Origin of the sequence: Streptomyces sp. NPDC001903, from assembly GCF_042891345.1 — a bacterium.
GTDB lineage: Bacteria > Actinomycetota > Actinomycetes > Streptomycetales > Streptomycetaceae > Streptomyces.
The window spans coordinates 249665-307335 of sequence record NZ_JBIASZ010000005.1 but is presented as its reverse complement, the minus strand read 5'-3'; the positions used below and the strand labels follow the sequence as shown (position 1 = coordinate 307335).

The window sequence follows — 57671 nt, the reverse complement described above, 5'->3', positions numbered from 1 at the left end:
CGGCGGCCTGCCGGCGCTGAACGACGGCAACAACGCCCGCGCCGAGCTCTACAAGAACCTCATCGACACCTACGGTGTCCAGCTCGTCATCTCGGCGGGCAACGAGGGCCCCGGTGTCAACACCATCGGCGACCCCGGTCTCGCGGACAAGGTCATCTCCGTGGGTGCCGCGGTCTCCAAGGAGACCTGGGCCGCCAACTACGGCTCCGGCGTGACCAAGGCGTACAACATGTTCCCGTTCTCCTCGCGCGGTCCGCGTGAGGACGGCGGCTTCACGCCGACCATCACCGCCCCCGGCGCGGCCATCAACACCACGCAGACCTGGCTGCCCGGCTCCCCGGTGAAGGAGGCCGGCTACAACCTGCCGGCCGGTTACTCGATGCTGCAGGGCACCTCGATGTCCTCGCCGCAGGCGACGGGCGCCAGCGCCCTGCTGCTCTCGGCCGCCAAGCAGCAGCACGTGACGGTCACCCCGGCGAGCCTGCGCGTGGCGCTCACCAGCACCGCGAAGAAGATCGCCGACGTCCCGGCGCACGCCCAGGGCGCGGGCCTGATCAACATCGTCGACGCGTGGGAGTCCCTCCAGCGCGGCGCCAAGGCCAACGAGTTCACCGTCAAGGCCCCGGTCGACACCGCGATCGACCAGTTCCTGAAGACCCCGGGCTTCGGCACCGGCCTCTACGACCGCGAGGGCGGCCTCAAGGTCGGCCAGAAGAAGGTCTACGACGTCGTCGTCACCCGCACCACGGGCGTCAAGTACGGCACCCGTCACGACCTGACCTGGCGCAACAACGACGGCACGTTCAAGGTCGTCGGCGGCTACGACTACGTCACGCTGCCGCTGAACAAGCCGGTCACCATCAAGGTCGAGGCCAACCCGAAGTCGGCCGGCGTCCACAGCGGCATCCTGCAGCTGGACGACGAGACCACCGAGGGCATCGACAAGCAGATCCTGACCACGGTCGTCGCCTCCACCCCGCTGGCGAAGCCGTCGTTCACGATGTCGGACACCTCCTCGGTCCAGCGCAACAGCCACAAGTCGTACTTCGTGACCGTTCCGCAGGGCGCGAAGTCCCTCGAGGTCGCCCTCGGCGGTCTCAAGCCGGGCAGCCAGACGCGCTTCATCTCGATCCACCCGTACGGTGTGGGCGTCGAGGACAGCGCGACCACCCAGTGCTACCCGAACTACGACAACCCGGCGAACACCTGCCGCCCCGACCTGCGCTCGTACGAGAACCCGCAGCCGGGCGTCTGGGAGATCGAGGTCGAGTCGCGCCGCACGTCGCCGCTGCTCGACAACCCGTTCAAGCTGGACATCAGCGTCCTCGGCGCGGCCTTCGACCCCGCGGTCAAGGTCCTGCCCGAGGTCAAGCAGGGCACGCCGGCCCCGGTCCAGTGGACCATCAAGAACGAGGCCGCGGCGATCAGCGGCGGCAAGCTCCAGGGCGGCCCGCTCGGCTCCGCGAAGGTCGCCAAGCCGACCATCGCGAACGGCGAGACCCAGACCAGCACCGTCACCATCGGTGAGGGCGTCTCCCGCCTGGACGTGGCCATCGGCGGTGTCTCCGACACCGGTGCCGACCTCGACCTCACCGTCCTCAAGGACGGCGTGAAGGTCGGCTCCTCCGCCGACGGCGACTCCGAGGAGGCCGTGACCCTGCTCAACCCGGCCGCCGGTACCTACACCATCCAGGTGGACGGTTACGCCGTTCCGGCCGGCACCACCACGTTCAACTACCGCGACGTGTACTTCTCGTCCGCCCTGGGCTCCGTCCAGGTCGACGAGGGTGCCGCGGTGAACCTCGCCAACGGCGCCTCGGCGACCGTCACGGCGAACGTCCTCGCCGCCGCTCCGGCCCCCGAGGGCCGTCAGTTCTTCGGCGAGGTCAAGCTGCTCAACGCCCGCGGCACCGCCGCCGGCACCGGCAGCGTCCAGATCGAGAAGGTCACCCCGTAACGGATGACCGGCTGATCGCATGACGGAGGGGCGGGCGCCCGGATCGGGCGCCCGCCCCTTCGCCGTTCCCCCCCGCGGGAGCGCCCGCCGCTACTTGCCCAGCGAGCTCAGGTCCTGGGCGTAGGTGCCCACCGCGTGGGCGATGACGTCCAGGTTGGTGTCGAAGGCCTTCAGGTCCAGGTTCTTCAGGGTGTCGCCCGCCCCGTGGTAGTTCGGGTCGTACGGGGCCCCCGCCGTGCCGCCGTACCGCTTGGCCTGCTCGGCCGTCTTGATGCCCTCGGCGCCGGTGAACGTACCGCCGGCCGGGATGCCGTTGGCGATGAACGGGCCGTAGTCCGAGCGGCCGTCGAAGTCACTGCCCTCGTGCGGCTTGTGCTTCTTGTCGAGGAAGCCGTTGATGAGCGCCTCGATCTGCGCCGATCCGGCCGGGCCGGCGCCCTCGCCGGTCTTGTCCGAGTCGTCGCCGTCGTAGACGAACTGCACCGGGTTCGGCGAGGCGATCATGTCGAAGTTCAGGTAGAGCGCGATGTCCTTCTTCTGCTTCTCGGACAGCTGCGCCACGTAGTGCTCGGAGCCGAGCAGGCCGAGCTCCTCGGCCGACCACCAGGCGAAGCGGACCTTGTTCGCCGGACCCCTGCCCTTCTTGTTGGCGCCCTCGTCGGCCAGCTTGAGGGCCACCTCCAGCAGACCGGCCGAGCCGGAGCCGTTGTCGTTGATGCCGGGGCCCTCGGGGACCGAGTCCAGGTGGGAGCCGACGGTGACCACGCGGTCGGAGCGGCCGCCCCTGGTCTCGGCGATCACGTTGCGGGTGGTCTTCTTCACGTGCTCCTGGTCCAGGTCCAGGCGCACCTTCACCTCGCCCTTCGCGGCGGCCGCGGCCAGCGCCTCGCCGTCGGCCAGGGTGATGCCCGCGCTCGGGATGACCCCCTCGTCCGGGGAGGAGAACCCGCCGCGGACGGGCGTGGTCCCGCTGTGGTTGTAGACGATCACGCCGAGCGCGCCCGCCGCGGCGGCGGCCTTCTGCTTCTCCACGAAGGTGCAGGAGCCGCGCTTGACCAGGGCGATCTTCCCGGTGAAGGTGCCGCTCGCGTAGTCGTCGGCCGTGCAGCCGGGGGTCTCGTCGACCCGGGCGAGGGCGAGCGGGGCGACGAGGCCGCCCGCCGGGGTGGACCTGGTGAAGGTGAAGGCGGCGGTGGGCAGCTCGCGCGGCGGTCCGTCGACGCCGGCCAGGACGGTGGTCTTCTCCGTCTTCGTGTGCGCCTCGTAGATGTCGAAGTCCTGGTACGAGACCTCGTACCCGGCCTTCTTCAGGGTGTCGTGGACGTAGGCGGCGGAAGCCGCGTGGCCCGGGGTGCCCGCCGCGCGGTTGCCGCCGTTGGCGTCGGCGATCCGCTGGAACTGCGCCAGGTGGCGGTAGGCCCCGCGGGCGGTGACCTCCTCGACCAGTTCCTTGGCCAGCCTGCCCTCGCGCGGGTGGGCGTCCGCCGGGGTGGCGGTCAGCAGGACGGGTGCGGCGACGGCGGCGGCCGCGAGGGCGGCGAGGGCCGGTATGGACCGGCGGCGGTGGCGGATGGCGCGCACGATGGTTCTCCCCGAGTTCGGTATGCGGAATGCCCGTCCGGCGAGCGGACGCGACAGACCGGACCGTAACCGGCTGCGACCAGGCAAAACGGGCGCTCGGCGGGGGCGCAACACAGCCGCCACGAACGTGTCACGGGGGTTCACATTCAGGACACCGTCCGTTCCTCGGACAATGGATTGGACAAGCCTCGTGGGGTCGAACGCATGATGGCTTCACGCGCCCGCGTCGTACGCACCAATAAGGAGTCACCGTGAGGGTCGGAATCGTCGGAGCCACCGGACAGGTCGGCGGAGTCATGCGCGGCATCCTCGCCGAGCGGAAGTTCCCGGTGGACGAGCTGCGGCTGTTCGCCTCGGCCCGTTCCGCGGGCTCGACCCTCGAGTGGGAGGGCAAGGAGATCACCATCGAGGACGCCTCCACGGCCGACTACTCCGGCCTGGACATCGTCCTCTTCTCCGCGGGTGGCGCGACCTCCAAGGCCCTCGCCGAGAAGGTCGCCTCCCAGGGCGCGGTCGTGATCGACAACTCCTCCGCCTGGCGCCGCGACCCCGACGTGCCGCTGGTCGTCTCCGAGGTCAACCCGCACGCGATCAAGAACCGCCCCAAGGGCATCATCGCGAACCCGAACTGCACCACCATGGCCGCGATGCCCGTGCTGCGCCCGCTCCACGAGGAGGCCGGCCTCACGGCGATGGTCGCCACCACCTACCAGGCCGTCTCCGGCTCGGGCCTGGCCGGTGTCGCCGAGCTCGACGGCCAGGTCAAGGCCGTCGCCGGCGAGGCGACCGCGCTGGTCCACGACGGCGAGGCCGTCGCGTACCCCGAGCCCGGCGTCTACAAGCGTCCGATCGCCTTCAACGTGCTCCCGCTCGCGGGCTCGATCGTCGACGACGGCTCCTTCGAGACCGACGAGGAGCAGAAGCTCCGCAACGAGTCCCGCAAGATCCTGGAGATCCCGGAGCTCAAGGTCTCCGGCACCTGCGTGCGCGTGCCGGTCTTCTCCGGCCACTCCCTCCAGGTCAACGCCCGCTTCGCGAACCCGCTCAGCGTGGAGCGCGCGTACGAGCTGCTGAAGGACGCCCCGGGCGTCGAGCTCTCGGAGATCCCGACCCCGCTGCAGGCCGCGGGCAAGGACGCCTCGTACGTGGGCCGCATCCGCGTCGACGAGACGGCCGAGAACGGCCTCGCGCTGTTCCTCTCGAACGACAACCTGCGCAAGGGCGCGGCCCTGAACGCGGTCCAGATCGCCGAGCTGGTCGCCGAGGAGCTCCGCGGCTGATCCCGATCGCGCGGGGAAGGGGCGGGCACCGGCCGGTGCCCGCCCCTTCCGGCGTTCCCGGAACCGCCGAAGCCGGTGGAAAACGGGCGTCGCTTTTCGCCCGTGGATTACTCCGGGGCGCCCGGCGGGCCCGCATGGAAGGATGGCCCGGCAACGTCACCATCAAAGGAGATGACCGCGTGCCTGGCACGAATCTCACCCGTGAAGAGGCTCAGCAGCGGGCGAAGCTGCTCACCGTCGACTCGTACGAGGTCGAACTCGATCTCAGCGGTGCGCAGGAGGGCGGCACGTACCCGTCCGTGACCACCGTGCGGTTCCAGTCGGCCGAGGCCGGCGCCGAGACCTTCATCGACCTGGTCGCACCGGCCGTGCACGAGGTCGTCCTGAACGGCAGGTCGCTGGACGTGGCCGAGGTCTTCCGGGACTCGCGCATCGCGCTGGCGCACCTCGCGGCGGGCGCCAACGAGCTCCGCGTCGTCGCGGACTGCGCCTACACCAATACGGGCGAGGGCCTGCACCGCTTCGTCGACCCTGTCGACCAGCAGGCCTACCTCTACACCCAGTTCGAGGTGCCGGACGCGCGGCGCGTGTTCGCCAGCTTCGAGCAGCCCGACCTGAAGGCGACGTTCCAGTTCACCGTGACGGCCCCCGAGGGCTGGACGGTCATCTCGAACTCCCCGACGCCGGATGCCGCGGACGTCAAGGACAACGTCTGGCGCTTCGAGCCGACGCCGCGCATCTCCACGTACATCACGGCCCTGATCGCGGGCCCGTACCACTCGGTGCACAGCTCCTACGAGGGCGGAGGCGGCCAGTCGGTGCCGCTCGGCATCTACTGCCGCCCCTCGCTGGCCGAGTTCCTGGACGCCGACGCGATCTTCGACGTCACGCGCCAGGGCTTCGACTGGTTCCAGGAGAAGTTCGCGTACGACTACCCGTTCGCCAAGTACGACCAGCTCTTCGTCCCCGAGTTCAACGCGGGCGCGATGGAGAACGCGGGCGCGGTCACCATCCGCGACCAGTACGTCTTCCGCTCGAAGGTGACGGACGCGGCGTACGAGGGCCGCGCCGAGACGATCCTGCACGAGCTCGCGCACATGTGGTTCGGCGACCTGGTCACCATGGAGTGGTGGAACGACCTGTGGCTGAACGAGTCGTTCGCCACGTACACCTCCGTCGCCTGCCAGGCCTCCGCCGAGGGCACCAAGTGGCCGCAGGCGTGGACGACCTTCGCCAACTCGATGAAGACCTGGGCGTACCGGCAGGACCAGCTGCCGTCCACGCACCCGATCATGGCCGACATCCGTGACCTGGACGACGTCCTGGTCAACTTCGACGGCATCACGTACGCCAAGGGCGCCTCGGTGCTCAAGCAGCTCGTCGCCTACGTGGGCACGGACGCCTTCTTCAAGGGCGTGCAGGCGTACTTCAAGGCGCACGCGTTCGGCAACACGCGCCTGTCGGACCTGCTGGGCGCCCTGGAGGAGACCTCGGGCCGCGACCTGACCGCCTGGTCGAAGGCGTGGCTGGAGACGGCCGGCATCAACGTCCTGCGCCCCCGCGTCGAGACGGCCGCGGACGGCACCATCACCGGGTTCACGGTCAGCCAGGAGGCCCCGGCGCTGCCCGCGGGCGCGAAGGGCGAGCCGACCCTGCGCCCGCACCGAATCGCGATCGGCCTGTACGACCTGGACGGCGCCGGCAAGCTGGTCCGCACGGACCGGATCGAGCTGGACATCGACGGCGAGCTGACCGAGGTGCCGGAGCTGGTCGGCCGCGCCCGTCCGGCCGTCGTGCTGCTCAACGACGACGACCTGTCGTACGCCAAGGTCCGCCTGGACGAGGTCTCGCTGGAGAACGTCACCGCGCACCTGGGCGACTTCACCGAGTCGCTGCCGCGGGCGCTGTGCTGGGCCTCGGCGTGGGACATGACCCGCGACGGCGAGCTGGCGACGCGCGACTACCTCGCCCTGGTCCTGTCGGGCATCGGCAAGGAGTCGGACATCGGCGTCGTCCAGTCGCTGCACCGGCAGGTGAAGCTGGCCGTCGACCTGTACGCCGACCCGGCGTGGCGGGAGCAGGGCCTGGCGACCTGGACCGAGGCGACGCTGGAGCACCTGCGCGGCGCCGAGCCGGGCAGCGACCACCAGCTGGCGTGGGCCCGCGCGTTCGCGGCGACGGCCCGCACCGAGGGGCAGCTGACGTACCTGTCCGCGCTGCTGGACGGTGCGGCGGAGATCGAGGGCCTGGTCGTGGACACCGAGCTGCGGTGGGCGTTCCTGGAGCGCCTCGTCGCGACGGGTGTCCTGGGCGACGCGGCCATCGACGCGGAGCTGGAGCGCGACCGTACGGCGGCGGGCGAGCGCCACGCGGCCACGGCGCGGGCCGCGCGTCCGACGGCCGGGGCCAAGGCCGAGGCCTGGGCCTCGCTGGTGGAGTCCGCGGACCTGCCCAACGCGGTGCAGGACGCGGTGATCGGCGGCTTCGTCCAGACCGACCAGCGCGAGCTGCTGGCCCCCTACACCGAGAAGTTCTTCGCGGTGGTCAAGGGGATCTGGGAGAACCGCAGCCACGAGATCGCCCAGCAGATCGCGGTGGGCCTGTACCCCTCGCTCCAGGTCTCCCAGGAGACCCTGGCCGCGACGGACGCCTGGCTGGCCTCGGCGGAGCCGAACGCGGCCCTGCGCCGACTGATCTCGGAGTCCCGCTCGGGCGTGGAGCGCGCCCTGAAGGCCCAGTCCGCGGACGCGGCGTCGGCCTCCTGACCCGCCCCTCGGCCTGACCCTCCGGTGCCCCGGCTCCCGCTCGCGCGGGACCGGGGCACCGGCTTTTCGGCCGGCGGGCGCGGTGCGCGCTCACGGGGTGCGGGTGCTGCGCGTGCGCCGCGCGCTCACGGGGTGCGCCGCGCGGCCACCGTACGCAGGGCGGTCAGGACTCCGGAGACCGCCGGGGCCGCTTCGCCGCCGCTGCGGGTGGCCGCCAGGACGTGGCGGGTGGGGCGGTCGTGGGCCAGGACCCGGACCGCCACCCCCGAGGCGCGGCCCGAGACCATGCGGGGGATGAGGGCCACGCCCATTCCGGCCTCGACCATGGCCAGGATCGCGGTCCAGCCGGATGCCGAGTGGGCCTGTTCCGGGACGAAGCCGGCCGCCTCGCAGGCGTTGCGGGCGATCTCCTGCCAGGGGCCGCTGCCCCCGTAGATCCACGGATCGCCGGACAGGTCCGCCAGCCGCAGGGCCGGGGCCGTGGCGAGGGGGTGGTCCGGCGGCAGGGCCACGTCGAGGGGGTCCTCCATCAGCGTGATGCGGGTGAACCGCGGGTCCCGGGCCGTCGGGGCGTGCGCCGCCAGCGAGAGGGCCAGGTCCACGGCCCCGGCCGCCAGCAGTTCGTACGACTGCGCCGCCTCGGTCTCCCGTACGCGCACCTCCACCCCCGGGTGGCTGCGCCGCAGCGCCGCCACCGCCGGGACCACCAGGACCGGCACGGCCGTGGAGAACGCCCCGATGCGGACCTCCCCCGCCTCCCCGGCCAGGTACCCGGCCAGTTCGGCGTCCGCCCGCTCCAGCTGCGCGAAGACCGCTTCCGCGTGCCGCAGTACGAGGTGCGCGGCGTCCGTGAGCCGGACCCGGCGGCCCTGCGCCTCCAGCAGCGGCACCCCCAGCTGCCGGGCGAGATTGGTCAGCTGCTGCGAAACGGCCGAGGGCGTCATGTGCAGCGCCTCGGCCGTCGCGGTCACGGTCCCCCGGTCGGCCAGGGTCCGCAGGATCCGCAGCTTCTTGATGTCCCACTCGGTCATGGGACCGAACCTACCGGCGGGCACTCCCCAGGCCGACGCCGCCGAGGATCAGCGCCATGCACAGCAGCTCCGCCGGGCTCGTGCGCTCGCCCAGGAGCAGCAGGCCGAGGCCGGCGACGCACACCGGCTGGAGGTAGTAGACGACTCCCGCCCGGGCCGCGCCGATGAGCGAGATCGCCTTGTTCCAGGCGAAGAAGGCGACCGCGGAGGACAAGACGCCGACGTAGAGCAGCATGCCGCCGGTGCCGGCGGTGACTTCGAAGCCGCCCTGGACGGTGACGGACACGGCGTAGGCGGGGGCCAGCATCAGCGCGCCGAGCACGAAGGTGGTGATCAGGAAGGCCGGGCCGCCGAGCTCGGCGGGCTTGCGGCGGAGCAGCGCGCTGTACGTGGCGAAGGAGAGGGCGGCGGCGAGCATCCACAGGTCGCCGGCGCCGAAGTCGAAGCCGAGCGAGCCGTCCCCGACGAGCAGCAGCACCCCGAACGCGGCGAGCAGCAGCCCGAAGGTCCGCCGGACGCCGAGCCGTTCGCCGCCGAGGCGGGCGTACAGCGCCATGACGACCGGCGAAGCTGCCATGATCATGCCCATGTTGGAGGCGGAGGTGGTCAGTCCGGCCTGGTGCACCAGGGTGTTGTAGAGGGCGACGCCGAACAGCGAGGCGAGGGCGATGAACCCGAGGTGCCGGCGGATCAGCTCCCGCTGCCGCCAGGCCTGGCGGGCGGCGAAGGGGGCGACGGCGAGCGCGGCGATGATCCAGCGCCAGAACACGGCCTGTACGGGCGGGACGGTGTCCGCCATCCCCCGGGTGGCGACGAAGCTGCCGGACCAGACGACCGTCGCGACCAGGGCGAGGAGCAGGCCGAGTCCGGCGGACCCCTGCTTCGCCCGGCTGTCGGGCCTGTGCTGCGCAACGGTACGGACCCTGTCCATGACGGCCACGGTGTGTCTCCCCCTCGGGTGCTGGTCTGATCCGGCTCTCGCCTGAAGTGGCTCTACCGTCGCACCGGCCCATCCGTCAGGTCCATCGAAATGTTTCGATCATTCTTTTCAGTAGAACTGAACGGTTTGACCTTCGTCCCGGCGGCGAACAGCTGGCCGGCGACCGTGGCCCCGAAGGCGATCGCCATGCCCAGCAGCTGTACGGGCGACAGGGCCTGGCCGAGGGCCGCCCAGCCGATGACGGCCGCGGTGAGCGGCGAGAGCGGGCCGAGCAGGGTGACCGAGGTGGCGCTGAGCCGGCCGATCCCGCGGAACCAGAGCCAGTACGCGATGCCGGTGTTGATCAGCATCATGTAGCCGTAGCCGAGGAAGGCCCTGCCGTCGAGCGCGGGCGGCGCCCCCTCGACCAGCGCCGCGACGGGGATGATGACCAGCCCGCCCGCGGTGAGCTGCCAGCCGGTCAGGGCCAGCGGGCCGACTCCCTCGGGGCGCCCCCAGCGCTTGGTCATGACGGTGCCCGCGGCCATGGAGGCGGAGGAGACCACGCCAGCGATGATGCCGACGAGGTCCAGCCGGGCCGCGGCGGTCAGGACGACCATGCTCACGCCGAACGCCGCCGCGACGGCAGCGAGTACGGTCCGCAGCCGTGCCCGCTCCCCGAGGACCAGGGCGGCGAGTCCGACGACGAACAGCGGCCCGGCGGAGCCGAGGACGGCCGCCACCCCGCCGGGCAGCCGGTACGCGGAGAGGAACAGCAGCGGGAAGAAGGCGCCGATGTTGAGGGTGCCGAGGACGGCGGACTTCCACCACCACGCGCCGCTCGGGATCCTGCGGGCGAGGGCGGTGAGCAGCAGTCCGGCGGGCAGGGCCCGCATCACCCCGGTGAACAGGGGCCGGTCGGGCGGGAGCAGTTCGGTGGCGACGGCGTACGTCGAGCCCCAGGAGACGGGGGCGAGGGCGGTCAGGGCGACGGTGGCGAAGCGCTTCATGGCGGGTGACTCCTCGGACGGATGAGGAAGGCGGGGCGGAAGTCGAGGGGAGGGGCGGGGCGGTACCGGAACCGGCCGGGCCGGCGGTCAGACCACCGGAGCCGGAACCGGAGCCGGCTCCGACGCCGGGGACCGCGGCGCCGAGGCGGCCGCCACGACCGAAGGCTGCGGGTACACGGCCTCGGCGGGCAGCCGGCGCTCCAGCCGGACCAGCGCCAGGGCGGCCCCGGCGGCGGCGACGGCCAGGACGGCCCAGGGCAGCCGGCCGTCGACGGCGAGCAGGGCGGTGAAGAGCGAGGGGGCCAGGGCGGTGGCCAGCGAGTGGGACACCTGATAGGTGGCCAGGTAGCGGCCGCGCACGGCTTCGGGGGCGGCGGAGACCGACAGGGCGCCGCTGGAGGGGCTGTGCACCAGCTCGCCGAGGGTGTAGACCACGACGATCACCATCAGGGCGACCAGCGTGGCGCTCTGACCGGGGCGCAGGGTGCCGAGCACGATCTGGCCGACGAAGGCGGCGGCGAAGAGCAGTGCGCCGAGCGCGGCGGAGCGGGTGCGGCGGGCGCCGCGGCGGCGGACCCGGCCCGCGACGAGGACGCCGATCCCGGCGCACAGGGCGGTGTTGAGGGTGAAGGCGGCTCCGGTGAGGGAGTCGGGCCCGTGCAGCCAGGTGGCGATGTAGAGCGGGAAGAGCACGGACAGGGCGGCGTAGCCCAGCGCGGTCAGGAAGTTGGCGGCGGTCAGGGCGAGGAAGGGCCGGTCGCCCAGCACCATCCGGTAACCGGCGGCGGGCCGCCCGGTGGAGGCCGTCGGCGCGTCGTGCACCGGGGGGACGCGGCGGACGCGGCGGACGAGCAGTCCGGCGAGCGCGAAGGCCAGTGCGTTGCCCCAGACGGTGTAGGTGAAGGCGGCGGCCCCCCACAGGGCGAGCACCCCGGAGACGATCAGGGCCCCGGCGCCCATCCCGGCGTTCTGCAGGGCCCGCAGCGAGGCCTGGAGCCGGTCCCGGTCGGCGCCGCGCGCGACCTCCCCGATCAGGGACTGCTGGACGGCGGGGAAGGACCGGTCGGCCAGGGCGGTGACCAGGGCGACGGCGGCGAAGGCGGGCAGCGAGCCGGCGAAGGGGTAGAGCGCGAAGCCGAGGGCGCGGACCCCGTAGAGGGCGAGGACGATCCGCTTGGCACCGAACCGGTCGACGGCCGATCCGGCCGGCGCAAGGACCGCCAGCCCCGCCAGGCCGGTGACGGTCATCACCAGGCCGACGAGGGCGAAGGAGAGGCCGGTGACGTGGTGGAAGAAGACGAGCGAGAAGGGCACGTACATCCCGGTCCCGACCGCGCTGATGCCGGCGCCGACGAGCAGGGACCGCTCCCCCGCCACCCGCGTCCCCCTGGACTTGTCCATCGCTTCCCCCCAAGTAGGTCGATGGCAAGTAGCTTACTCCTAAGCTACTTTCCGTCAAGCAACTTTCTTGCGAACGACTGGAGGAACACTTGATACTTGCGGGCATGACCGAGGCCAACAAGGACGCCGTCGACGCGATCATCGACCAGTGGCACGCGGTGCGACCGGACCTGGAGACCGGCCCCATGGCCGTCTTCGGCCGCATCTACCGGATCGCCCGGACCGTGGGGGACGCGGTGGAGCGGGCCTACGCCCCGTACGGGATCTCGCGCGGCGAGTTCGACGTCGTGGCGACGCTGCGCCGCTCCGGCGCCCCGTACACGCTCTCGCCGCGCCAGCTGTCGGCCACGCTCATGCTCACGACGGGCGGCATGACCGGGCGCCTGGACAAGCTGGAGAAGGCCGGCCTGCTCTTCCGCACGCCCGATCCGCACGACCGGCGCGGGCTCCGGGTGACGATCACCGACCGCGGGCTCGCGCTCATCGACGAGGCCGTCGCCGCCGGGCTGGAAGTGCAGCGCGCCGCGCTGAAGGGGCTCGACGAGGAGGAGGTCGCCGTCCTGGGGGGCCTGCTCCGCAAGCTGATGGCCGATGCCCGCGGAGCCTGAGGCGCCTCCGAACGCACGACGGAGCGCCGGAGGTCCGCACCGGGCCGAGAAGGCGTCGGGCTGCGGACCCCCGGCGCTCCGGAGGCCTGATGGCGGCCGACCCGACCGGGGTCAGCCGTTCAGTCTGTTCAGTTGGTGGGCTGCGGCTTGTCCGACTTGTCGAGGACCATCACCAGGCCCGCGATGACCAGGAACAGCACGATCGGCGTGGCCACGTACAGGCCGAGGGTCTGGGCAATGCTCAGGCCCGGGCCCGGGTCGTCGCCGTCGTCGCGGGTCACCGCGAGGGCGGGAGACGTCATCAGCAGCATCATCAGCGTCGATCCGGCCGTGACGGCGCCGGCGCGCAGAGCGTTCTTCTTGTCCACGGTGCAAACGTAGCGAACACCTAAACGAGGCGCGCGCCCGGGGGTGCCGTACGGGCACCCGCCCCCTCCCGCACCGCGCTCAGCAGGGCGTTCGCCCGCGGCGAGGCGGCCAGGGCCTCCAGGGTGAGCGGCCGTCCCGCCGAGTCCGCGAGCGGCAGCCGCCAATTGGGGTACTGGTCCCAGGTCCCGGGCAGGTTCTGCGGCCGCCGGTCCCCCACCGCGTCGGGCAGCCACACGCCGACCATCCGGGCCGGGGTGCGCAGCAGGAACCCGTACAGGGCCCGTACGGCGGCCTCCTCGCCCTTGGTGTCCAGGCCGAGCCCCTCCAACACGTCCAGCCACTCGGCGGTGTCGGCGGCGTCCTGGGCGCGCTCCTCCTCCACCGGGCGGGTCAGCAGGCCGAGCCGGTCGCGCAGTTCCACGTGGGCGCCGGCCAGCTTGGCGGCGGTGGGCGGGAGGTCGTGGGTGGTGGCGGTGGCCAGGCAGTCGGCGCGCCAGGCCGCGGGGGCGAGCGGCTGCCCGTCGCCCGCCCAGTCGCGTTCGAACCAGAGGACCGAGGTGCCGAGCACCCCGCGCCGGGCCAGCGCCTCGCGGACGCGCGGCTCCACCGTCCCGAGGTCCTCGCCGATGACCGGGGCCCCGGCCAGGTGGGCCTCCAGCACCAGGATCGCGAGCATCGCCTCGCCGTCGTACGAGACGTACGTGCCGTCGGCGGGCGGGGCGCCCTCCGGGATCCACCAGAGCCGGAACAGCCCCATGACGTGGTCGATGCGCAGGGCGCCGGCGTAGCGGAACACCCCGCGCAGCAGGGCCCGGAAGGGTGCGTACCCGGTGGCCGCGAGCCGGTCGGGCCGCCACGGCGGGAGCCCCCAGTCCTGACCGCGCGCGTTGAAGGCGTCGGGCGGGGCGCCGACGCAGACGTCCTTCGCGTAGAGGGGCGGGCCCAGGGTGTCCGAGCCGTGGGGGTGCACCCCCACGGCGAGGTCGTGCACGATGCCGACCGGCATCCCGGCCTCGCGGGCTGCCCGCTGGGCGGCGGCGAGCTGGGTGTCGGTCAGCCAGACCAGCCAGCGGTGGAAGTCGGCTCCCAGTCCGTCCCTGGCGCACCAGGCGGCGTGCCGGTCGAGCGCCGCACCCTGCTCGGCGCAGAACCGGTGGTAGGCGGCCTCGCGTTCGCGGGTCCGCGGGACGCCGTACAGCAGCCGCAGCGCCCGGAGCTTCAGCTCCCACACCGCGTCGCGGTCGATCAACGCCCCCTTGTCGAGCACCTCGCGGCGCAGCTCGGCCCCCCGCTCGCCGAGTTCGGCGAGGGCCTCGCGGTCCGGGCAGTCGGCGAACTCGGGGACGTCCTCGATCCGCAGGTGCACGGGGTCGGGGAAGCGGCGCGAGGAGGGACGGTAGGGGGAGGGGTCGGTCGGCGCCCCGGGCACGGCGGCGTGCAGCGGGTTGACCTGGATGAACCCGACGCCGTGGGCCCGCCCGGCCCACCGCGCGAGCGCGGCGAGATCGCCGAGGTCCCCCATGCCCCAGGACTGCTCGGAGAGCAGGGAGTACAGCTGTACGAGCACCCCGTGCACCCGCCCGCCCCCACCGGGCGCCCGCTCCGGGGCCACGATCAGCGTGGCCTCCCCGGTCCGCCCGTCCGGGGTCTCGACGCCGAGCCGGTGCACACCGTACGGCGGCAGCTGCCCGGCCGTCAGAAGGGTCGGCCCGGTGTCCGGTCCACCGCCTTCGGCCCCGGCGCCGCTGTCGGCCCCGTCGGTCCCGTCCCCGCTGCCGGCACCATCGGCCCCGTCGGCCTCCCGGCGGATCCGCGTACCGGGAGGGAGCTCGGCCAGCTCCCGGGGCGGCTCCGACCCGGCCCACCACACCAGCACGGGCGGCAACAGCCGGTGCGAGGCCTCGCGCTCGGCCGCCTCCAAGTGCCCCCGTACGGCCTCCGGGGTGTCGCAGTCCACGCCCAGCTGCCGCAGCACGGCGACGACGGTGGCCTCCGGCACCCGGACGGTGACGTCCTCGGCGGGCTGGTAGGTGGTGGCGACGCCGTGCAGGGCCGCGAGCCGGGCGAGGTCGTCCATGTGAGTACCTGTGTCCCTGTGTCTAGTCGCCTGCGGCAGCGGCCGCGGCGGGCGTGGTCGGTTCGCTTGTCAGCGGGGCCTCGTCGGCGAGCGGCGGCTCGCTGGTCAGCGGCGCGTGCGCGGAACCGGCGAGCGGGGGCTCGCTGGTGAGGGGCCCCTCGGCGGGCCCGGCCTGCGCGGGCAGGTGGGCGAGCAGGGGGGTGTGTCGGGTGCCGGGTGCGGTGTTCACGGGCGGTTTCTCCTTTGTCCGTACGGGGTGTGAGGGTGGATCAGGGACCATGGAACACCGCCGGGGAACATCGCAGCCATACCCCGTGGGCAGCGCCGCATTCCTGGCGTATCCAGGTCAGAACCCCCACGGGCACCCCAGGGCGAGCACCGCCCCCGGCCCGGCCCCGACGAGGGCAGGCGTACGCGCCCTGTGCGCGGACGGGCGGGCCGTCGGAGGCGGGGGCGCGGAAGGCGGCCGGGGCGGGGCGGCTCGAAGACGCGTCACCGCGAGGGGCGCAGCACGAAGCGCCCGCGAGGCCCGGGCTCCGGGGCTCCGGTCGTGACCCGGCGGACGGGCTCCGCGGTCCGCGCTCTGGTCAGGCCCGGGGCGCGGTGCGGGATCCGGGCCCGGGGACGGGCACGCCGCGGAGCCGGATCAAGGACACCGGACCAGGGACAGGGGCCGCACCGGGATCGGGCCCCCGAGGACTCGGGGCCGGGATCCGTGATCCCGGCCCCGGACGGCACGAGCCCCTACGACGCCGCCGCGCCGATGCGGTTCAGGGCCGCCTCCGCGCCGTACGGTTCCAGGTACGGCATCCAGCGCGGGTCCCGGTGGCCCGTGCCGATGATGCGCCAGGCCAGACCCGACGGCGGGGCCGGCTGGTGGCGCAGGCGCCAGCCCAGCTCCAGCAGGTGCCGGTCCGCCTTGACGTGGTTGCACCGCCGGCATGCGGCGACCACGTTGTCCCACACGTGCTGCCCGCCGCGGCTGCGCGGGATCACGTGGTCGACACTGGTGGCGACCCCGCCGCAGTACATGCAGCGCCCGCCGTCGCGGGCGAACAACGCGCGGCGGGTGAGTGGAACGGGCCCCCGGTAGGGGACCCGCACGAAGCGCTTGAGCCGGACCACGCTGGGCGCGGGGACGACTCTCGTCGCGCTGTGCAGAAAGGCGCCGGATTCCTCCAGGGAGACAGCTTTGTTCTCCAGGACGAGGACGAGCGCGCGGCGGAGCGGTACGACGCCGAGCGGCTCGTACGACGCATTGAGGACCAGGACGTGCGGCACGGACTGCCTCCTTGTACGCCGGCGGCGCGTGGCTCGCGCCGGGACGATCTGCTCTCCAGTCTCCCCTTACGGCTGGTCGAAGCGCCACCACGCGCCCGTAACGGGTCCGAGGTGTTTTCAACCACACCCGGTTCATCCCCAGGTGAGTCCGGTCTCTCCCTCGAACACGGCAACGGGGTCACCCGAATGCCCCGTTAGTGTGGAAGGCCTGCCCCGCACACCCCTTTCCGCGGGCAGACCGCTATACCTGGAGGTTCCCCTCGTGCCCTGGCCTGCCGCCCTGCTGCCCCTGGCAGCCGACACCCCGGACCCGGCCGCTTCCGTCAAGGAGGCCCACGAGAGCGTCACCAACGCCGCCAGTTTCATCGAGGAGAACTGGGCCGGATGGCTGTACCTCGGCCTGAAGATCCTGCTGATCCTGGTGATCGCGGCCGCGCTCCGCTCGCTGGTCCGCAAGTCCTTGACCAAGCTCATAATGCGGATGAACCGGGGCGCCGAGGCCGTCGAGGGCATGGCGCTCGGCGGGCTGCTCGTGAACGCCGAGCGCCGGCGGCAGCGCTCCGAGGCGATCGGCTCGGTCCTGCGTTCGGTGGCTTCGTTCCTGATCCTCGGCACGGCCGGGCTGATGGTGCTCGGCGCGCTGGGCATCAACCTGGGCCCGCTGCTCGCGAGCGCCGGTGTGGCCGGTGTGGCGATCGGTTTCGGCGCGCGGAACCTGGTGACGGACTTCCTGTCCGGCGTGTTCATGATCCTCGAGGACCAGTACGGCGTCGGCGACAAGATCGACGCGGGGGTGGCCTCCGGCGAGGTCGTCGAGGTGGGCCTGCGCGTCACCAAGCTGCGCGGTGACAACGGCGAGATCTGGTACGTCCGCAACGGCGAGATCAAGCGGATCGGCAACCTCAGCCAGGGCTGGGCGACGGCGGGCGTCGCCGTCCAGGTCAAGCCGTCGGAGAGCCTGACCCGCATCCGCGAGGTGGTCAAGCACGTCGCCGAGGGCCTGGCCAAGGAGTCCCCGTGGGACGAGCGCCTGTGGGGCCCGGTGGAGGTGCTGGGTCTGGACGAGGTCCTGCTGGCCTCGATGACCGTGAAGGTCTCGGCGAAGACGATGCCGGGCCAGCAGTTCGCCGTGGAGCGCGAGCTGCGCTGGCGGATCAAGGAGGCCTTCGACGAGGCCGGGATCCGGATCATCGGCGGTCTGCCGGCCGCCGAGGACGAGGAGGAGGCGGCCGACCCCTCGGCCGCCGTGTCCGCGCCGTCGGCGCTCGCGAACCCGGCCTCCCCTCAGTCGCTGGCCACCGCCCCGATCCCGCCGCCGGCCTCCGGCACCCCGCGGATCACCAAGTAGCCGCCCCTCCCCCTCCAAGCACTCCCGCACCACCCCGCTGCCCCCGCAGGTCATTTCTGCGGGGGCAGCGGCATTGACACAGCTCAAACACCGATAGGAAACTTACCTAACAGTTCCTGACGACCAGGGCCACGGCCCCGTGAGCGGAGAGCGCCCATGACCGGCACCACCCCGGGTACCCCCAGCCTGCTGCGCGTCATGAACGACCGCGCCGCGCTGGACCTGCTGCTGGAGCACGGGCCCCTGTCGCGCACCCGGATCGGCCGGCTCACCGGGCTCTCCAAGCCCACCGCCTCCCAGCTGCTGGCCCGGCTCGAAGCCGCCGGGCTCGTCGTGGCCTCCGGCACCGCCGGCGGCCGCCCCGGCCCCAATGCCCAGCTGTACGGGGTCAACCCGCGCGCCGCCCACGTCGCCGGACTGGACGTCACCCCGGGCGGGATCGTCGCGGCCGTCGCCGACCTCACCGGCGAGGTGATCGGCGGCCACGAGCTCCCGTACACCGAGGGCACCGGGGCCGTCGAGCGCGTCACCCGGGCCCTCGGCGGCGCCGTCGCGGACGCCGGGCTCCGGCGCTCCGACGTCCACCGGGTCGTCATCGCCACCCCCGGGTCCTTCGATCCGAGCACCGGCGCGCTGCGCTACGCCGACCACCTGCCCGGCTGGCACTCCCCCACCCTCCTGGAGGAGCTGGCGGCGGCCCTGCCGATGCCGGTCGAGTACGAGAACGACGTGAACCTGGCCGCGGTCGCCGAGCAGCGGCTCGGCGCGGCCCGCGGCCACGGGGACTTCGTCCTGCTGTGGAACGAGGAGGGGCTCGGCGCCGCCCTGGTGCTCGGCGGCCGGCTGCACCGCGGCTGGACCGGCGGCGCGGGGGAGGTCGGGTTCCTGCCCGTACCGGGCCATCCCCTGGTCCGGCAGGTCGCCCGGGTCAACTCCGGCGGCTACCAGGAGCTGGCCGGCGTACAGGCGGTGCCCGGGATGGCGGCCGCGCTGGGCATCGGGGCGCCGCCCGGTCCCGCCGCCGGACCGCAGGCCCCACCCGTCGCGGCGGCGGTCGCGCTGCTGGCGCGGGCCGCCGAGCAGCCCGAGGGGGCGAACCTGCTGCTCCTCCAGCGGTACGCCACCGCCCTGGCCACCGGAATCGCCGCGCTGGTCGCCGTACTGGACCCGGAGATCGTGGTCCTGTCCGGAGCGGTGACCGCCGCCGGCGGGGACGTACTGCGCGGGCTCATCGAGGCCGAGCTCGCCGATCTCGCCGCCTCCCGGCCGCGCCTGGTGTCCGGCACCGTGCGCGAGCGGCCCGTACTGCGCGGCGCGCTGGAGAGCGCCCTCGCCGCCACCCGCGACGAGGTCTTCGACACCTCGCGCCGCTGACCGCCCCACCCCCGAAGAAACAGAACCACCAGCACCACCAGCACCCCCGGCACCGCCCCGTCACTCTCCTCGTCGCATCCCCTGGCACCCGTCCCGGAAGTTCCTCCCGCAGAGAGCGAGCCCCGCCATGCCCAGAACCCGCCGTCTGACCGCCGTGGCCACCGCCGTCGCCGCGCTGTCCGTCCTCGCCACCGCCTGTACGGGCCAGAGCGGATCCGCGGCTTCCGACGATCCGAACAAGGAGGTCACGCTCAACTTCTGGCACGGCTGGTCCGCGCCGAGCGAGGCCAAGGCGATCGAGGAGAACATCGCCCGGTTCGAGAAGGCGCACCCGAACATCAAGGTCAAGGTCACGGGCAACATGACCGACGACAAGATCAACCAGGCGCTCCGGGCGGGCGGGGACAAGGCCCCCGACGTGGTCTCCTCGTTCACCACCGACAGCGTCGGCAAGTTCTGCAACTCCGGCGCCTTCGCCGACCTCAACCCCTTCCTTCGGAAGGCCGGCATAGACAAGGCGAAGGTCTTCCCCAAGACCCTGCTGGACTACACCCAGTTCAACGGCAACCAGTGCACGCTGCCGCTGCTGAACGACGCCTACGGCCTCGTCTACAACAAGGACGCCTTCAAGGCCGCGGGCATCACCGAGCCGCCGAAGACCTGGAGCCGGTTCGTCGAGGTCGCGCAGAAGCTGACCAAGCCCAACGGGGACTCGTACGACCAGCTCGGCATCATGCCGACCTACCACGGCTACGAGACCACCCCCGTGCGCCTGGCCGCCCAGTGGAGCCCGAAGTACTTCGACGCCGACGGCAAGTCGAACCTGGCCAAGGACCCGGCGTTCGCGAACATGCTGACGGCCCAGAAGGACCTGGTGGCCAAGCTCGGCGGCTACGAGAAGCTGGAGAAGTTCCGCAGCACCTTCGGCGACGAGTGGAGCGCCGAGCACCCCTTCCACAAGGGGCAGGTCGCGATGCAGATCGACGGCGAGTGGCGGGCCGCGATGGCCAAGGAGGCCGGGGTCACCTTCGAGATCGGCACCGCGCCGCTGCCGGTGCCGGACGACCAGGCCGCCGACTACGGCAAGGGCTACCTCTCCGGCACGATCATGGGCATCGCCTCGGGCAGCAGGAAGCAGAACGCCTCCTGGGAGCTGGTGAAGTACATGACCACCGACACGGAGGCGGTCGTGGCCTTCGCCAACGCCATCCACAACGTGCCCTCCACCCTGGCGGCCCTGGACTCCCCGAGCCTGCAGGTCACCCCGGAGTTCAAGACCTTCCTCGACATCGCGCGGCACCCGAAGTCGAACACCACCCCGGCCCAGGCCGACGGCGGCACCTACCAGCTGACCTTCCAGGACCTCGCGTACGCGGTCGAGAAGGGTGACGTCGCCGACGTCCCGGCCGGTCTTGCCAAGACCGGCCAGCAGATCGACACGGACATCGCGAAGGCGAAGTAGCCCCGATGACCAGCAGCAGCACCAGCGCCGGGAGCGCCGCCGTCGCCCTCGCACCCCCGCTGCGGGCGAAGCGCCGCCGGGCCGCCCTGCGGACCGCGGCCTTCATGTCCCCCTGGCTGATCGGGTTCGCCGTCTTCTTCGCGTACCCGCTCGCCTCCACCGTGTACTTCTCCTTCACGAAGTACGACGGCTTCCGCCCGCCCGTCTTCAACGGCCTGGACAACTGGACGTACGTCTTCACGGACTATCCGCTGTTCTGGCCGGCCATGCGCAACACCCTGTGGCTGGTCGTGGTGATGGTCGCCTGCCGGGTCGTCTTCGGCCTCGGCGTCGGCCTGCTCATCACCAGGATCAAGACCGGGGCGGGGGTCTTCCGGACCCTGTTCTACCTGCCCTACCTGGCTCCGCCGGTGGCCGCGACCCTGGCCTTCGTCTTCCTGCTCAACCCCGGCACCGGCCCGGTCAACACCCTGCTGGAGGGGGTCGGCCTGCCCGCGCCCGGCTGGTTCACCGACGCCGACTGGTCCAAGCCCGCGCTGACCGTCCTCGCGGTGTGGGGGGTCGGCGACCTCATGGTCATCTTCATGGCCGCGCTGCTCGACGTACCGAAGGAGCAGTACGAGGCCGCGGAGCTGGACGGGGCCGGGGCCTGGGCGCGGTTCCGGCACATCACCCTGCCGAACATCTCGCCGATCATCCTGTTCGCGGTGGTCACCGGGGTCATCCAGGCCATGCAGTACTACACGCAGCCCCTGGTGGCGGGGAAGGTCGCCGCGGGTGTCATCGGCGGCTCGGGCCAGCAGTTCGAGCCGGGCTACCCCGACAAGTCCACGCTGACCCTCCCCCAGGTCGTCTACAACGTCGGCTTCCAGCGCTTCGACTACGGCACCGCGTGTGTCGTCGCGCTGGTCCTCTTCGCCCTGTCCATGGCCTTCACCGCGCTGCTGATGCGCCGCCGTGGCGGGCTGATCGGAGCAGGTGACTGAGATGGCCCAACTGACCGACACGACGGCGCCCGCGGCCGCGGCGAACTCCGGGGCGGCCGCAGGAACGGCCGGACCGCGCCGCGGCGCCGGCCCCGGCGCCGGGCGCAGGGCCCTCCTGCACTGGGTCGGCGTGCACGCCCTCGGCGTCGCCGCCGCGCTGTTCTTCGTCCTCCCCTTCGTCTTCCTCTTCCTGACCTCCCTGATGAGCGACCAGCAGGCGCTGACCCGCGACCTGGTGCCCGACACCTGGGAATGGGGCAACTACGCCAAGGTGTGGAACACCCCGGGATTCCTGACCTGGTGGCGCAACACCCTGCTGTACGCGGGGCTGGGCACGCTGCTGACCGTGGTCTCCTCGGTGCCCGTCGCGTACGCGCTGGCCAAGTTCCGCTTCCGCGGGCGGCGGCTGTCGCTGCTGCTGGTGATCGCCATGATGATGCTGCCGCCGCAGGTGGTGGTCATCCCGATGTACCTGTTCTGGGCCAAGCAGCTGGACCTGTCCGGCACCCTGTGGCCGCTGATCATCCCGATGGCCTTCGGCGACGCGTTCTCCATCTTCCTGCTCCGCCAGTTCCTGCTCACCATCCCGGACGAGTACCTGGACGCGGCCAGGGTCGACGGCTGCGGAGAGCTCCGCACCCTGCTGCGCGTCGTCCTGCCGATGGCCAAGCCCGGGATCGCCGCCGTCGCGCTGTTCCAGTTCTTCTCCGCCTGGAACGACTACTTCGGCCCGCAGATCTACGCCTCGGACAACCCCGCCGCCTGGACCCTCAGTTACGGGCTGGAGTCCTTCAAGGGGGCGCACCACACCAACTGGAACCTCACCATGGCCGCGACCGTGCTGGTCATGGCGCCGGTGATCGTCCTCTTCTTCTTCGCCCAGAAGGCGTTCGTCGAGGGCGTCACCCTGACGGGAGTGAAAGGCTAGTGACCATGAAACTCGCAGTGGTGGGCGGCGGTTCCACCTACACGCCCGAGTTGATCGACGGCTTCGCACGGCTGCGCGACACCCTGCCGATCAGCGAGCTCGTACTGATCGACCCCGCCACCGAGCGGCTGGAGCTGATCGGCGCGCTGGCCCGGCGGATCTTCGCCAAGCAGGGGCACCCGGGGCGGGTCACCACCACCGCCGATCTCGACGCGGGCGTCGAGGGCGCCGACGCGGTCCTGCTCCAGCTGCGCATCGGCGGGCAGGCGGCCCGGCTCCAGGATGAGACCTGGCCCCTGGAGTGCGGCTGCGTGGGGCAGGAGACCACGGGCGCCGGCGGTCTCGCCAAGGCGCTGCGGACGGTCCCGGTGGTGCTGGACATCGCCGAGCGGGTCCGGCGGGCCAACCCGGACGCCTGGATCATCGACTTCACCAACCCGGTCGGCATCGTCACCCGCGCCCTGTTGCGGGCCGGGCACAAGGCCGTCGGCCTGTGCAACGTGGCCATCGGCTTCCAGCGGAAGTTCGCCGCCCTGCTGGACCTGGCCCCCTCCGACATCCACCTGGACCACGTGGGCCTCAACCACCTCACCTGGGAAATGGGGGTGCGCAAGGGCGGCCCCGACGGCGAGGACCTGCTGCCCGGGCTGCTCGCCGAGCACGGCGCGGCCGTAGCCGAGGACCTGCGGCTGCCGCGCGCGGTGCTGGACCGCCTCGGCGTCGTGCCCTCGTACTACCTGCGGTACTTCTACGCGCACGACGCCGTGGTGCGCGAGCTGGGCGGCAAGCCCTCGCGGGCCGCCGAGGTCGCCGCGATGGAGCAGGAGCTGCTCGCCCTGTACGCCGATCCGGCGCTGGACGAGAAGCCGGAGCTGCTGGCCAAGCGGGGCGGGGCCTTCTACTCGGAGGCGGCCGTGGACCTGGCGGCGGCGCTGCTGGGCGACGGCGGGCCGGGCCCGGCCGCCGTGCAGGTGGTCAACACGCTCAACAACGGCACCCTGCCGTTCCTCCCGGACGACGCGGTGATCGAGGTGCAGGCCCGGGTGGACCGGTCCGGCCCGGTGCCGCTGGCCGTGCCGCGCCTCGACCCGCTGTACGCCGGACTGGTCGCGCACGTCACGGCGTACGAGGACCTGGCGCTGGACGCGGCCGTACGGGGTGGCCGCGAGCGGGTCTTCAAGGCGCTGCTGGCGCACCCGCTGGTCGGCCAGTTCGACCTCGCCGAGGGTCTGACCGACCGTCTCCTCGCGCACAACAAGGAGCACCTGCCATGGGCGTGAAGTCTCCCGCCCGGCTCGCCCGGCCCGCCGTCCTGGCCATCGACGCGGGCAACAGCAAGACGGACGCGGCCCTGATCGCCGCGGACGGAACGGTCCTGGGCACCGGGCGCTCCGGCGGCTTCCAGCCGCCGCGCACCGGCGTCGAGGAGGCGGTGGACGTCCTGGGGCGGGCGGTCGCGGAGGCCGTCGAGGCGGCCGCGCTGCCCCTGCCCGCGCCCGGGTCGCCGTACGCCGACCAGGTCGCGGCGTGTCTGGCCAATGCCGACCTCCCGGTGGAGGAGCGGCAGCTCGCGGAGGCGATCGGCGCGCGCGGCTGGGGCTCGGCCACCCGGGTGTTCAACGACACCTTCGCGATCCTGCGCGCCGGGCTCTCCTCGGGCGAGCCGCCGCGGGGCGTCGCGGTGGTGTGCGGGGCGGGCATCAACTGCGTGGGGATGCGGCCCGACGGGCGCACGGCCCGCTTCCCGGCCCTCGGCCAGATCTCCGGGGACTGGGGCGGCGGGGGCGGGCTGGCCTCGGAGGCCCTGTGGTGGGCGGCGCGGGCGGAGGACGGCCGGGGCGGCCCGACGGAGCTGGCGGCGGCGCTGCCGGGGCACTTCGGGCTCGGTTCGATGGCCGAGCTGATCGAGGCGCTGCACCTGGGGGCCCTGGCGCACGCGCGGACCCACGAGCTGGTGCCCGTGCTGTTCTCGGTGGCCGCGGCGGGCGATGCGGTGGCCTCGGCGATCGTGGAGCGGCAGGCGGACGAGGTGGTGGCGCTGGCTTCGGTGGCACTGGCCCGGCTGGACCTGCTGGAGGAGGAGGCTCCGGTACTGCTCGGCGGCGGTGTCCTCACGGCCGGTCACGGGCAGCTGGACGAGCGGATCGCGGCGGGGCTGGCCCGGCGCGCACCGCATGCCCGGGTGTCGGTGGTCTCGGCCCCGCCGGTGCTGGGTGCCGGGCTGCTGGGGCTGGACGCGCTCGGGGCCCTGCCCGAGGCCCATGGAAAACTCCGTGCCCATTTCGGGTGAACCCGCCCCGGCAGGCCCCGGGTCTGGAACCGTGGCGGCCGTGGAGACGTATTCACGGTGAAGGGGCGGGGTCGGCGCACATCGGGGGTGGATCGCCAAGATCCGGCACCGGGTGCTGTGGTTGCCCGCCACTACGGCCATACTGCTGCGGAGCAGTCAGGACCGAGGGGGAGGTCACGGTGGCCATCACATCACGCGCGCCCGCGCCGGGGGGCGCTGTCGCCGTGCCGCCCCCCGGGCCGCCACAGGGTCCTCCCCGTCCGGGTACGGCCTGGGCCGAGGGCGTGGAGCGGCTGCGTGCGGCCGCCACGACCGAGCCCGGCCGGCTGCGGATCATCGGGGCCGTCCTGGCGGCGCTCGTCCTGCTGTTCGGCCTGGTGACCGTCTGGGAGATCTCCGCCCGGGTCGGCGCCGCGGACGACGTGGTGGGCCGCAGCCAGCCGCTGAGCGCGGACGCGGCGAGCATCTACCGCTCCCTCGCAGATGCCGACACGGCCTCCTCCAGCGGGTTCCTGGCCGGCGGCGACGAGCCGCGCGAGGTCCGCGAGCGGTACGAGAAGGACATCTCCAACGCCTCGAAGCTGCTGGTGAACGCGGCCGCGAACACCGGGGCGGACGAGGATTCGCGCAAGCAGATCGCGCTGCTGAGCGAGCGGCTCCCGCGCTACACGGGCCTGATCGAACAGGCCCGGGCCACGAACAAGCAGGGCCTGCCGCTGGGCGGCGCCTATCTGCGGTACGCCAACGAGCAGATGAGCACCCAGCTGCTGCCCGCCGCGCAGCGGCTGTACGAGGCGGAGACGGACCGGCTCTACACGGACTACGACGACGCCCGCGCGCTGCCGCTGGCCTCGCTCGGCGCGGGCCTGCTCGCGCTCGCCGCGCTGGCGTGGGCGCAGCGCCGCAACTACCGCCGCACGAACCGCGTCTTCAACCACGGCCTCGTGGCGGCGACGGCCGCCTCGCTGGTGGTGCTGCTGTGGCTGGCCGTGGGACACACGGTCGCCCGGTCCGGGCTGGCCGAGGCCCGGGCGGACGGGCAGGAGTCGCTGAAGGTGCTCAACGACGCGCGGATCGCCTCGCTCCAGGCGCGCGCCAGTGAGAATCTGACCCTGATCGCGCGGGGCGCCGTTCTGGCCGCGGACAACAAGTCCGACAAGTACGACGTGGACTTCACGGCCGAGATGAAGGAGCTGGACGCGGGTCTGGCGAAGGCGCAGAAGCTCGCCGACGACAGCAGCGGGCGGGATCCGGTGGCCCGCGCAGCGGACGGCGTCAAGGAGTGGAAGCAGCGGCACGCGGCTGCCCGGGAGACCGACCTGCGCGGGGACTACCAGGCCGCGCTGCCCCAGGTCATCGGGGACAAGGACCACAAGGACAGCAGCGGGGCCTCGTTCGACACGGTGGACGCGTCCCTGGAGCAGGCACTGGCCCATGAGCAGAAGGAGTTCACCCGGGCGGCCCGGGGCGGGCTCGGCGCGCTGGGCGGTTTGGTGACGGGTTCGGCGGCCCTGGCGGTCGTCGGCGCGGCGGCGGCACTGCTCGGCATCGGGCGCCGGCTTTCGGAGTACAGGTGACAGCGATGCGGATACGCGTGAAGTCCCACGACGACGGCCACGGCGAGGGCCGCGGAGGCGGAGCACCCGGTGCGGCCGGGGTGCCCGGCCCGGTGCCGCGTGCTTCCGGGCCTCGGCGCGTCGCGGCCCGGCTGCGCGGCTGGGGCGGGGTGAGCGCGATGGCCGCCGCCTGCGCGGTGACGGCCGCGGCCGTCCTGCTGCCGCTGGCCCAGGCGGCCCCGGAGAGCGGCCGCCCGGCCGTCGTCCGCGAACCCGCCTCGATGGCGGCCGCCCCGGCCCCCTGGTCGCTCACCGACACCTGCCAGGACCCGGAGGCCAGCCTGCGCCCGAACGGGGCGGACGGGCCGGCCATCGAGCGGATCCGCAAGGCGGGCAAGCTCGTCGCGGGCGTGGACCAGAACAGCTTCAAGTGGGGCTACCGCAACCCGGTCGACGGCCGCCTCGACGGCTTCGACATCGCCCTCGTCAAGGCCATCGCGAAGGACATCCTGGGCGACGAGAACGCGGTCATCTACCGGGCCATCCCCACCAGCCAGCGCGTCCCCGCGCTCCAGGACGGCCGCGTCGACGTCGTCGTACGGACCATGACGATCAACTGCAAGCGGCTGGAGGACGTCGCGTTCTCGACGGCGTACTTCGAGGCCGGGCAGCAGGTCCTGGCCCCCAAGGGCTCGCCGATCACCGGATACGACGCCTCGCTGAAGGACCGCCGGATCTGCACCGCGGCCGGCTCCACGGCCGAGGCCGCGCTGAAGGCCCAGCCGTACGGATCGGTTCCGGTGAGCGTGCCCAACCAGCTGGACTGCCTGGTCCGGCTCCAGCTGGGCGAGGTGGACGGCATCATCACGGACAACGCGCTCGCGGCCGGCCAGGCCGCGCAGGACCCGTCGGTCCGCCTCGTCGGCTCCCCGTTCACCAGGGAGTTCTACGGGGTGGCCATGAACAAGGACGCCTCCGACCTGGTGCGCCGGGTCAACAAGGTGCTGGAGAACTACCGCGCCGGTGGTGACAACAGCCCCTGGATGCAGGCGTACGTGACGCACCTCAAGCCCGTTCTGCCCGGTGTGGCCGGACCGCCCGCGCCGAAGTACCGGGACGGCTGAGACAGGTGGCAGAGTCGGAGCCCGATGTCGGGGAAGCGGAGGCGGGGCTTGTGGAGGCGCAGTCGGCAGTGATGGACCGGGACGACGTCGACCGCGCCCTGGCCCGGCTCGGCGCGGAGCACGAGGCCGTCGAGACCTCCCTGCTCGCCCTCCAGGACCACGCCGGGCGCAGGCTGCTGGAAGGGGCCGGGCTGACCGGCGTGACCAAGGAGCGGTGGGCGGCGGCCGACGCCGCCATCACCCGGCTGTGGACGTACTTCGACGCCTACAGCGGGGCGCTGGGCGCCGCCCGGGAGATCCGCGAGCGGCGCCGCTGGCCCGGCCGCGAGGAGCTGGTCGAGCTGACCGAGCGGCTGCGCGGTCCCGGGGTGCTGATCGCCGGGGCCGGGGCGGAGGGCGTGGCATTGGCGGAGCGGCTCTCGCTCGCCGAGCTGGTGTCGCGGATGAACGAGCTGTACGCGAGCTCGCTGGACGTGGTGGTGGCCGCCGACTCGGTGTGGTCGGCGCTGCCCGCCCGCATCGACCTGCTCGCGGCCGAACTGCACCGCACCCGCTCGCTGGCCCACTCGGTGGGGGTCCGCCCGGGCGAACACCCTTCGGGCGACGACCTGGAGGCGATCACCGCCGAGCTGGCCGGGCTGCGGGAACAGGTGATCGCCGACCCGCTGGCGTTCTGGCAGCCGGTGGCGGGGAGTTCCGCGCCGGGCGGCGGCCGTCCGGACACCACCCGGTACGACCGCGCGGCGGTCGCGCTGGAGGACGTACGGCGGGAGATCGAGGCGGTCCTGGCCGTACGGCAGGACGCCGAGCAGCGGCTGATCAGCCTGCGGGACGTGCTCTCGCGGGCCGACCGGACCCTGGCGGAGGCGCGGACGGCGCGCGGCGAGGTACTGGCGAAGATCGCGGCTTCGGAGGTGCCGGTGGTGAGCGGGCCGCCGACGGCGCTGCAGGAGCAGTTGGCCGCCGCGGCCGAGTACCGCCGCCAGGCTCAGTGGCACCGGCTCTCGCCGCTGCTGGATTCGCTGGAGGAGCGGGCCGAGGAGGAACTGCGCCGGGCCCGCGAATCGTTGACGGCGGTGACGGCGCCCCTGGCGGTACGGGCGGAGCTGCGCGGGCGGCTGGACGCGTACAAGGCGAAGGTGGCCCGGCACGGCATGGCGGAGGATCCCCTCCTGATCGAGCGGTACGACACGGCCCGGCGGATGCTGTGGAGCGCGCCCTGCGATCTGCGCGCCGCCGAGCAGGCCGTGCTGCGCTACCAACAGGCGACGGCCGAGTCTTTGGCACCGCCGCAGCCGCAGTACCGGCCCGAGGGGCCGGGGAAGGAGGAGGACGCATGAGTCTGGTCGGAACCGCGTGCGTCCGCCCCGGCTGCCCGGGGTCGTACGAGGACATGGGCGACGGCGAGCTGTACTGCGACACCTGCGGTCTGGCCCCGATCGGCGCCGTCGCGGCGGGCGCGGAGGAGCTGGTCTCGCCGCCGACGGGGATGACGAGCGCGGCCCGCCACCCCGATTCGCAGGGATCCCAGGGGTCGCACGGCTCGGCCCGGTCCGGCCGTTCGGGTTCGACCTCCGCCTCGGCGCGCTCCTCGCGGTCCTCGCGGTCCTCGTCCTCGCGCCGCTCGGTGTCGGGCCGGCTCTCGCGCTCCCTGGCGGGCGCCGCGTCCAGCCGCTCGGTGTCGGTGCGCAGTTCGGGCTCGGCGGCCGGGCCCTCGGGGCGCAGCCGGCTGGGCGCCGGGCTGGTCAACATCCCGGAGGTGCCGCGTCCGGATCCCTCGGCGGCGGTGCTGGAGAACCCGGAGGTGCCGGAGCGCAAGCGGTTCTGCTCGCGCTCGGACTGCGGGGCGCCGGTGGGCCGCTCGCGCGGGGACCGGCCGGGCCGCACCGAAGGCTTCTGCACCAAGTGCGGGCACCCGTACTCCTTCGTGCCCAAGCTGCGCGCGGGGGAGGTCGTCCACGGCCAGTACGAGGTGGCGGGCTGCCTGGCGCACGGCGGCCTCGGCTGGGTGTACCTGGCGGTGGACCGGGCCGTCTCGGACCGGTGGGTGGTGCTCAAGGGCCTGCTGGACACCGGGGACCAGGACGCGATGGCCGCGGCCATCTCGGAGCGGCGCTTCCTCGCGGAGATCGAGCACTCCAACATCGTGCGGATCTACAACTTCGTGGAGCACCTGGACCAGCGGACGGGTTCGCTGGACGGGTACATCGTCATGGAGTACGTGGGCGGCAAATCGCTGAAGGAGATAGCGAACGAGCGGCGCCGGCCGGACGGCCGGCGCGATCCGCTGCCGGTGGAGCAGGCCTGCGCGTACGGGATCGAGGCGCTGGAGGCGCTCGGGCACCTGCACAGCAGGAACCTGCTGTACTGCGACTTCAAGGTCGACAACGCGATCCAGCAGCAGGACCAGCTGAAGCTGATCGACATGGGCGCCGTGCGCCGGATGGACGACGAGGAGTCGGCCATCTACGGCACGGTGGGCTACCAGGCGCCCGAGGTGGCCGAGCTCGGCCCCTCGGTCGCCTCCGACCTGTACACGGTGGCGCGGACGCTGGCCGTCCTGACCTTCGACTTCCAGGGCTACACGAACGTGTTCGTGGATTCGCTGCCGGATCCGGAGCACATCGAGGTGTTCGGGCGGTACGAGTCCTTCTACCGGCTGCTGGTCCGGGCGACGGATCCGGATCCGGACCGGCGGTTCTCGTCCGCACAGGAGATGGCGGACCAGCTGACGGGCGTGCTGCGCGAGGTCGTCGCACTGCAGACGGGCCGGCCGCGGCCGCAGCTCTCCACGCTGTTCGGGCCGGAGTTGCGGGTTCCGGACACCCGGCTGTTCGCCGACCCGGCCGGGGCCGAGGTGTCCCGGCTGGGGGCGCGGGTGCCCGGTCCCACCGCGGGCGGGCGCAGGCTCGGGCGCCGGGCCGGACACCCGGCGGTCCTGCCGGCTCCGGCTTCCGCCCCGGCTCCGGGTACGGCCGGGGCGCCCTCCGGGAGCCCCGGGGCGGCGGCCCTCTCGGCGCCGCTCGGGACCACGGCGACGCACCGGGTCGGCGGGGCGGCGCGACCGGCCCCCGTGCCGGCTCCCCGGCAGGCTCCGGAGGGAGCCGCGGCCGGGCCGGTCCCGGTACCGGTTCCCGGGCCGGGCGTACGCGGCACGGAACTGGCCGCGCTGGAGGCCCGGGGCATGGCACTGGCCCTGCCGGTGCCGCTGGTGGACCCGGCCGACCCCAACGCGGGGTTCCTGGCCGGACTGCTGGCCTCCGCCCCGGGCGACCTGCTGGGCGCCCTGCGCTCGGCGCCCGCCGACTCGGCCGAGCTGCGCCTGCGCGAGCTGCGGGCCCGCCTGGAGCTGGGCGAGCTCGCCGCGGCCGCGGCCGCCCTGGCCGATCTGGAAGGCCGGCATCCGGACGACTGGCGGGTGGTGTGGGCGCGCGGGATCGCCTCGCTGGCCACCGGCGAGGACGAGATGGCGGCCCTGTCCTTCGACGCCATCTACGACGCCTTCCCGGGAGAACCCGCGCCGAAGCTGGCGCTGGGCCTGTGCGCGGAGATCCTGGGGCAGTTGGACAACGCCGCCGAGTACTACCGGCTGGTCTGGAGCACCGACCCGGGGTTCGTGAGCGCCGCCTTCGGGCTGGCCCGCGTCCAACTCGCCGCGGGCGACCGGTCCGGGGCGGTCCGCACGCTGGAGTCGGTGCCCGAGGCCTCGATCCACTACACCGCCGCACGGGTGGCGGCGGTACGGGCACGCCTGCGCGACCGGTCTCCCGAGGAGGCTCTGCTTCCGGATCTGACGGCGGCTGCCGCGCAGGTGGAGGCCCTGGAGCGGTTCGGTCTGGACGCGGTGCGGCACGAACGGTTGTCGACCGAGGTTCTGGGCTCGGCCCTGGACTGGGTACTGTCGGGTAGCCGGGGTTCCGACCCCGGTCGGACCTCGCTGCTCGGCAGTCAACTGGACGAGCGGGGCCTGCGCTTCGGCCTGGAGCGCTCGTACCGCGTGCTCGCGCGGCTGGCGCAGCGGGGCGAGGACAGGATCGAACTGGTGGAGCGGGCAAACCGTTTCCGTCCCCGGACGTGGGTGTGAGTGATGTCGATGCATCGGCCGTCTGGCTGCCCCAGCTGCGCGGAGCCCCTCGAGGAGGGTGACCGTTTCTGCGGCGTCTGCGGCTCTCCCGTGTCCGCCGCGCCCCCGACCGTGTCCCGGGACGATCCGACGCTCCCGATCCCGACCCTCCCGGCCCCGCCGACCGGCCCGACGGGGGGCTACGCCCTCGCGGAGCCCGCGCCCGGCTGGGGCAGTGTCGCGGCCGGTGCGGCGCCGACGCTGGTCGGGGACACCGCCGGGTGGTCCGCTGCGCAGGAGCCGGCCGCCGCGGACCCGGCGGCCCGGCCCGGCCCGGCTCACGAGCCGGCGCCCGCTCCCGCCCCTGTCCCGGCTCCCGCCGCGGCCCCCGCTCCCGCCCCGGCCCCCGCCGCGGCGGCTCCCGTACCGCCGCAGGGCTCCTCGTACGGAGCGCCCGGCCCGGCGTACGGCGGCGCGCCCGAGCAGTCGGCCCCCGGCGGCGGCGAGATCCGCCACGACCGGCCCGGCTCCACCCCCACCCCGCCCGAGGGGACGCCCTGGGGCGCGCCCGAAGCCCCGTACGGCGGCGCCGGTCCCGGGCACGAGGACCCGTACGCCGCCTCCGGCATCCCGAGCGGGCCCGCGGCCGGCGACGGCGGGAAGACCTGCGTGGCCTGCCGGGCCGGGCGGGTCGACACCGACGGGTACTGCGAACACTGCGGGCACGCCCAGCCCCGCGAGCGGGACCACCTGGAGGAGGAGCTCGGCAGCGTCGCCGCCGTCAGCGACCGCGGGCTGCGCCACCACCGCAACGAGGACTCGTTCGCGGTCGCGGCCACGGCCCTGCCCGACGGCTCGGCCGCCACCGTGGCCATCGTCTGCGACGGCGTCTCCTCCGCCAGCCGCCCCGACGAGGCGTCGGCCGCCGCGGCCGGCGCCGCCAACGAGGCCCTGCTCGAAGCCCTCCCGCGCGGGGCCCACCCCCAGGAGGCCATGCACGACGCCATCCTGGCCGCGGCCGCCGCCGTGAACGCCCTGGCCCCCGAGGTCCCCGGCGCGCAGAACGCCCCCGCCTGCACCCTGGTCGGCGCCGTCGTCAGCGGTGACCTGCTGACCGTCGGCTGGGTCGGCGACAGCCGCGTGTACTGGGTCCCGGACGACCGGGACGCGCTGCCGCGCCGCCTCACCGAGGACGACTCCTGGGCGGCCCAGATGGTCGCGGCCGGGCTGATGGGCGAGGCCGAGGCCTACGCGGATGTCCGCGCGCACGCCATCACCGGCTGGCTCGGGGCCGACGCGTACGACCTGGAGCCGCACACCGCCAGCTTCAAGCCGGACCACGCGGGCGTGGTGGTCGTCTGCACCGACGGCCTGTGGAACTACGCCGAGTCCGCACAGGACATGGCCCGCGTGCTGCCCCCCGACGCCGCCGCCCGACCCCTGCACAGCGCGCAGGTCCTGGTGGGGCACGCCCTCGACGGGGGCGGCCACGACAACGTCACCGTGGCGGTCGTCCCGTTCGCCGCCCCGGCCGGCCCGGGGGCGGCGAACGGGACGACCCCAGCGGCGGCTGCCCGGGCGGAATCGGAAACGGAAGGGCAAGTGGAACCGGAAGCCCGCCCTCAGGCCTGATCCACCCGCCCGCACCCCCGCCCTCTCCTAGGAGTCCAGTCGATGGCGAACTTCGCCAAGCCGAGCGCCCCGCGCTTCAGCGTGGAGGTGTACCAGAACGAGTTCCTCCCCGAGGGCGGGCGGGACGTCCACGCCATCGTCACGGTCACGTCCACGGGCGGCGCCGCCGCCACCCGGGCGACGGCCGCCCGGGGTTCGGCCGCCGTCGTGGTCATGGTGGACTGCTCGGGGTCCATGGAGTACCCGCCGGACAAGATGCGCGGCGCCCGCGAGGCCACGGCCGCCGCGATCGACACCCTGCGCGACGGCACCGCGTTCGCCGTCGTCGCCGGTACGCACGTGGCCAAGGAGGTCTACCCGGGCCAGGGCCGGCTCGCCGTCGCCGACCCGGCCACCCGCGCCCAGGCCAAGGAGGCCCTGCGCGGCCTGAGCGCCGGCGGCGGCACCGCCATCGGCACCTGGCTGCGCCTCGCCGACGGCCTGCTGCGCCAGTCCCCCGCCGCCATCCGGCACGGCATCCTGCTCACCGACGGCCGCAACGAGCACGAGGACCCGGCCGTGCTGCGCGCCACCCTGGAGGCCTGCGCGGGCCGCTTCACCTGCGACGCCCGCGGGGTGGGGACCGACTGGGAGGTCAAGGAGGTCACCGGCATCGCGAGCGCGCTGCTCGGCTCGGCCGACATCGTGGCCGATCCGGCGCACCTCACCGAGGACTTCACGCTCATGATGGAGAACGTCATGGGCAAGGAGGTCGCGGACGTGGCGCTGCGGCTGTGGACCCCGGTCGGCGTGGAGATCCAGTACGTCAAGCAGGTCGCGCCCACCGTCCAGGACCTCAGCGACCGGCGCACCGAGGCGGGCCCGCGCGCCGGCGACTACCCGACCGGGTCCTGGGGCGACGAGTCCCGCGAGTACCACGTGTGCGTGCGGGTCCCGGCCGCGTCCGTCGGCCAGGAGATGCTGGCCGCCCGCGCCACGCTCCTGCTGCCCGGTGCGCCGGGCGAGCCGCCGGCCACGCTCGCGCAGGGGCTCGTACGGGCGGTGTGGACGGACGATCTGGCCGCTTCCACCGCCATCAACCCGCAGGTCGCCCACTACACGGGACAGGCGGAACTCGCGCAGGCTATCCAACAGGGGCTGGAAGCGCGCAAAATGGGCGATGTCGACGGCGCCACGGCCAAGCTCGGCCGTGCCGTTCAACTGGCCAGTGCCTCGGGAAACGCGGACACGGCCAAACTGCTCGCGAAGGTGGTGGATGTCGTCGATGCGGCGGCGGGTACTGTGCGGCTGAAGGCGAAGGTCGCGGATGCCGACGAGATGACCCTCGAAACGCGTTCGATCCAGACCGTCCGTGTGAAGAAGTCCTGAGACCATCCGAGAGACCTGAGAAGACCTGACGCGATGACGCAGGCTGAAGGGGGAAGAGCCGCCATGCCGACCTGCCCGAACGGGCACCAGTCCGCCTCCGACGACTGGTGCGAGGTCTGCGGCCACCGCATGGCTGCCGCCGCGGGCGCGCCCGCGGCGCCCTCCTACGGCTACGGCTACCCTCCCACCACCGGTGAGCCGACCGCCCAGGCGGAGCTCTGCCCGCAGTGCCGGACCCCGCGCGAGGCGATGGCCCCGTTCTGCGAGGAGTGCCGGTACAACTTCCTGACGCGCTCGGCCACCTCGTACACGCCGCTCGCGCCGCAGGGCGCGGATGCGGGAGCCTCGGGCGGGAACGCCGCCGGGGCCACCCCGCCGCCGCCTCCGCCGCCGCCCGCTCCGCAGGTGCCCGCCTCGGCGCCCTTCTCCCAGGACCACTTCGAGTACCAGGGCTCCCGGCCCTCCCGGGTCAACCGGCCGGCCGAGCCGCTGCAGCGCGAGGACGACTGGCTGCTGCCCCCGCCGGCGCACGAGCAGCAGCAGGCGCAGGGCCTGCAGCAGCCGCAGTACCCGCAGCAGCCCCCGCCGCCGCTCCGGGAGTACCAGCAGCCGGAGTACCAGCAGCAGCCCCCGCAGCAGCACGAGTACCAGCAGGCGCCGCAGGCCCAGCAGCAGCAACAGCACCGGCCCCAGCAGCCGTTCCCGCCCCAGAGCACCGGCGCCTGGAGCGCGACGATCGGCCCCGACCGCTCGTACTTCATGGCGATGATGCAGCGCAGCGGCCCCGAGGCCGCCGGGCTCAACCTGCCCGCGTACTCCCCGGAGCAGCACCTTCCGCTCTCCGGCGGCCAGATCACCATCGGCCGCCGCCGCGCCTCCACGGGCGAGTCCCCCGACATCGACCTGTCGGTGCCCCCGGAGGACCCGGGCGTCTCCCACCAGCACGCGGTGCTCGTCCAGCAGCCCGATCTCAGCTGGGCGGTCGTGGACCAGAACTCCACCAACGGCACCACGATCAACGGTGGCGAGGAGCCGATCCAGCCCTACGTCCCGGTGCCGCTCACCGACGGCGACCGGGTCCACGTCGGCGCCTGGACGACGATCACGATCCGCCGCGGGTAGCCACGGCCCGACGGCTCCTCACTCCCCCAAGGGCCATACGTACGGGCCCTGGGGGTCGTCGAGCCAGGACCACTGCCCCTCCGCGCTGACCGTCACCCCGAACCGCTCGCGCCCCGGCCGCCCCTCGCCGCGCCACAGGTCCAGGGCCTCGCGCGGGTGCAGCGCGCCCGCGGTCAGTACGAGCATGAACTGGAACCGCTCGTTCTCCACGAACTCGTAGGGGAGCCCGTACGGCAGCCCGGGCGCGGCCGGCGAGGCCGTGGCCCCGCGCAGCGGGACGAAGTACGCCGGGGTGTGCAGGAAGCGGCCCTCCGCGAAATCGGCGTCCCGGACCGTCAGGGCGATCAGCCCGGTCGACAGCGGGGCCAGGATCCGCGCCCCGGGGCGGCACTGGCCGAGCCAGGCGTGCGGGACCAGCGGCAGCGTGCAGGTCACCAGGATCCGGTCGAAGGGGGCCCGGGAAGGGCAGCCGCGCGCCCCGTCGCCGGTGACCACGGTCGGCCGCTGGCCGAGCAGGGCCAGGTGCGCCCGCGCGGACTCGGTGATCTCCTCGTCCAGGTCGATGGTGGTGACGTGCTCCTCGCCGAGCCGGTGGCTGAGCAGCGCGGCGGTGTAGCCGGTGCCCGTGCCGATCTCCAGTACGTCGTCCCCGTCGCGGACGGCCAGCGCCTCCAGCATCTTCGCCATCAGGGACGGCTGGCTGCTGGAGGAGACCAGCTCGCCGTCGCGCAGCCGGGTCGCGAGCGGGGCGTCGGTGTAGACCCCGCGCAGCCAGCGGGCCCGGTGGGCCGGGTCCGGGTCCTCGCCCCACAGCCGCTCGTGGCCGGCCCCGCGGCCGGTGAAGAAGTACGGGACGAAGACGTGCCGGGGCACCGCCGCGAAGGCCGCCCGCCAGGCGGGATCCTCCAGCACCCCGGCGGCGGTCAGCTCCCGCACCTGGGCGGCGTGGGCGGTGTCCCGCAGGTCCCGCGCCCCGTCGTGCGCGGCGTGCGGAGGGCGTGCGGGACGGGCGGGACGTGCGGAGTGAGCGGCGTGTGCACCCATGGCTCCACTGTCCTGCGACCGGGCCCGGGAGGCGAACGGTGGCCGTCGAACCGTGGTCCTAAGACCTCCGTCCTCCGTCCGGGCGTCTGAGACGATGGTCGGGTGAATGAGATTCCGCGGGGCACGGTTCAGGAGCAGACGTTCTACGAGCAGGTGGGCGGCGAGGAGACCTTCCGCCGTCTGGTGCGGCGCTTCTACGAGGGGGTCGCGGGCGATCCCCTGCTGCGCCCGATGTACCCGGAGGAGGACCTCGGCCCGGCCGAGGAGCGGTTCGCCCTGTTCCTGATGCAGTACTGGGGCGGCCCGAACACGTACAGCGAGAACCGCGGCCACCCGCGCCTGCGGATGCGGCACGCCCCGTTCCAGGTGGACGCGGCCGCGCACGACGCGTGGCTGGGCCACATGCGCGTGGCGGTGGACGAGCTGGGCCTGGCGCCGGAGCTGGAAGCGCAGCTGTGGCGGTACCTGACGTACGCCGCCGCCTCGATGGTCAACACCGCGGGGTAGCCCGTACGGGAACCGCGAGCGGAGGGCGGGGCCCGCTGCTAGACGGGCCTCACCTGGAGGGCTCCCAGGCCCCCGGTGCCGCCGGGGCGGCGCATCGCGATCGAGCCGTACGGGGTGCGCAGCCGGAGCCAGCCGCCGGAGGCGAACAGGGCCACCGGGTCGGGGGCGGTGCCGGGAGCACCGGTACCCGTACCGGCACCGTTGCCGCTCGCCACGGCCGACCGGATCGGCCGCAGGAAGCCCAGGGACTGCGCGGCGTGCACGGCGCGCAGCGGGAGCTCGGTGTCGCCCAGCGTCCGGGACCAGATCTCGCGGCCGATGCGGTCCCGCTCGGACCGGGTCCGGTGCTGCGCGGGCAGGGCCTCGTCCCGGGCCCGGAACTCGGCCACGGAGGCGCTCAGCGCGGCCCGTACCGCCTCGGGGCCGGGCAGTCCCGGCAGCTGCCGCCAGCCGCCGCGGGGCGGGAGCACGCCGGTCCACGGCGGGCCGGTGACCGGCGCGGGGACGACGGCGCTCGCGGCGGCCTCGTCCACGGACTCCAGCAGCTCGCCCGCGGAGACGGTCACGTCCAGCGGGCCGGCGACGGGCACGGCGAGGCGCACCGTGCGGATGGCCAGCACCTCGAAGGAGGCCGGCCGCCCGAAGACGGCGACCGCGCCGCCGGCTGCCTGCAGACGGACAGCGGCGGCGCGGTCGTAGTGCACGAGCCGGCCCAGGAAGGCGGCGAGGTCCGCCGCCTCCCCGGAGTCGGCGAGGCACAGCCGTTCGGTCATGCGGCGATGCGGCCTTCCGCGCGCGAGCCCGCGGGCTCGTCGAGGTACTTCTCCAGGAAGTGCCTCTCCTCGGCCGAGATGCGGCGGGGCCGCCCCTCGGCGAGGTTGTACGGCACGACCACGGTCGAGGCCCTCACGTAGACCTTCTCCGGTGCGTCCTCGGTCGCCTCGTCCTTGACCTCGTAGCCGATGGTCAGCGACGCGGCGCCTATCCGCGTCACCCAGGACTCGATCAGGACGGGCTCGTGACGGTGCACGAGCGGCAGCTTGTAGTCGATCTCGTGGCGGGCCACGACGGACCCGCCCGTGAAGGACTCACTGCCCTCCCCCGGCGCCAGCCGGAACATGAAGTCGATCCTCGCCTCCTCCAGGTAGCGGAGGAACACCACGTTGTTGACGTGGCCGAAGGAATCCATGTCCGACCAGCGCAGCGGGCACCGGTAGTGATGTCTGGCCATGTTGCTCAGCCTCGGGTGAGCTTCTTGTACGTGGCGCGGTGCGGACGGGTGGCGTCCGGGCCGAGCCGCTCGATCTTGTTCTTCTCGTAGGACTCGAAGTTGCCCTCGAACCAGAACCACTTCGAGTCGCCCTCGTACGCGAGGATGTGCGTGGCGACCCGGTCCAGGAACCAGCGGTCGTGGGAGACGACCACGGCCGCACCGGGGAATTCGAGGAGCGCGTTCTCCAGGGAGCCCAGGGTCTCGACGTCGAGGTCGTTGGTGGGCTCGTCGAGGAGCAGCAGGTTGCCGCCCTGCTTGAGGGTGAGCGCGAGGTTGAGGCGGTTGCGCTCACCGCCGGAGAGCACGCCGGCCGCCTTCTGCTGGTCCGGGCCCTTGAAGCCGAAGGCGCTGACGTACGCGCGGGACGGCATCTCGACCTGGCCGACGTTGATGTAGTCCAGCTCGTCCGACACGACCGCCCAGAGGCTCTTCTTGGGGTCGATGTTGGCGCGGCCCTGGTCGACGTACGAGATCTTGACGGTCTCGCCGACCTTGATCTCGCCGGAGTCCGGGGCCTCGAGGCCCTGGATCATCTTGAACAGCGTGGTCTTGCCGGCGCCGTTGGGGCCGATGATGCCGACGATGCCGTTGCGGGGCAGGGTGAAGGACAGGTCGTCGATCAGGACCTTGTCACCGAACGCCTTGGAGAGGTTGTTGACCTCGACCACGATCGAGCCCAGACGCGGGCCCGGCGGGATCTGGATCTCCTCGAAGTCCAGCTTGCGCATCTTGTCGGCCTCGGCCGCCATCTCCTCGTAGCGAGCGAGACGGGCCTTGGACTTCGCCTGACGGCCCTTGGCGTTGGAGCGGACCCACTCCAGCTCTTCCTTGAGGCGCTTGGCGCGCTTCTCGTCCTTCTTGCCCTCGACCTTGAGGCGCTCGGCCTTCTTCTCCAGGTAGGTGGAGTAGTTGCCCTCGTAGGGGTGGGCGCGGCCGCGGTCGAGCTCGAGGATCCACTCGGCGACGTTGTCGAGGAAGTAGCGGTCGTGGGTGACGGCCACGACGGCGCCCTTGTACTGGGCGAGGTGCTGCTCCAGCCAGTTCACGGACTCGGCGTCGAGGTGGTTGGTGGGCTCGTCGAGGAGCAGCAGGTCGGGGGCCTCCAGCAGCAGCTTGCAGAGGGCCACGCGGCGCTTCTCACCACCGGAGAGGTTGGTGACCGGCCAGTCGCCGGGCGGGCAGCCCAGCGCGTCCATGGCCTGCTCCAGCTGGGCGTCGAGGTCCCACGCGTTGGCGTGGTCCAGGTCGTCCTGGAGCTTGCCCATCTCCTCCATCAGCTCGTCGGTGTAGTTCGTCGCCATTTCCTCGGCGATCGCGTTGAACCGGTTGAGCTTCTGCTTGATCGGGCCGACGCCGTCCTCGACGTTCTCCAGGACCGTCTTGGACTCGTCGAGCTTCGGCTCCTGCATGAGGATGCCGACGGTGTAGCCGGGCGAGAGGAAGGCGTCGCCGTTGGACGGCTGCTCGATGCCCGCCATGATCTTCAGAACGGTGGACTTACCGGCACCGTTCGGGCCGACCACACCGATCTTCGCCCCGGGCAGGAAGTTCAGGAAGACATCGTCAAGGATCACCTTGTCACCGTGCGCCTTGCGCGTCTTGCGCATGGTGTAGATGTACTCAGCCAAGAGAAACCGTCCGGCAGATCGATGGTGGGCAGATACACCCCATCTTGCCAGTCGTCCACCCCTACGGGCGAATGGGTAGGTCGCCGCGACGGCTCAGCGCAGGCGGAGGGTGCCCGGGGCCCCCTCCTCGATGATCTTCGTGAGGATGTCGAAGAGGGTCGGGCCCCGGCCGCTGCGGGCCTGCGCGAGCTCTTCGGCGACCCGGGCCCGGTTCGTCGGGTGGCAGCGCTCCAGGACGCCCTCCAGGCGGCGGGCGGTCTCCGGGTGGCCGAGGGTCCGGCGGGACACCTCGTGATCGCGCCACTCGACCGTGAAGCCGCCGTCGTCGGGGGTGCCGAAGCCGCCGCGGAGGCAGTCGACGAAGCTGTCCAGGTTCCGCCCGAAACAGCCCCCGGGGCCGTTGACGGCTTCGCCCATCAGCGTCCAGAAGTCGTCCAGCGTCCCGATCCGGCTGCCGTCCAGTACGTAGGTCGTCGTCACGCCGCCCGAGCGTAGCCCCGTGCCCTCCGCGGCGCGGCGTCAGCCGTGGCGGTAGACCGTCAGGGCGTCCGGGAGGGTGTCGAGGACGAGGGCGGGCGGGGCCGGGGTGTACTCGCCGTCGTACGCGAGCGGGGTGTCCGGCGGGATGTCGCCGATGCGCAGGCTCCGCAGGCGGGTGGCCGTGTGGACGGGGGAACGGCTCAGCGGGCCGGTGAACGCGGCGGCGAGCAGGCGCGTGCCGGGGCGGCCGCCGCCGTGGACGAGACGCAGGTCGAGCAGGCCCTCGCCGAGGCCGTCACGCCGGCGGGGGGTCGGTCCGGTGCCGTGGTAGGTGCCGTTGCCGGCGAAGAGCAGCCAGACGCTCCGCGGCCGCCCGGCCAGCCGCAGCCGTACGGGGCGCTCCGCGCGCAGGACCTTCCACGCGGCCAGCAGGGCGGCCGGGCCGCCGCCGATCCGCGGCGCCCAGCGCAGGCGGTGGCGCAGCAGCTCGGGGTAGGCGCCGATGCTGAAGTTGTTCAGGAAGTACCCGGGGCGGCCGTCCTCGGAAGCCGGGCCGGGGGTGAAGCGGCCCACGCTGACGCGGACCGCCCGGCCCGCCGCGACGGCGCGGCAGGTGTCCTCGGCTCCGCCCAGGCCGAGGTCCAGGGCGAAGTGGTTGAGCGTGCCGCCGGGGAACACCGCCAGCGGCACCCCGGCCCGCAGCGCGGCGGTGGCGGCCGCGTTGACCGTGCCGTCGCCGCCGCACACCCCGAGGACGGTGGACCGGGCGGCCGCCGCCGCCAGCTCCGCGGGCAGCTCCGGACCCGCGCACTCGACCACCTCGGCCTTCGGCAGCCGGGCGCGCAGTACGCCGATCCCCGCGTCCGCGGCCGTGCCGGACCCGGTGTTGACCACGACGGTGAGCCCGGCCCCGTCCGGCAGCGCGGGCGCCTCGGCGGCCGTCCGCTCGTCGCCCGGTACGATCCGCGCCTCCTCCACGCCGCGGGCGAGGCGGCGCACGACGAGACCCGCCGCCACGCCCAGCGCCGCCCCGGCGGCCACGTCGGAGGGGTAGTGGACCCCCGTGTACACGCGGGAGAACGCCACCGACACCGCCACCGGGGCCAGTACGGCGCCCCAGCCGGGCGCCCCCAGCGCGAGCCCGGTGGTGAACGCGAACGCGGACGCCGAGTGCCCTGACGGGAAGGAGGTGGTCGTCGGCTGCGTCACGAGCCGCCGGACCTCGGGAACCCCTTCCAGCAGCGGCCGGGGCCGGCGTACGGACCACTTGCCGACCGTGTTCACCGTCGCCGAGGCCAGCGCCAGCGAGGCGGCTCCGCACAGCGCGGCCTTGCGGGCCCCGGTCGAGCCGAGGACCGCGATCGCCGCGGCGGCCCCGCCCCACAGCACGCCGTGGTTGGCGGCCCGGCCCAGCCTCGGCAGCACCCGGTCTCCCGCCGGCCAGTGCCGACGGGCCACGCCGTCGAACAGTGCCCGGTCCCACCGCGCGGCGGCACCCCTCCAGGTCAACTCTTGATCGCCCATTGCCCACGCTTACCCACAGGCGGGCCCTGAAACCGCCCACCCCACCCGCCGACAGCCGAAGCGCCCCCCGTACGGACCAAGCCGCGGCCCTGCCCGGCCCCGGGCGCCCCGTCCGCCGGGAGCGGTCCCGCGGCCGCTGCCCCCGGGCGCCGTACCCGAGGGGATGCGGGCACTCCCTACGCCTGGTCCTCCTCGTCCAGCGGACGCTTGCGCAGGAGCAGGACCACCAGGCCGCCCAGGACCACCAGGCCCACCGCCAGCGAGGCGATGACCGGGGTCGCGGCCGAGCTGCCGCTGGTGGCCAGGCGCTCCTCGTCCTGGCCGGACTCGGGGGAAGCCGCCGCCTCGGCCGCGGCCGAGGCCTGCGTCACGGCCGGCCCGTCGCCGGTGGAGTCCGCCTCCGCGACGACCACCGGCTGCGGCCAGACCGCGCTCGCCGTGGCCGCCATGGCGGACTCGCTGGAGCCGGCCACGATCTGGGCCTGGCTCGGCACCTCGCCGGTGAAGACCCGCCCGACCGGCACCTTCGTGGAGCCCTGGACGGTGACCGAAGCCGAGCCGTCCGGGGTGCCCGCGGGCACCTCGAAGTACAGCCGGCTCCCGTTCGCCGCGGTGGTCACCGGCCGCCCCTCGGCGTCGACCACCCGGACCCCCATCGCCGCGGCCGCCGCGTCCGGGGTGACCGTCACGCTCTGCGCCCCCGTCCGCACGGTGACCGGCCCGAGCCGGGTGCCCACCGGCCCCGACACGCTCCCGGGGTCCAGCCCCAGCGAGGCCGGCGGCTCCGGCAGCTTGCCCGCCGACCGCTGGAGGTAGTCGGCCAGCTTCTCGGCCGCCGGGTCGGCGGCCTCCACCTGGGCCCCGTCCGCCAGCCGCCAGATCGCGACCTGCGTTCCGGCCGCCGCGCTCTCCGCGGTCAGGGCCCCGGCCCCGGCCGCCTTCGCCAGTCCGGCGAGGTCGTTCAGCTGCGGGTAGGAGTGCTCCAGGACCCAGCGGATCCGGCCGGCCTCCCCGTTCCCCGCGAGCAGGCTGCCGCTCCAGCCGCTCTCCGTGTACCGGGCCTGCGGTTGGGCGTTGCCCGTCACTCCGACCCCGTAGGTCTGGAGCATCCCGCCGCCGTCGACCCGCATCTCGTACAGCCCGGCCGGAATCTGACGGACCGACCCGTCCTTGGCGCGCAGCGTGGCCAGCCCGTACGTCTTCAGCCCGTCCAGCACGGCGCTCGCGCCCTCGGACGTCCGGGGCGCGGGAGCCCCGGAGTCGGCGGCCGCCTGCGCGCCCGGTGCTGCGGCCAGGGCCGCGGCCAGCAGCGCCGCCGCCAGCGGCCGCCGCGCGGAGGCCCGTACCGGCGCCACCCCCGCCACAGGCGTAACAGCAGCGGCCGGTGGTGCGGAAGCGTCGGACGCAGTGATGGAAGGAGCAATGGAAGGAGTAAGCGAAGAAGGAGCGGAACCAGGAGCGGAGGATGCGGGAACGGCAATCGACACAGTCTTCCCCTTCGGGCCAATGACCCAGGTGCCCGTGAGTACCGGGGAATCCTAACCGCCTCGAACACTCAGACCACCGCCGCCTTCTGAGTGGCCATCAGTGGCGGGTCCGCCTTGACGACCCGGCGGAATGCCGCCGTCCCCCGATTGAGGTCGTGCCCGATGGCGGTCGCGTCGATGTCCGCCGAGAACCACCGGTTGCCCTCGCCGTCGGGCGGGTCGTCCCTCACCCGCAGCCGCCCGTGCACCACCAGCGGCTCTCCGACCGCGACCGACCCGGCCAGGTTCACCGCGAGCGCGCGCCGCGCCCACACCGTGTAGAAGCTGGTGGGCCCGTCCGCCCACACCTCCTTGCGCCGGTCGTAGTACCGCGGCGTCACGGCGAACCGGAACCGCGCCGACGGCCCGGTCGCCGTCTCCTTGTAGTCGATCTGCGTGGCCACACAACCGACCAGCGTCACCTGGGTGTCGTTCATCCCGGCGGCCCTCCCCCACATCCGTACCCGCACCGATGCCCGTACGGACCATCCGCACGAGGTACGGACCATGCTGGCGCGACCCCCCGGATCCCGCTCCGGCCTGTGGATTACTCGCGGGTTGTGGACAACTTCGTCCCCCCTGCGGCCACCGCCGCGTACTGCTCGCGCACCTCCCGGTAGCGCAGCAGCTCCGCCGCCACCGGCTCCAGCACCCGGGCCCGCCCGCAGCCGGCCGCCGCCTGCCGCAGCCGCCGCTCCGCGTCCTGCCCGTACCGCCGCGCCGGGCCCCGGGCCGCGATCGAGCACGCCCACTCCACCAGCGGCCCGCCGACGATGCCCGCCACCATCAGCAGCACCGGCGGCATCAGGCGTGGTTCCAGCACCCCGACGATCTGCCCGACCAGCCACAGCCCGCCGTAGATCTGCAGCAGGGTCATCGCCGCCTGCGCCAGCACCGCCGCGGGCCACCACGTCGGCCGCGGCGGCCTCGCGCTCGGCACCGTGACCGCCGACCCGAGCGTCACCGCGATCTCGTCCAGCGCCTCCGGAAGCTGCTCGGCACCGCGCACCGCGGTCTCCCGCACCGCCTGTGCCCAGGCGTCGGGCAGCCCGCCCGCCGCCGCGTCGGCGACCGTCCGTACGGCCTGCTCCACCCGCTGACGCGCGGTCACCTCCTCCTCGGCCGGCGCCTCCGCGGCCACCTGGCCCCGGCCGCCGCCGATCACCGCCAGGGCGGCCAGCCCGGCCAGCGTGCGCGGGGCGCGCCGGCTCTCGTACCACCGCCACAGCCTCAGCCACGGCGTGCCGCACGCCTTCCCGGCATTGCGCCGCCAGGCCCGCTCGGCGGCGAGCCCGGCCGCATACGCCCCGACCGCCTCCGCGAGCCGGTCCTCGAACTCGGCGCGCGCCGCCTCCCCGATCTCCGGCGCCGGATGGCCGTCGGCCACGTACAGCGGGCGCAGGCGCCCGGCGGCCCGGTCGACATCGGCGGAGATCCGCCGGGTCGCGGCGCCCTTCTCCTGGGTGAACTGCGCCAGGAGGTCGCGCAGTTCCCCGACGCCCTCGCCGGTCAGCGCCGACAGGCCGAGGACGGTGGCGCCGGGCTCGTCGTGCTCGCCGAGGGCGATGCCGTCGTCGTCGAGCAGCCGCCGCAGGTCGTCCAGTACGAGGTCGGCCGACTCGCCGGGCAGCCGGTCCACCTGGTTCAGCACGACGAACGTCACCTCGGCGTGCCCGGCCAGCGGCCGCAGGTACCGCTCGTGCAGCACGGCGTCGGCGTACTTCTCCGGGTCGACCACCCACACCACCGCGTCGACCAGGGCGAGCACCCGGTCCACGTGGTCGCGGTGGGCGCCGACCGCGGAGTCCAGGTCCGGCAGGTCCACCAGGACCATGCCGCGCAGCGCGCCCGCCTCGGAGGTCTCGCGCGGACGGCGGCGCAGCCGGCCCGGGATCTCCAGGCGGTCGAGCAGCCCGGCCGCGCCGTCGGACCAGCTGCACGCGATGGGCGCGGCGGTCGTCGGCCTGCGCAGACCCGTCTCCGAGATCTGCACTCCGGCGAGTGAATTGAAGAGCGTGGACTTGCCGCTTCCGGTGGCTCCCGCGATCGCGACGACCGTGTGCTGCGTCGACAGCCCGCGCCGCGCGGCCGCCTCGTCGAGCACCCGGCCGGCCTCGGCGAGGGTCTTGCCGTCGAGCCGGGTCCGCGAGAGCCCGACCAGCTGGCGCAGCGCTTCGAGGCGGGTGCGCAGCGCCTGTCCGTCGGGACTGAGCGGCGGCGAGGGCGCCTTGCCCCCGTCGTTGCCGGCGCCGGAGACGGCGCGGATGAGCGCGTCGTCGCTCCCGTCGCCTCCGTCGTCCCCTTCGCCGCGGTCGCCTCCGTCGTCGACGTCGACACCGATACCTGCGCCTGCGCCTGCGCGGCGCGAACGTGCGATGAAACCGTCGTCCCAACGGTCATCGGTGCGGTCGCGGTCGGTCAGAGCGGTCACCGCGTCACCTCTCCTTCTGCAGTAGGGACAGCGCGGCGATCAGCTCGGCCTGCGGTTCCGGCGTCACTTCGAGCGCTTCCAGCGGCGCCAGCCGCCGGTCCCGTTCGGCGCGCAGCACCTCTTCCAGGTGCTCGGCGACCAGTTCGCCGCCCCGGTCGCGCAGTCGTACGGCGGCCTGTACGCCGATCCGCTCGGCGAGCTTCTCCCCGGCGGGACGGGCCCGTTTGCCGCCGAGGAGGGCCGCGACGAGGAGTGCGGCGATCCCGTCCGGGTCGGGGGCGGGCTGCTTGTCGAGCCCGGCGACCTCCTCCTCGGCGAGTTCCTCCAGTACGCGCCGCCAGCGCCGTACGGCCATGCCGATACGTTCCGCCGCCTCCCGGTCGGGTGCGGGCAGCTGCACCGCCCCGGCGGCCGGCTCGCGCCGCCAGGCCTGGGCGATCCGCTCGTCGGCGGCAGCCACGGCGCACTGGAGCAGCGCGGCCAGCGACTCGGCGAGCGAGTCGAGCAATTCGTCGGTGCTCGTGTCGAGGGGGTAGCCGCGCCACCGCGTCAGCGCGTCGCCGGCCAGTACGGCGCCCTGGTCGAGCCGGCCCCGGACCCGCTTGCCCTCCCTCTTGTACGCGTCCTCGACGGCCGAGGTCAGCCGTACGGCGGCGGCGTGCTGGGCCGCGACGGCGGATGCCAGCTCCGGCATCCGGCGCCCCAGCGAGTCCAGCGCGCCGAGAGCGGTCCGCCCGACGGCGTACTGGCGGGCGGCGGGGTCCTGCGCGTGGTGGGCGAGCCACGCGAAGAGGGGGGCGACGGCGCTGGCGGGCAGCAGCCCGCCCCCGCCGGCCGATTCGGGCAGCTCGGGCACCGTGAACCGCGGTACGTCGCCCAGCCCGGCCCGGGTGAGCAGGGCCCCGTACTGGCGCGAGACCTCGGCGAGCACCTGGTGCGGGACCCGGTCGAGGACGATGCCCAGGGTGGCCTTGTACTGCTTGGCGGTGCGCAGCAGGTGCCAGGGGACGGCGTCGGCGTACCGCGAGGCGGTGGTGACCATGACCCAGACGTCGGCGGCGCAGATGAGCTGCGCGGCGAGCATCCGGTTCTCGACCACGAGGGAGTCGATGTCGGGGGCGTCGAGGATGGCGAGCCCGCGCGGGAGGCCGGCGACGGTCTCGATGCGCAGTTCGCGGGTGGCGGCGGTGTTCCCCGATCCGCGGGGGGAGCCGCGGTGGGGTCCGGGGAGGGGGTCGTCCTCGCCGGGCGGGGCCCAGACCCGCATCAGGTCGGGGAGGACGCGCATGCCGGCGAACCAGTGATGATCATCCGGATGGCAGACGAGCACAGGGGTCCGCGTCGTGGGCCGGAGCACTCCGGCTTCACTCACTTGGCGCCCCACGAGGGAGTTGACGAGAGTGGACTTACCGGCCCCGGTGGACCCGCCGACGACGGCGAGCAGCGGCGCCTCGGGCGCCTTCAGCCGGGGTACGAGGTAGTCGTCGAGCTGCGCGAGCAGCTCGGCTCTGGTCTGGCGGGCGCGCGGGGCGCCGGGCAGGGGCAGCGGCAGACGCACGGACGCGACCCGGTCGCGCAGGGCGGACAGGGCATCGAGCAGCTGAGGCCGAACATCCAAGGTCACCACATGCGAAGAATGCCCAATTTGGGACCATTTTTGAAGCTTATACGCCCTCTGCGCGCCGATCGCGAGTCCAGTGGGACCTTTCGGGCACATCGGACGAGTGGGACTCAGGCATAACGAGTGCACAACACCAGGCCCGCCGCGGCGCAAAAGCGGTGCGAGAATCGCACCTGCCTGCGATTATCGGGACCGCTTCACCGAACCTCCACATCGTGGCACGCGGGTGAAGCAACCGGGACAAGGCGGCCGGAGCCCTATCCTTGACCCGGTCCGGACGGCAGCCCCACCCCCACCCCGGGGCTCCAGGCCACCACGGCCACCTTCCGGCCCCCGTAGCTCAGTGGATAGAGCAGGTGCCTTCTAAGCACTTGGCCGCAGGTTCGAGTCCTGCCGGGGGCACTCACCTGAAGACCCTCCCGTGGGAGGGTCTTTCTGCTGTTCAGGGGCGGTTGTCGGCGGCGGGGAGATCTCAGGATTCACCCCCTCGGCGGATGCGGGAGGGTCCGGCGGCGTCCGGCTGGTACCGGGTTCCCGTGGGTGGCTGCGGAGAATGCGCGGTGAAAATCAAGCCCCTGGCACGGCCGGGTCCGGCAGCTCTCCCGCCCTCTCGATCCGCTGCTTGAGGTCGTCCGGCTGGCCGTTGATGCATCGTGCGTACGCGGCCAGTCGCAGCCGTAGTGCCGCGACCTCGAGGACACGCTTGTTCCGCCTGACCGAGCCGGCGGCTGCCGCGGTGCCGTCGAGTTCGCTCCCTGCGGCCCGCAGCAGGGCCTCTAGGCGGCCATCGTGAGGCTGTTGCGCTCCACCCACCGCAGGATCACGGCGAACTCCGGGAAGCCCGCCGCTTCTGGCGCCAGTCGCAGAAGGTGGACTTCGAGACCTTCAGCTCAGCGCAGACTTCGACGATGCTCAGCTCTTCTTCGGGCGTGCGCGCCACGGTCAGGGGCCGGAAGTCCTCGCCGGCGTAGAGCTGGGCGAGGGCGTGCAGCCACTCCGTGGAGGCCATCCGCACTTCCTCGCCCGGATCGAGGGTGGCGGCGTGCTTGAGGACGGCCTGGGCGAGGAGGTCGCCTTCGATGACGTCGTCGTTGAGGTCGTCGAGGCTGGCCCGGTAGGCGTTCAGCGCGCTGAGGCCGGTGGCGGTGTCGAGCTGGGCGCAGGGGTGAGCGAAGTCGCCCATCCGCCTACGTAAAGCCGTTCTGTCGCTTTCAGCGACCCCTCCATGCGGGCGTACGGAACCCGCCCCGATTTGTCGAGCAGAAGTCCATGCAGCTGGCAATGTCGATCAACAAGCGGATACGGAAAGGGCGGCCTGGCATGAGAAATGATAGATGTACGCATCGCCTCCAGACGCCCACACGGAGAGTGCATACGATGCTGAACATTCACTTGCCCTCGCTAAAGTGCGATCAGACCACCAGCGACGCTTTGGCCGGCTACGAGGACATCACACTCGGCCTGGACCGGCAGGCAGGCGTGGGACCTTGGTGGCTTTCCGCCGGCGACCGAATCAACTTCGACAGATACAGCCCCGGCCATATCCCTGACACGGAAGAGAATTACCGGACCATTTCACTCGAACACGCCGGGACCTTCTAATTCGACGATCTGAGCTAACGACCTCGGGCACGGTTGTAGGTGAGTCGTCGAGGATCACGCTTTGGTTCAGCGACGCCTCAGCTCTTCGGCGGGCGCCCCGGACGCAGGCTGGCTCAGGCATGTCCCCCGTGTGAACCTGGGCTCCAAGAGTGGGGGAATCGCTACCGTGGAGCCCAAACGGAGATGAGGGGGTCTCGTGGCCGACTATGCAGCGCATGCCCACAAGGCGCAGGAGCTGTTGGAAGCGAGCGAGAAGTGGGCGAAGGGCCGGCTCAGTGCCGATCAGCTCATTGCCAGCGCTCAGGTTGAGGCCCTGCTCGCCCTCGCCGCGGCGGTCGCGCGTCGGGATGGCTCCTCGGGCTACATCGTTGATCAACTGAGTTAGCTGCGTCCGTGGTCTGCGGCCTGTACGTGGACTGGAGTGGCCAGGCAAGGTGCTGGTAGTCGTTTGGACTGCCGGAACGCGTGAGACGCACGGGCCCTCCCCACCGGGGAGGGCTTTTGCGTGGGCCGGATCCTTTCGGTCCCGGGCGTGGGCGGCTCGCGGTGCCCTGGTGTGGGTGGGGGTGGGTGCGGGAGGGTGGGGGGATGGCGGACGGAGCTGTGGAGCGGGCGCGGTCGTTCGGGGCGGCGGCCGGGCGGTACGGGGAGTACCGGCCCTCGTATCCCGACGCGCTGCTGGATGCCTTGGAGGAGGTTTCCGGGGTGGCGCTGGCCGGGGCCCGGGTCGCCGATGTGGGGGCCGGGACCGGGATCGCCACCGGGTTGCTCCACGCCCGCGGGGCGCGGGTCGTCGGGGTCGAGCCGGGGGCGGGCATGGCCGCGGAGTTCCGGCGGCGCCACCCGCGCGTTCCGCTCGTACGGGGGGACGGGGACCGGCTGCCGTTCGCGTCCGGGTCCCTCGACCTCCTCGCGTACGCGCAGTCCTGGCACTGGACCGATCCGGCCCGCTCCGGGCCGGAAGCCCTGCGGGTGCTGCGGCCCGGCGGGGCCTTGGCCGTCTGGTCGAACGACCCCGACACCGGCGTCGGTTGGATCGCCGACCAGCAGGCACGGATCGAGGAGCGGTTCGGTCCCGGTTGGTACGTCAACGAGCATCCCCGGTCGCAGAGCGGCTTGGAGTTCGCCACCCGGCTGCTGCCCTGGTCCCGCCGGATCACGGTCGACGCCCATCTCGGCAAGTTGGCGACCCACTCCCTCTTCCTCATCGGACGGTCCGGGACCGACGAGTTCCTGGACGAGGAGAGGGACCGCCTGCTCCGGCTGTTTCCCGAAGGGATCGTCCACGAGCACTACCTCGTCGACCTGCGGGTCGCGCGGGTGGACCCGGCCTGATCCGAAAGGCGCCCCCTAGCCGAAGCGGCCCTGGACGTAGTCCGACGTGCGGGGGTCCGTCGGGGTGGAGAACATCGCCTGCGTGGGGCCGTGTTCGACGATGCGGCCCGGAGTGCCCTGTTCCGCCAGGAAGAAGGCGCACTGGTCGGAGACGCGGGCCGCCTGCTGCATGTTGTGCGTGACGATCACGATGGTGACCTCTTCGGCCAGTTCCCGGATCGTCTCCTCGATGCGGCGCGTGGAGGTCGGGTCCAGCGCCGAGCAGGGCTCGTCCATCAGCAGGATCTGCGGGCGCACCGCCAGGGAGCGGGCGATGCACAGGCGCTGCTGCCGGCCGCCCGAGAGGGCGCCGCCCGGCTGGCGGAGGCGGTCGCGGACCTCCTTCCACAGACCGGCCTTCGTGAGGCACTCCTCCACCAGGTCGTCCTTCTCGGCCCCCGAAGCGCGCGTCCCCGTGAGTTTCAGGCCCGCCGTCACGTTGTCGTAGACCGACATCGCCGGGAAGGGGTTCGGCTTCTGGAAGACCATGCCGATGCGGCGGCGGGCATCGGTGAGGCGGCGGCCACGGGCGTAGATGTCCTCGCCGTCCAGCAGTACCGCCCCCGCCAGTTCGGCGCCCGGGATCAGCTCGTGCATCCGGTTCAGGATGCGCAGGAACGTGGACTTGCCGCAGCCCGAGGGGCCGATCAGCGCCGTCACCCGGCCGCCGGGCATGGTCAGCGAGACCCGGCTCAGCACCTTGCGGCCGCCGAACCAGGCCGAGATGTCCCGGGCGTCCAGGGAGGAGGATCCCGCGGCCGGGGACACGGCGGGCAGTTCGATGGTCTGGGACATCACGGCCTCGTTCACAGGAGGTTGGGCAGGAGGAGGGCGGCCTGGTCGGCGGCCGCGAGGCCGAGGGCGGCCAGTACGGGGACCCCCACCAGCCAGGTGTGCCCGCGGCTCCAGCGGACCCGGGCCCAGGCCAGCGCGGCGGCGGCGAGCAGCAGCGCCTGCCCCCACAGCACCAGCGGCAGCCAGGCCGAGGCCTGGCCCGCCATCGGCGCCTCGGCGGCGGGGAGCCGCCCCGGCATGCGCCCGCCGGACTGCTGCGGGGGCGAGACGAGTTCGGCGTCGACCTGGAGGACCCCGCCGGGCATGTACGGGGTCCCGCTCGCGGTCATCAGCGTCAGCCGGCCCGCACCCGCAGCGAGCTTGGCGGGCTTCGGGTCCCCGGCGCGCCGGACGCCCAGCACCCGGTACTCGTGCTCCCCCTGGCCGGTCGTGACGGTGAGGCTCTCGCCCCGCTCCAGGTCGCCGATGTGCCCGAACGGGCCGCCGTACCCGGCCTGCCGGCCCATCAGGATGCTGGTGCCGGGCTGTCCGGGCAGCACGGTGTCACGGCGATGGCCGGGCTCCGAGGCCAGCGTCCCGGCGGAGGTCCCTTCCCGGACGACCTCCTTGACGCCGATCTGCGGGATGGCGATCAGCGCGCGAAAAGTGGCCGGTCCCGCCCGAGGGGGGTCGGGCGGGACCGGAGATCAAGGGGCGTCTGGGTTGATCACGGGTGCGTTCAGGCGGCGGGCGCGTCCTGCGGGGAGACGCCGAAGGCCTTGACCGCCTGGTAGTAGGTCCAGGCGGTGCTGTCGCAGGAGCCCTTCTTCACACCCGAGTACGCCGAGCAGACGCGCTTGAGGTCGGCGTAGAGGGCATCGTCCAGCCTCGCCTTGTTGGCCGAAAATACACCTGCGACCTTGTAGTTGCGGTAGCCGAAGTCGTGTCGGGCGCAGGACGTCTGGAAGGGGAAGCCGAAGGGGTTGTCGGGCGAGGAGGAGCAGTAGTCGGTCGACCAGTCGAACCCGTACGCCGACCACTTGCCCTGGTTGCCGCGCGCGGCGACCCAGGCGTTGTAGCTGGTGGCGCTGGTCTGCGTCCAACCGCTCAGGACCTGCGGCTTGTCGGCCGGGACCGCCGACGCGGGGGTGGCGGCGACGAGCACACCGGCCGCGGCCGCCGATGCGAGGAGGGGAACGAGACGACGGCGCATGGCATTCCTCCAGGACGGGGTGGGGGGCCGCCCGGAGGTACCCCCGGTACGGCGTCGGTCCCACCCTCGGGGGGCCTCCTATCGCCGCCGCTTAACGCCGCTATAACGCGGCTCGCCGGGTGCGGGTGTCGGGTTCGGGTGCGGACAAGGAGCGTGCTTTCGCGGCCGGTTGCCGGCCGGTGCAGCTCTCAGGTAGCACGCGGCATCAGACCTACGGCAGAGAACGGGTTCGTCCTGCGGAGGGACGCGCGAGGGGGTGGGACGGGCGAGACTGGATCACATGAACCGCCGTCCCCTCGTCATCGCCGCCGCCACCGTGGGAGTCGTCGCCACCGCCGCCCTGGCGCTGCCCAACCTCCCGCCCAACCCGCTGACCGACTCCATCAACGACCGGGTCTTCGAGGAGAAGAGCAAGCACTTCGCGACCGCCGCCGACGCGCCCACCCGCGGCAACGAGGCGTTCGCGCTGCCGTCCTGGGTGCCCAAGGACGCCACCGACATACGCATACGGGCGCGCACCACCGGCGAGGCCAGGCTGATCCGCTTCACGCTCGGAGCGACCCCGCTGGACGGCCCGCAGTGCACGGCGGGCACGCCGAAGGACCTGGGCGGGCGGCGGCTGAACGCGAAGTGGTGGCCGCACGGCACCCGGGCCGAGGAGCGGCCCGAATGCCGGGACGTCCACCAGTACCAGGTGGCGGTGCGCGGCAAGCGCGTCTACGCCTGGACCGACGGCTCCCCCTCCCCGGGCTCCCGGCCGCAGGACAACCCCCCGGCCACGGCCCACGCCCGCAGCCGGGGCTAGGAGGTGCGGACAGGGGCTGGGCCGACACCTCCTCGCTCCCGAACGGCGCTCGTCTAGGCTCATCGGGTGAGTACGTACGTGAACCGACTCGGCGCGGACACCCCGCTGATCGGCGAGTCCCCGGAGGGGACCGCCGTGGCGGTGTGGTCCCTGGACACCACGCTCGACGTGGTCGGCGGCCACCGGATCGAGGAGGCGCTGCCGCTCCTGGACACGGGCGAACAGGAGCGGGCCGGGCGGCTGCTGCGGGCCGGCGACCGGCACCGGTACCTCGCCTCCCACGTGGGACTGCGGGTGCTGCTCGGCGGCTACCTCGGGCTGGCTCCGCAGGAGGTCGTGCTGGTCCGGGAGGACTGCCCGTGCTGCGACGGCCCGCACGGGCGGCCGGCGGTGGCGGGGGGCGCGGTGCAATTCTCGCTCTCGCACAGCGAGGACCTGGCCTACCTCGCGTTCGCGGCGGTGCCCGTCGGGGTCGACGTGGAGGCGGTGCCGAGCGCGGCGGCGGTGGCGGACGTACTGAACACCCTGCACCCGGCGGAGACGGCGGAGCTGTCCGCGCTGCCCGCACAGGAGCGGGCGGGGGCGCTGGCCCGCCTGTGGTCGCGCAAGGAGGCCTACTTCAAGGGCACGGGCACCGGCCTGGCCCTGGGCCTGGCCGAGCCCTACGTCGGCTCGGGCCCCACCCCGTCCCCGGTACCCGGCTGGCACCTCACGGACCTCCCGGCTCCCGCCCCGTACGCGGCGGCCCTGGCCCTCCGCACCTGACGCCGGACGCACCTGACGCACGGGAGGTGCCGGACGCACCGGACGCACCGGGCGCGCCTCAAGCAGGGCGGATCGCCCGGGGCGCGGGTGCCGTCGCCCGCCACGCCGTGTCGCAATCAAGGTCTCCCCTCGTCACCCGGCCATTATCGTGACCGCCATGGACATCCGCCCCGCCCGAACCGTCGCCGAACTCCAGGCCGCAGAGGGGCTCTTCGACGGCCCCGCCCGACTCGACTGGTCCGAGAGCTTCCTCTCCGCGCCGGGACACCTGATGCTCATCGCCTACGTGGACGACATCCCCGCCGGCATGGTCTCCGGGGTCGAGATGAGCCACCCCGACAAGGGCACCGAGATGTGCCTGTACGAGCTCTCCGTCGACGAGGGCTACCGGCGCCGCGGCATCGGCCGCGCCCTGACCACGGCCCTCGCCGACGAGGCCAAGGCGCGCGGCTGCTACGGCATGTGGGTGGGTGTCGACACCGACAACGAGGCCGCCCTGGCCACCTACGCCTCCGCCGGCTCCCGAGACGAGGGCGTCTTCGCGATGCGCGGCTGGCCCTTCACCGGCTGACACCCGTCTTCCCGATCACACCGGGGACCCGTTCGGCGGCGTGTCGTGGGGCCAGTCGGCGCACCCTCCGCGCGGGCGGGGCGCGACTCGCCGAGCATCGGGCGCATGACCGCATTCACCGCGCTGATCCCGGCCGCCGCCGCCCTGCTGGCGGCGGCCACCGCTCTGCCACCGCACCCCGCACCCGCCGCCGAGACCGCGAGCGACACCGCCCCGTACGTCGTCGTCCTCAAGGACACCACCTCCCGCGCCCCGACCCGGGCCCTGGCCGCGGAGGCCGCGGGCTCCGGCGACCAGGTCGGGGACGTCTACGAGACCGTCCTCAGCGGCTTCGCCGTCCGCACCACCGCCGCCCGCGCCAAGGCCCTGGCCGCCGACCCCCGGGTGGCCTCGGTGGAACCGGACGCCGAGTTCCGGATCAGCGACGCCGAGAGCCCGGCGCCCTGGCCCCTGGACCGGATCGACCAGGCAGCGCTCCCGCTCGACGGCTCGTACACGTACGCCACCACCGCGCGGGGCGTCACCGCGTACGTCGTGGACACCGGGATCTACACGAGCCACCAGGAGTTCGGCGGCCGGGCCCGGGTCGGCTACAACGGGGTCTTCCTGGAGACCTCCAGCGACTGCAACGGCCACGGCACGCACGTCGCGGGAACGTTGGGCGGGGCGACGTACGGGGTGGCGAAGGGGGTCTCCCTCGTCGGCGTCAAGGTCGCCAACTGCAAGGGCTCCGCCTCCCTGACCTCCATCCTGGGCGGTCTGGAGTGGATGGTGAAGGACGCCGCCAAGGCCCCCGGCACCCCCGCCGTCGCCAACATGAGCATGGGCGGCACCCGCAGCTACGCCCTCGACGCGGCGGTGGCGCGGGCGGTCGCCGCCGGGATCACCTTCACCGTCGCCGCCGGCAACTCCGCCGACGACGCCTGCACCGGCTCCCCCGCCGCCGCCCCCTCGGCGCTCACGATCGGCGCGGCAGACGCCGCCGACCAGTGGGCCCCGTTCTCCAGCTACGGCCGCTGCGTGGACCTCGTCGCGCCGGGCGTCTCCGTCACCTCCGCCTGGAAGGGCTCGGCGACCACCCTCGCCCGCGCCTCCGGCACCTCCATGGCGGCCCCCCACGCGGCGGGCGTCGCCGCCCTGATCCTGGCCGAGGGCATCGCGGCGGGCGGTACGGCGAAGACCCCCGCCGAGGTCTCCGCCGAACTGCTGCAGGACGCCGTACGGGACCGCCTCACCGGGGTCCCGGCCGGCACGGCCAACCTCCTCCTGCACCACCCGCCCGCCTAGGGGGTGCGTTTTCGGGTCACGCCGGTCACGCCGGCGGGCTTGACCGGCGTGACCGGCGTGACCCGAAAGAACCCGTACGCCCCGCCCAACCCACCCGCCCGCACCGCCCCGCACTCCTGACGACCCGGCCTGATGGGACATCAATTTCTGTGTGCTTCGGGCGAAAGCAAGCCATTGACTTCTCATCACCGCGACGCGTCAATGTCGGCCACCGCACCGGCTCGGCCTCCCCCACACAGCGGGTGGGGGGAGGGGTTCGTCTGACGAAGGAGTCGCGACCCAGTGAGTACAACGTTCCGACGAAGAATTCTGGCCGGGGCGGGCGCCCTGTCCCTCGCGCTGACGGGCGGTGTGGTGGGCCTGACCGGCACCGCCCAGGCGGCGACCGTGACCACCCCCGTCTTCGAGAACTGCGACGCTCCGGCACCGCAGCCGGACGGTTCGGGCAACCAGAACTACACGATCACCCTGCCCGGCACGGCCAAGGCCGGCGACGTCGTACCGATCACGATCGACCCGGGTGCGAGCCCGCTGATCCCCGGCTTCTCCGTCACGACGGTGAACACCACCAAGATCACCCTCAAGGTGGGCACGACCACCCAGGTCGTCACCAGCCCGCCCGAGACCGTCAGCGTCGTCGCCGGCACCCCGCTCGACCCGAAGTCCTTCTCCGGAACCATCAAGATCCCGGACGGCACCGAGGGCACCGCGGTCGACGTCAAGCTCGACCTGGCGGTCACCGACGCGGACCTCAGCGGTTCCGTCTTCACCACGACCTGCACCCCGGCTCCCCGCCCGAGCGCCACGCTCGGCTCGGTCTCCGTCGAGGCGCTGCCCAAGGACCCGGTCACCACCAAGCTGACGCCCAACAGCGGCAAGGCCGGCACGGCCGTCGCCGTCAGCGGCGCCAACTTCCCGGCCGGCCCCGTCACCTGCTCCGCCCTCCTCGCGGGCGCGGCGACCGGTGACACCGGCACCGGTACGGCGGACGCGAGCGGCGCCGCCACCTGCAACATCACGGTCACCAAGAAGGCCGACGCCATCAAGATCGACGGCTCTATCACCCCGTACAAGTCCTTCGTCTACCTGGAGGACCAGGCGGGCGTGAAGAACCCGGTCGACATCGAGGTCCTCCCCGGCCCGCTGGCGCTCGGCCCGAAGGACGGCCAGCCGGCCGTCGCCTTCCCCTCGGTCACCATCAACGGCAAGGCCCAGTCGGTGGTCGGCGTGTTCAACGCCGCGGCCGTCCAGGACTTCCGCGGCGGGACCCTCGGCTGGGACGTGACGGCGACCCGTACGCCGTTCCTGAACCAGACGACCGGCCACTCGATGGCGAAGGCGCAGATCGGCATCCAGCCGTCCTGCACCGTGACCAACCCGGACAGCCCGAGCACCTGCACCGCGGGCACGCCCGGCGCGATCTCCGAGACCCCGATGAAGGTGGCCTCGCAGGCGGCCGGCGGGGACGAGCTGACCGGTGGTGAGTTCGCCGTAGGCGGCGCCGGGATGATCCAGCTCCCGCCGTTCATGTTCGCCGACACCTACCAGACGGTCGTCACCTTCTCGATCGCCTGACCCGGCAGGAACAGCGCACCCGGGGTGGGGGGGGGGGGGGGGGGGCGCCCCGCCCCCCCCCGCCCCCCCCCCCCCCCCCCGCGCCCCCCCCCCCCCCCCCCCCCCCCCCCCCCCCCCCCCCCCCCCCCCCCCCCCCAGT

The 57671-nt window shown here is 73.3% G+C and carries 49 protein-coding genes, 1 tRNA gene and 1 pseudogene (1 of these 51 cut by a window edge); 28 read left to right on the top strand and 23 right to left on the bottom strand.

The genetic code is table 11. The annotated features are described in order from the left end of the window. Positions 1 to 1957 carry the 3' portion of a S8 family serine peptidase gene (locus tag ACFYZS_RS13915; RefSeq protein WP_389010964.1) on the top strand. The gene continues 1370 nt to the left of window position 1, outside the view, so the window shows 1957 of its 3327 coding nt (coding positions 1371–3327); its start codon lies off the left edge, out of view; the stop codon is at positions 1955 to 1957. A gap of 90 nt (positions 1958 to 2047) precedes the next feature. On the opposite strand, the gene ACFYZS_RS13910 is transcribed toward ACFYZS_RS13915, so the two are convergent. Continuing rightward, positions 2048 to 3538, bottom strand: a complete 1491-nt coding sequence (locus tag ACFYZS_RS13910) for a M28 family metallopeptidase (protein ID WP_389010962.1) — start codon at positions 3536 to 3538, stop codon at positions 2048 to 2050. Between the two features lie 251 nt (positions 3539 to 3789). Between ACFYZS_RS13910 and ACFYZS_RS13905 the strand changes: the two genes are divergently transcribed. Together ACFYZS_RS13905 and pepN are read left to right on the top strand one after the other, a co-directional pair. After that, a complete protein-coding gene (locus tag ACFYZS_RS13905) occupies positions 3790 to 4818 on the top strand; it encodes an aspartate-semialdehyde dehydrogenase (protein WP_389010959.1) in 1029 nt (342 codons plus the stop codon). 179 nt (positions 4819 to 4997) lie between these two features. Beyond that, complete coding sequence (gene pepN / locus ACFYZS_RS13900) at positions 4998 to 7583, top strand: aminopeptidase N (RefSeq protein WP_389010956.1); 2586 nt, start codon at positions 4998 to 5000, stop codon at positions 7581 to 7583. Positions 7584 to 7708: 125 nt separating this feature from the next. Here pepN and ACFYZS_RS13895 read toward each other — a convergent pair whose 3' ends face one another. The 4 genes from ACFYZS_RS13895 to ACFYZS_RS13880 form a co-directional block, all read right to left on the bottom strand. Further along, positions 7709 to 8614, bottom strand: coding sequence for a LysR family transcriptional regulator (locus ACFYZS_RS13895; protein ID WP_389010953.1), 906 nt, complete (start codon positions 8612 to 8614; stop codon positions 7709 to 7711). Between the two features lie 10 nt (positions 8615 to 8624). Then, the gene (locus tag ACFYZS_RS13890; RefSeq protein WP_389010950.1) at positions 8625 to 9545 is read right to left on the bottom strand and encodes a DMT family transporter; all 921 of its coding nucleotides are present in this window, start codon (positions 9543 to 9545) and stop codon (positions 8625 to 8627) included. A gap of 62 nt (positions 9546 to 9607) precedes the next feature. Next, positions 9608 to 10543, bottom strand: coding sequence for an EamA family transporter (locus tag ACFYZS_RS13885; protein ID WP_389010947.1), 936 nt, complete (start codon positions 10541 to 10543; stop codon positions 9608 to 9610). Between the two features lie 87 nt (positions 10544 to 10630). Further along, on the bottom strand, positions 10631 to 11944 hold the full coding sequence (locus tag ACFYZS_RS13880) for an MFS transporter (protein ID WP_389010944.1): 1314 nt from the start codon (positions 11942 to 11944) through the stop codon (positions 10631 to 10633). Positions 11945 to 12048: 104 nt separating this feature from the next. Between ACFYZS_RS13880 and ACFYZS_RS13875 the strand changes: the two genes are divergently transcribed. Then, a complete protein-coding gene (locus ACFYZS_RS13875; RefSeq protein ID WP_389010941.1) occupies positions 12049 to 12552 on the top strand; it encodes a MarR family winged helix-turn-helix transcriptional regulator in 504 nt (167 codons plus the stop codon). Positions 12553 to 12680: 128 nt separating this feature from the next. On the opposite strand, the gene ACFYZS_RS13870 is transcribed toward ACFYZS_RS13875, so the two are convergent. The 4 genes from ACFYZS_RS13870 to ACFYZS_RS13855 form a co-directional block, all read right to left on the bottom strand. Continuing rightward, entirely contained in the window at positions 12681 to 12920 is a 240-nt protein-coding gene (locus ACFYZS_RS13870; RefSeq protein WP_384713047.1) for a hypothetical protein, read from the bottom strand. A gap of 20 nt (positions 12921 to 12940) precedes the next feature. Further along, a complete protein-coding gene (locus tag ACFYZS_RS13865; protein WP_389010937.1) occupies positions 12941 to 14998 on the bottom strand; it encodes a 4-alpha-glucanotransferase in 2058 nt (685 codons plus the stop codon). Positions 14999 to 15020: 22 nt separating this feature from the next. Continuing rightward, entirely contained in the window at positions 15021 to 15278 is a 258-nt protein-coding gene (locus ACFYZS_RS13860; RefSeq protein WP_389010934.1) for a hypothetical protein, read from the bottom strand. A gap of 464 nt (positions 15279 to 15742) precedes the next feature. Then, on the bottom strand, positions 15743 to 16279 hold the full coding sequence (locus ACFYZS_RS13855) for an HNH endonuclease (RefSeq protein WP_389010931.1): 537 nt from the start codon (positions 16277 to 16279) through the stop codon (positions 15743 to 15745). 262 nt (positions 16280 to 16541) lie between these two features. Between ACFYZS_RS13855 and ACFYZS_RS13850 the strand changes: the two genes are divergently transcribed. The 14 genes from ACFYZS_RS13850 to ACFYZS_RS13785 all read left to right on the top strand — a co-directional run bounded on the left by ACFYZS_RS13850 (position 16542) and on the right by ACFYZS_RS13785 (position 35532). After that, positions 16542 to 17627, top strand: a complete 1086-nt coding sequence (locus ACFYZS_RS13850) for a mechanosensitive ion channel family protein (RefSeq protein ID WP_389010928.1) — start codon at positions 16542 to 16544, stop codon at positions 17625 to 17627. 156 nt (positions 17628 to 17783) lie between these two features. After that, positions 17784 to 19001: an ROK family protein gene (locus ACFYZS_RS13845; protein WP_389010925.1), complete on the top strand. Its 1218-nt coding sequence runs from the start codon at positions 17784 to 17786 to the stop codon at positions 18999 to 19001. 127 nt (positions 19002 to 19128) lie between these two features. Then, the gene (locus ACFYZS_RS13840) at positions 19129 to 20463 is read left to right on the top strand and encodes an ABC transporter substrate-binding protein (RefSeq protein ID WP_389010922.1); all 1335 of its coding nucleotides are present in this window, start codon (positions 19129 to 19131) and stop codon (positions 20461 to 20463) included. A 5-nt stretch (positions 20464 to 20468) separates the two neighbouring features. Then, the gene (locus ACFYZS_RS13835; protein WP_389010919.1) at positions 20469 to 21449 is read left to right on the top strand and encodes a carbohydrate ABC transporter permease; all 981 of its coding nucleotides are present in this window, start codon (positions 20469 to 20471) and stop codon (positions 21447 to 21449) included. A 1-nt stretch (position 21450) separates the two neighbouring features. Beyond that, the gene (locus ACFYZS_RS13830) at positions 21451 to 22377 is read left to right on the top strand and encodes a carbohydrate ABC transporter permease (protein WP_389010917.1); all 927 of its coding nucleotides are present in this window, start codon (positions 21451 to 21453) and stop codon (positions 22375 to 22377) included. Between the two features lie 5 nt (positions 22378 to 22382). Further along, on the top strand, positions 22383 to 23657 hold the full coding sequence (locus ACFYZS_RS13825; protein ID WP_389010914.1) for a 6-phospho-beta-glucosidase: 1275 nt from the start codon (positions 22383 to 22385) through the stop codon (positions 23655 to 23657). Then, on the top strand, positions 23648 to 24667 hold the full coding sequence (locus ACFYZS_RS13820; RefSeq protein ID WP_389010911.1) for an N-acetylglucosamine kinase: 1020 nt from the start codon (positions 23648 to 23650) through the stop codon (positions 24665 to 24667). Before ACFYZS_RS13825 ends, ACFYZS_RS13820 begins: the two co-directional genes overlap by 10 nt. Before the next feature lie 224 nt (positions 24668 to 24891). Then, the gene (locus ACFYZS_RS13815) at positions 24892 to 26244 is read left to right on the top strand and encodes a hypothetical protein (RefSeq protein ID WP_389011658.1); all 1353 of its coding nucleotides are present in this window, start codon (positions 24892 to 24894) and stop codon (positions 26242 to 26244) included. Positions 26245 to 26249: 5 nt separating this feature from the next. Beyond that, positions 26250 to 27347, top strand: coding sequence for a glutamate ABC transporter substrate-binding protein (locus tag ACFYZS_RS13810; RefSeq protein WP_389010908.1), 1098 nt, complete (start codon positions 26250 to 26252; stop codon positions 27345 to 27347). A gap of 71 nt (positions 27348 to 27418) precedes the next feature. Then, positions 27419 to 28687: a hypothetical protein gene (locus ACFYZS_RS13805; RefSeq protein ID WP_389010905.1), complete on the top strand. Its 1269-nt coding sequence runs from the start codon at positions 27419 to 27421 to the stop codon at positions 28685 to 28687. Then, positions 28684 to 31431: a tetratricopeptide repeat protein gene (locus ACFYZS_RS13800; protein ID WP_389010902.1), complete on the top strand. Its 2748-nt coding sequence runs from the start codon at positions 28684 to 28686 to the stop codon at positions 31429 to 31431. The genes ACFYZS_RS13805 and ACFYZS_RS13800 overlap by 4 nt, the downstream gene beginning before the upstream one ends. 3 nt (positions 31432 to 31434) lie before the next feature. Beyond that, positions 31435 to 33042 (top strand): protein phosphatase 2C domain-containing protein, encoded by a 1608-nt coding sequence (locus ACFYZS_RS13795; RefSeq protein WP_389010899.1) that lies wholly within the window; start codon positions 31435 to 31437, stop codon positions 33040 to 33042. Between the two features lie 42 nt (positions 33043 to 33084). Continuing rightward, on the top strand, positions 33085 to 34410 hold the full coding sequence (locus ACFYZS_RS13790; RefSeq protein WP_389010896.1) for a VWA domain-containing protein: 1326 nt from the start codon (positions 33085 to 33087) through the stop codon (positions 34408 to 34410). A 63-nt stretch (positions 34411 to 34473) separates the two neighbouring features. Continuing rightward, positions 34474 to 35532 carry an FHA domain-containing protein gene (locus tag ACFYZS_RS13785; RefSeq protein ID WP_389010893.1) on the top strand — a complete coding sequence of 353 codons (1059 nt, stop codon included), beginning with the start codon at positions 34474 to 34476 and terminating at the stop codon, positions 35530 to 35532. A gap of 18 nt (positions 35533 to 35550) precedes the next feature. Here ACFYZS_RS13785 and ACFYZS_RS13780 read toward each other — a convergent pair whose 3' ends face one another. After that, the gene (locus ACFYZS_RS13780) at positions 35551 to 36576 is read right to left on the bottom strand and encodes a methyltransferase domain-containing protein (RefSeq protein WP_389010890.1); all 1026 of its coding nucleotides are present in this window, start codon (positions 36574 to 36576) and stop codon (positions 35551 to 35553) included. Between the two features lie 102 nt (positions 36577 to 36678). On the opposite strand from ACFYZS_RS13780, the gene ACFYZS_RS13775 reads away from it, so the two are divergent. Beyond that, positions 36679 to 37083 carry a globin gene (locus ACFYZS_RS13775; RefSeq protein WP_389010887.1) on the top strand — a complete coding sequence of 135 codons (405 nt, stop codon included), beginning with the start codon at positions 36679 to 36681 and terminating at the stop codon, positions 37081 to 37083. A gap of 38 nt (positions 37084 to 37121) precedes the next feature. On the opposite strand, the gene ACFYZS_RS13770 is transcribed toward ACFYZS_RS13775, so the two are convergent. From ACFYZS_RS13770 to ACFYZS_RS13730, 9 genes are all read right to left on the bottom strand, one after another. After that, entirely contained in the window at positions 37122 to 37856 is a 735-nt protein-coding gene (locus ACFYZS_RS13770) for a hypothetical protein (RefSeq protein WP_389010884.1), read from the bottom strand. Continuing rightward, on the bottom strand, positions 37853 to 38314 hold the full coding sequence (locus tag ACFYZS_RS13765) for an acyl-CoA thioesterase (protein ID WP_389010880.1): 462 nt from the start codon (positions 38312 to 38314) through the stop codon (positions 37853 to 37855). Before ACFYZS_RS13765 ends, ACFYZS_RS13770 begins: the two co-directional genes overlap by 4 nt. Positions 38315 to 38319: 5 nt before the next feature. Next, positions 38320 to 39984 (bottom strand): energy-dependent translational throttle protein EttA, encoded by a 1665-nt coding sequence (ettA, locus tag ACFYZS_RS13760; protein WP_389010877.1) that lies wholly within the window; start codon positions 39982 to 39984, stop codon positions 38320 to 38322. Between the two features lie 93 nt (positions 39985 to 40077). Further along, entirely contained in the window at positions 40078 to 40464 is a 387-nt protein-coding gene (locus ACFYZS_RS13755; protein ID WP_389010874.1) for a barstar family protein, read from the bottom strand. Between the two features lie 39 nt (positions 40465 to 40503). Continuing rightward, positions 40504 to 41988 (bottom strand): bifunctional phosphatase PAP2/diacylglycerol kinase family protein, encoded by a 1485-nt coding sequence (locus ACFYZS_RS13750; RefSeq protein WP_389010871.1) that lies wholly within the window; start codon positions 41986 to 41988, stop codon positions 40504 to 40506. 176 nt (positions 41989 to 42164) lie between these two features. Beyond that, positions 42165 to 43352 carry a thioester domain-containing protein gene (locus ACFYZS_RS13745; RefSeq protein WP_389010868.1) on the bottom strand — a complete coding sequence of 396 codons (1188 nt, stop codon included), beginning with the start codon at positions 43350 to 43352 and terminating at the stop codon, positions 42165 to 42167. A gap of 191 nt (positions 43353 to 43543) precedes the next feature. Continuing rightward, positions 43544 to 43951: a single-stranded DNA-binding protein gene (locus ACFYZS_RS13740; protein ID WP_389010865.1), complete on the bottom strand. Its 408-nt coding sequence runs from the start codon at positions 43949 to 43951 to the stop codon at positions 43544 to 43546. Between the two features lie 110 nt (positions 43952 to 44061). After that, positions 44062 to 45945: a GTPase gene (locus ACFYZS_RS13735; RefSeq protein ID WP_389010862.1), complete on the bottom strand. Its 1884-nt coding sequence runs from the start codon at positions 45943 to 45945 to the stop codon at positions 44062 to 44064. Between the two features lie 4 nt (positions 45946 to 45949). Further along, complete coding sequence (locus ACFYZS_RS13730) at positions 45950 to 47563, bottom strand: ATP-binding protein (RefSeq protein ID WP_389010859.1); 1614 nt, start codon at positions 47561 to 47563, stop codon at positions 45950 to 45952. 332 nt (positions 47564 to 47895) lie between these two features. Between ACFYZS_RS13730 and ACFYZS_RS13725 the strand changes: the two genes are divergently transcribed. Further along, a tRNA-Arg gene (locus tag ACFYZS_RS13725) sits at positions 47896 to 47968 on the top strand. A 541-nt stretch (positions 47969 to 48509) separates the two neighbouring features. Here the strand turns inward: ACFYZS_RS13725 and ACFYZS_RS13720 are convergent. After that, a pseudogene (locus ACFYZS_RS13720) lies at positions 48510 to 48752 on the bottom strand (ATP-binding protein); the annotation flags it as partial. Positions 48753 to 48943: 191 nt separating this feature from the next. Between ACFYZS_RS13720 and ACFYZS_RS13715 the strand changes: the two are divergent. The 3 genes from ACFYZS_RS13715 to ACFYZS_RS13705 all read left to right on the top strand — a co-directional run bounded on the left by ACFYZS_RS13715 (position 48944) and on the right by ACFYZS_RS13705 (position 50503). Further along, complete coding sequence (locus tag ACFYZS_RS13715; RefSeq protein WP_389010856.1) at positions 48944 to 49168, top strand: hypothetical protein; 225 nt, start codon at positions 48944 to 48946, stop codon at positions 49166 to 49168. 196 nt (positions 49169 to 49364) lie between these two features. Then, a complete protein-coding gene (locus ACFYZS_RS13710) occupies positions 49365 to 49553 on the top strand; it encodes a hypothetical protein (RefSeq protein WP_389010853.1) in 189 nt (62 codons plus the stop codon). Between the two features lie 203 nt (positions 49554 to 49756). Continuing rightward, positions 49757 to 50503, top strand: coding sequence for a class I SAM-dependent methyltransferase (locus ACFYZS_RS13705; RefSeq protein WP_389010850.1), 747 nt, complete (start codon positions 49757 to 49759; stop codon positions 50501 to 50503). Positions 50504 to 50518: 15 nt separating this feature from the next. Here ACFYZS_RS13705 and ACFYZS_RS13700 read toward each other — a convergent pair whose 3' ends face one another. From ACFYZS_RS13700 to ACFYZS_RS13690, 3 genes are all read right to left on the bottom strand, one after another. Beyond that, positions 50519 to 51337, bottom strand: coding sequence for a phosphate ABC transporter ATP-binding protein (locus tag ACFYZS_RS13700; RefSeq protein ID WP_389010847.1), 819 nt, complete (start codon positions 51335 to 51337; stop codon positions 50519 to 50521). A gap of 11 nt (positions 51338 to 51348) precedes the next feature. Next, positions 51349 to 51963: a sortase gene (locus ACFYZS_RS13695; RefSeq protein WP_389011655.1), complete on the bottom strand. Its 615-nt coding sequence runs from the start codon at positions 51961 to 51963 to the stop codon at positions 51349 to 51351. Between the two features lie 92 nt (positions 51964 to 52055). Beyond that, positions 52056 to 52529: a phospholipase gene (locus ACFYZS_RS13690; protein ID WP_389010844.1), complete on the bottom strand. Its 474-nt coding sequence runs from the start codon at positions 52527 to 52529 to the stop codon at positions 52056 to 52058. 280 nt (positions 52530 to 52809) lie between these two features. On the opposite strand from ACFYZS_RS13690, the gene ACFYZS_RS13685 reads away from it, so the two are divergent. The 5 genes from ACFYZS_RS13685 (at position 52810) to ACFYZS_RS13665 (ending at position 57532) form a co-directional block, all read left to right on the top strand. Beyond that, positions 52810 to 53334, top strand: coding sequence for a hypothetical protein (locus tag ACFYZS_RS13685; protein ID WP_389010841.1), 525 nt, complete (start codon positions 52810 to 52812; stop codon positions 53332 to 53334). 66 nt (positions 53335 to 53400) lie between these two features. Then, entirely contained in the window at positions 53401 to 54099 is a 699-nt protein-coding gene (locus tag ACFYZS_RS13680) for a 4'-phosphopantetheinyl transferase family protein (protein WP_389010838.1), read from the top strand. 157 nt (positions 54100 to 54256) lie between these two features. Then, positions 54257 to 54670, top strand: a complete 414-nt coding sequence (locus ACFYZS_RS13675; protein WP_389010835.1) for a GNAT family N-acetyltransferase — start codon at positions 54257 to 54259, stop codon at positions 54668 to 54670. A gap of 105 nt (positions 54671 to 54775) precedes the next feature. Next, complete coding sequence (locus ACFYZS_RS13670; RefSeq protein WP_389010832.1) at positions 54776 to 55957, top strand: S8 family serine peptidase; 1182 nt, start codon at positions 54776 to 54778, stop codon at positions 55955 to 55957. Between the two features lie 282 nt (positions 55958 to 56239). After that, positions 56240 to 57532 carry a hypothetical protein gene (locus ACFYZS_RS13665; RefSeq protein ID WP_389010829.1) on the top strand — a complete coding sequence of 431 codons (1293 nt, stop codon included), beginning with the start codon at positions 56240 to 56242 and terminating at the stop codon, positions 57530 to 57532. The last annotated feature ends 139 nt before the right edge of the window (positions 57533 to 57671 follow it).

Coding starts and splice junctions, on each gene's coding strand:
- ACFYZS_RS13895 (WP_389010953.1), bottom strand. CDS start 8,614: ATGACCGAGTGGGACATCAAGAAGCTGCGGATCCTGCGGACCCTGGCC.
- ACFYZS_RS13890 (WP_389010950.1), bottom strand. CDS start 9,545: ATGGACAGGGTCCGTACCGTTGCGCAGCACAGGCCCGACAGCCGGGCG.
- ACFYZS_RS13885 (WP_389010947.1), bottom strand. CDS start 10,543: ATGAAGCGCTTCGCCACCGTCGCCCTGACCGCCCTCGCCCCCGTCTCC.
- ACFYZS_RS13880 (WP_389010944.1), bottom strand. CDS start 11,944: ATGGACAAGTCCAGGGGGACGCGGGTGGCGGGGGAGCGGTCCCTGCTC.
- ACFYZS_RS13875 (WP_389010941.1), top strand. CDS start 12,049: ATGACCGAGGCCAACAAGGACGCCGTCGACGCGATCATCGACCAGTGG.
- ACFYZS_RS13865 (WP_389010937.1), bottom strand. CDS start 14,998: ATGGACGACCTCGCCCGGCTCGCGGCCCTGCACGGCGTCGCCACCACC.
- ACFYZS_RS13860 (WP_389010934.1), bottom strand. CDS start 15,278: ATGGTCCCTGATCCACCCTCACACCCCGTACGGACAAAGGAGAAACCG.
- ACFYZS_RS13845 (WP_389010925.1), top strand. CDS start 17,784: ATGACCGGCACCACCCCGGGTACCCCCAGCCTGCTGCGCGTCATGAAC.
- ACFYZS_RS13840 (WP_389010922.1), top strand. CDS start 19,129: ATGCCCAGAACCCGCCGTCTGACCGCCGTGGCCACCGCCGTCGCCGCG.
- ACFYZS_RS13835 (WP_389010919.1), top strand. CDS start 20,469: ATGACCAGCAGCAGCACCAGCGCCGGGAGCGCCGCCGTCGCCCTCGCA.
- ACFYZS_RS13830 (WP_389010917.1), top strand. CDS start 21,451: ATGGCCCAACTGACCGACACGACGGCGCCCGCGGCCGCGGCGAACTCC.
- ACFYZS_RS13825 (WP_389010914.1), top strand. CDS start 22,383: ATGAAACTCGCAGTGGTGGGCGGCGGTTCCACCTACACGCCCGAGTTG.
- ACFYZS_RS13820 (WP_389010911.1), top strand. CDS start 23,648: ATGGGCGTGAAGTCTCCCGCCCGGCTCGCCCGGCCCGCCGTCCTGGCC.
- ACFYZS_RS13810 (WP_389010908.1), top strand. CDS start 26,250: ATGCGGATACGCGTGAAGTCCCACGACGACGGCCACGGCGAGGGCCGC.
- ACFYZS_RS13805 (WP_389010905.1), top strand. CDS start 27,419: ATGGACCGGGACGACGTCGACCGCGCCCTGGCCCGGCTCGGCGCGGAG.
- ACFYZS_RS13800 (WP_389010902.1), top strand. CDS start 28,684: ATGAGTCTGGTCGGAACCGCGTGCGTCCGCCCCGGCTGCCCGGGGTCG.
- ACFYZS_RS13795 (WP_389010899.1), top strand. CDS start 31,435: ATGTCGATGCATCGGCCGTCTGGCTGCCCCAGCTGCGCGGAGCCCCTC.
- ACFYZS_RS13790 (WP_389010896.1), top strand. CDS start 33,085: ATGGCGAACTTCGCCAAGCCGAGCGCCCCGCGCTTCAGCGTGGAGGTG.
- ACFYZS_RS13785 (WP_389010893.1), top strand. CDS start 34,474: ATGCCGACCTGCCCGAACGGGCACCAGTCCGCCTCCGACGACTGGTGC.
- ACFYZS_RS13780 (WP_389010890.1), bottom strand. CDS start 36,576: ATGGGTGCACACGCCGCTCACTCCGCACGTCCCGCCCGTCCCGCACGC.
- ACFYZS_RS13770 (WP_389010884.1), bottom strand. CDS start 37,856: ATGACCGAACGGCTGTGCCTCGCCGACTCCGGGGAGGCGGCGGACCTC.
- ACFYZS_RS13765 (WP_389010880.1), bottom strand. CDS start 38,314: ATGGCCAGACATCACTACCGGTGCCCGCTGCGCTGGTCGGACATGGAT.
- ACFYZS_RS13750 (WP_389010871.1), bottom strand. CDS start 41,988: ATGGGCGATCAAGAGTTGACCTGGAGGGGTGCCGCCGCGCGGTGGGAC.
- ACFYZS_RS13740 (WP_389010865.1), bottom strand. CDS start 43,951: ATGAACGACACCCAGGTGACGCTGGTCGGTTGTGTGGCCACGCAGATC.
- ACFYZS_RS13715 (WP_389010856.1), top strand. CDS start 48,944: ATGCTGAACATTCACTTGCCCTCGCTAAAGTGCGATCAGACCACCAGC.
- ACFYZS_RS13705 (WP_389010850.1), top strand. CDS start 49,757: ATGGCGGACGGAGCTGTGGAGCGGGCGCGGTCGTTCGGGGCGGCGGCC.
- ACFYZS_RS13700 (WP_389010847.1), bottom strand. CDS start 51,337: ATGTCCCAGACCATCGAACTGCCCGCCGTGTCCCCGGCCGCGGGATCC.
- ACFYZS_RS13690 (WP_389010844.1), bottom strand. CDS start 52,529: ATGCGCCGTCGTCTCGTTCCCCTCCTCGCATCGGCGGCCGCGGCCGGT.
- ACFYZS_RS13685 (WP_389010841.1), top strand. CDS start 52,810: ATGAACCGCCGTCCCCTCGTCATCGCCGCCGCCACCGTGGGAGTCGTC.
- ACFYZS_RS13675 (WP_389010835.1), top strand. CDS start 54,257: ATGGACATCCGCCCCGCCCGAACCGTCGCCGAACTCCAGGCCGCAGAG.
- ACFYZS_RS13670 (WP_389010832.1), top strand. CDS start 54,776: ATGACCGCATTCACCGCGCTGATCCCGGCCGCCGCCGCCCTGCTGGCG.